This is a genomic window from Hymenobacter tibetensis (assembly GCF_022827545.1).
GTDB classification, from domain to species: Bacteria; Bacteroidota; Bacteroidia; order Cytophagales; family Hymenobacteraceae; genus Hymenobacter; species Hymenobacter tibetensis.
The window spans coordinates 2,036,443-2,094,113 of the sequence record NZ_CP094669.1; the positions used below are offsets into that span (position 1 = coordinate 2,036,443).

Here is a 57,671-nt window from a genome sequence, read left to right on the forward strand (position 1 = left end):
TACGCCAACGGCGCCGATCTGCTGCTCCGCGTAACCGGCGACCGGAGCAAGGCCGTTAAACTCGTCAACACCAACACCAAGGCGGCAAAAAAGGACGTGGAAATAGGCCAGAAAGTAGCCAAGAAAGCGGTGACGGTGTCGAGCAGGTAGGTGAGTGCACAGGAAGCGCAGCGGAGTCTGGCCACTTGCCCAGACACGGTTGCGCTTCACCCCAACCAGGGCATTGGACCCCGCTGTCGGTGTTGTTTAGTTGGGGGATCATGCGTACACTTACACCCACACAGCGCGTTTCATGCTGCTGTTGGCATGCCCGATCTGGCATCCGCTCCCCGGCGCGCCCAGCGTATTGAAGTTGGGCCACGGAGTAATTATACCGCACTAGCGAAATGCCTTGGCAGCTAGCGGCCACACCAAGAGGGCAGGTTGTGCAAACGACCCGCCCCCAGATACGCCAGCTTCTTCTCTGCTGGACAGCCAGCTTCCCGTTATAGTCTCAGCTTAACTTCGATTCATGTCCCTTCGTCGCTTCTTTTCCGCTGGCTTTTTGCTGGCCTCTCTGAGTACTACCGCACAAACAGCCGCCAAGCCCGCCACCGGCCCGGCTATGTCGCAGCGCATGGCCGACGCGTTCATCAGCTGGCACCCCGATTCCATTCTGATTGGCACGCGCAAAACCGCCCGTTGGGACTACGAACAGGGGCTGATGATGAAGGCCCTGGAGCGCGTGTGGGAGCGTACCGGCGACGCCCGCTACTTCAAGTACATTCAAAAAGACCTCGACCAATTTGTGCAGCAAGATGGCAGCATCCGCACGTACAAGGTGGAAGACTACAACCTGGATAACTTAACTACCGGCCACGCGCTGCTGTTGCTCAGTCAGTTGTCGTTGGGCAGCCAAGCCACGCAGCAGAAATACGTGAAAGCCGCGCAGCTACTGCGCAAGCAGCTTGACGGGCAGCCCCGTACCAAGGCCGGCGGCTTCTGGCACAAGAAAATATACCCCAACCAGATGTGGCTCGATGGCCTGTACATGGCTGAGCCATTCTATGCTGAATACAGCAAGCTATTCAATCAGCCCGCTGGTTTTGATGACGTAGCCAAGCAGTTTGCGCTCATCGAGAAGAACCTTGTCGACCCCAAAACCGGGCTGCTCTACCACGGCTACGACGAAAGCAAAGAGCAGAAATGGGCCAACAAAACCACCGGTCAGTCGCCCAACTTCTGGGACCGGGGCATGGGCTGGTACGCCATGGCGCTGGTAGACGTGCTCGACTATTTTCCCGCCAACCATCCACAACGCGCACAGCTCATCAAAGACGTGCAACGCTTGGCCCCCGTGCTTGCCAAATATCAGGACCCCAAAACGGGCACGTGGTCGTTGGTGGTGGACCAAGCTACTCGTAAGGGCAACTACGCCGAAGCATCGGGCAGTAGCATGTTTGTGTACGCGCTGGCTAAGGGCGTGCGCATGGGCTACCTGGACAACAAGTATGCGGCCGTTGCCAAGAAAGGCTATGATGGATTGTTGAAAACCTTCGTGGCGACGGAAGGCAATAACGCCCTGGCTTTCAATGGTACCGTAAGCGTAGGCGGCCTCGGCGGCAACCCCTACCGCGACGGTAGTTTCGAGTATTACTTGAGCGAGCCGTTGCGCAAAAACGACCTGAAAGGAGTTGGGCCGTTCATCTTGGCCAGCGTGGAAATGGAAATTGCCGCAGAAAACGCGGTAGGCAAAGGCAAAACCGTAGCCCTTGATAATTACTTCAACCACGAAGTCCGCAAAAACAACCTGAGCGGAGAACAGGAAGCCTGGCACTACACCTGGGAAGAGCGCACACATGGCGGCTTCTACCTCTGGGGCAATCAGTTTCGGGAATTGGGCGCCAAAATCGTGACGGTACCCACCGCACCCACCGCTGCCTCGTTGAAAGGGGCGAATGTATACATCATCGTGGATCCGGACAGCAAGAAGGAGTCGCCGCAGCCGAACTTTGTGAAGCCTGCCGATGTGCAGGCCGTAACGGACTGGGTGAAGGCTGGCGGTACCCTCGTGCTCATGGCCAATGATACGTCGAACTGCGAGATTCCGCGCTTCAACACGCTGGCCCAAGCCTTCGGTATCACGTTCACCAATACCAGCATGAACATGGTGAAAGGCGACCAGTTCGAGCAGGGGTTGGTAAAATTCCCGGCGGGCAACCAAGTGTTCAAAACGGCCAAAACTGCTTACGTGAAAGAGTTGTCGGTACTGGACTTGAAAGGTTCGGCAAAGCCGTTGGTGAGCACGGGTAGTAGCGTGATTATGGCCACTGCCAAGCTTGGCAAAGGAACGGTGTTTGCCATCGGCGACCCGTGGCTGTACAACGAATACACCGACGGCCGCAAAATCCCAGATACCTTCGACAACTTCGAAGCCGGTAAAGACCTGGCAACTTGGCTGCTGCAACAGTCAGGGCGCTAATTGGAGCGCACCCTGTTGGCAAGGCCTTGTGGTGAGGAGCCTGGCTTACAGGGTGCGCTTCTTTGTTTTCGGTTTGTAGCAAACTGCTTCTTGGGGTTTGCTGGAAGCGGCTGCTGCGCGCTACAGGTGTCTACAAGTACTGCGGGCAATTGCCTATCAAACACCAACGCCCTGAGCGGGGGCACACCAACAAATACCAGTTGGTGCGGCCCCGCTCAGGGCGTTGGTGCGTGCAGTGTGTTCTACGCTGAATGGTCTCTGGCCGGCTGGGTGCCCAGCAGAGACGTTATAGGGTTCGGGCTACGCCTACGTGCTCTGCGTGCTCCGTTAGGTTTGTGGAGTGCCGGACGATAAGCTCAGTGGGTATCTTAACGGTGTCAACTGGCTTGGCGCGTAGCTTGTTTTCAATTAAATCAATCAGTCTTTCGGCGGCCACCTGTCCTATTTCCTGGGCGGGCTGTACCACCGTACTTAAGGAAGGGGAAAGCAAATCGGCCACGTTCAGGTTGGTGAACCCGATGAGCGACACATCCTCGGGAATAGCCAGATGGCGCTGGTGCAGCGCTTTGAGGCAGCCCACGGCCAGCCGGTCGGAGGCGGTGAAGAAGGCATCTGGGGTAGGGTCGAGGGCCATTAGCTCGTCTACCATCGGGCCAACTTCATCGGGCCCGAAAGTGCCGTAGCGGATCAAATTCTCGTCGAACTCCAGCCCGTGCTTTTCCAAAGCGGCCCGGTAGCCAGCCAACCGCTCCTGCGTGATGCTCAGCCACGGCTGAATGGTGAGGTGCGCAATGCGCCGCCGCCCCGATTGAATTAGGTGCTCGGTGGCGGCAAAGGCCCCGCCGAAATTGTCGGCTACCACCTGCGTGACGTTCAGCTCCGCCGACACCCGGTCGAAGAGTACTACGGGTACGTTCTTGTCGATTACGTCGCGCAGATGAGCTACATCGGAAGTTTCGCTGGAAAGCGAAATCAGCAACCCATCCACCTTGCGCGACATGGCTTGGTTCACGTTGGCCATTTCCCGCTCGTAGGATTCCTGACTTTGGAAGATGATAACGTGGTAGCCGCGGTTATACGCAATAGCCTCTATGCCATTAATGGCCTGCGAAAAGAAATAGTTGGCAATTTGGGGCACAATCACTCCGATTGCGCGGCTGGAACTGCCTTTCAAGCTGAGCGCAATCGGGTTGGGGCGGTAGTTGAGCCGCTCCGCACATTCCATTACCAGCCGCTTGGTTTCCGGGTTGATTTCGTAGCTGCCCCGCAAAGCGCGGGACACGGTAGAAGTGGAAAGGTTTAACTCGCGAGCAATGTCCTTTATAGTGAATGTTTCCAACGTTCAGACTGATTTCAAAGGAGTAGGGTGGATAGTAGGCTTTCTAAAGTGCAATGCCTGCAAAAAGCAGTACGGAAGGGCTTGCGGGGCTGAAAGTATAAAGAGCTAGCCGAATTTATCGGAACTCATCTATTGCTACCCGTCAAATGGCACAATGGCAACGTTCCCGATAACGTTTGCGCGAATAAACATTGTGCTATTCTTCCTTTTGGGTCACACAACTTTTAATCTTAACAGAATAGATGTGCCGTACATCGTACGAAAAGTACATTAATTTCTCCCGAAAAGTTTACAAACTCCTATTCGTATGGCTCTTGCAGCTTCCTTCGATTTGACTGGCAAACGCGCATTGGTAACGGGCTGCACCCGCGGCATCGGCCAGGCCATGGCCATCGGATTAGCAGAGGCCGGGGCCGACATCATCGGCGTATCGGCTTCCTTGGCCCTGACCGGCAGCGAAACGGAACAAGCAGTGCGTGCCCTCGGTCGAGAGTTCAACGCGTACCAGTCCGATTTCGGTGACCGGGCCCAGGTAGATGCCTTTATCGCGCAAGTGCAGGCTGATTTTCCGCAAATCGACATCCTCATCAACAACGCTGGCACCATCAAGCGGGCCCCCGCTGCCGAGCATTCCGACGAATTGTGGGACGAAGTGCTGCGCATCAACCTCGATGCGCCTTTCCGCTTGGCGCGTGCTATTGGCGGGCAAATGCTGAAGCAGGGCTCCGGCAAAATCATCTTCACGGCCTCGTTGCTCACGTTTCAAGGGGGCATCAACGTGCCGGGCTATGCGGCCAGCAAAGGGGCCATTGGCAGCGTAGTGAAAGCCTTAGCCAATGAGTGGGCCGGCCGCGGCGTCAACGTGAATGCCATTGCCCCTGGGTATATTGCCACCGACAACACCGAGGCCCTCCGCAACGACCCCGACCGCAGCCAGAGCATTCTGAGCCGCATCCCGGCCAACCGCTGGGGCACCCCCGAAGATTTCAAAGGCCCGACAGTTTTCCTGGCTTCCTCGGCCGCCGACTACGTCCACGGCACCATCTTAACGGTAGATGGCGGCTGGATGGGCCGCTAAGCAACCTGCTTACAGTATCACTCTCCACCCACTTACGCAGTTTCTCTCCCTCTCATGACCCAACGATATGCCATCAGCCCGCGCGAGACAGCGGCTATGAACACCGCCGAACTCCGGGAAAATTTCTTGGTGGAAAATCTGTTTGTCGCAGACAACATCGAGTTGGTCTATACGCACTATGACCGCATGATTGTGGGCGGCGCCATGCCTACTACCGAGCCCCTGACGCTCCCAAATCCCGAGAACCTGAAGGCCGACTTCTTTTTGCAGCGCCGCGAACTAGGTATTCTCAACATCGGGGCTCCCGGCCACGTGACGGTCGATGGCACGGTATACGAACTCGGCAACCAGGATTGCCTCTATGTGGGCAAAGAGGCCCGCGAAGTGGTATTTGCTTCTTCTGATGCTAGCAAGCCCGCTCAGTACTATTTGCTGTCGGCGCCTGCGCACCACGCCTACCCAACACGGCGCATGACGCAAGCCGAAGCAACGCCCGTGCAGCTCGGAACGCCTGAAACAGCCAATGAGCGCACTATTTTCAAATACATCTACCTGGAAGGCATCCAAAGCTGCCAGCTGGTGATGGGCCTGACCCAGCTCAAGTCGGGTAGCGTGTGGAACACCATGCCCTCACACGTGCACGACCGGCGCATGGAGGTGTACGTTTACTTCGACCTGCCTGAAAACCAGCGCGTGCTGCACCTGATGGGCGAGCCCCAACAGACCCGCCCCCTATGGGTAAGCAACGGCCAGGCAGTGCTGTCGCCCCCGTGGTCGATTCACACCGGCTGCGGCACTAGCAACTACACCTTTATCTGGGGCATGGCCGGCGAGAACCTCGAGTACACCGACATGGACCCCGTTACCATCGACCAACTTCGCTAAGCCTTCATGTCAACCACTGAAACCAACTTCCGGCTAGACAACGACAGCCAACCGTGGACGCAGGTAGCCGAAGGTATGCGCCGGCAAGTGCTGGCCTACGACCCGCAGATGATGCTGGTCAGGGTAGCGTTTGAGAAAGGCGGCATCGGAGCTCTGCACCACCACGTGCACACCCAAATGACCTACGTGGAAAGCGGGGTCTTCAAATCGACAGTAGGGGAGGAGACGCGCGTGATGCGAGCGGGTGACGTGTTTTATGCGCCATCCAACGTGTGGCACAGCGTGGAGTGCCTGGAAGCCGGCATGCTGCTGGATACCTTCAGCCCGATGCGCGAAGACTTTATTTAGCCTGGTTCACCCTCCCTCATTTAATGCGAAACCAGCTTACCATAGTAAAAAAACTGCTGCTCCTGCTGTCGGGAATAGGGGGGATGGGGATCTTTTCAGCCCGTGCTCAGCAGGTGACAGTGGCGGCGGATGGTTCGGGAAATTTCCGGACCATCCAGGCCGCTATCAATAGTTTGCCCAACCAAGCTGCCAAGCCGCGGACGGTGTACATCAAAAATGGCACCTACCGCGAAAAGGTGCTTATCGATAACAAACAGCAACTTGTTCTGAAGGGACAAAGCGAGAAAGGCGTCGTGCTGACGTACGCCCAAGCCCGCGACGAGTGGCGCTGCGACCCAGTGGCCGGCGCCGACGACTGGGGCGTGGCTACGCTCAACATGCGCAACTCCCCCGACGTTACCTTCGAAAACCTGACGGTGCTCAACACCTATGGCTTCGACGCGAAGGGGGAGGTAACCATTGACTGCCCGACCGATCTGTCTAAAACGAAAACCATCAGCAAAACTGGCCACCAGATGGCGCTGCGCACCATGCCCGGCACCACCCGGCTGATAGTAAAGCAGTGCACCTTCCGTGCCCTAGGCGGCGACACCGTCAGCCCCTGGGATGTGGATGCGGGCCTGTATTATTTTCAGGATTGCACCATGGAAGGTGGGGTAGATTTCTACTGCCCGCGGGGCTGGGCCTACGCCGAAAACTGCCGCTTTATTTGCCACAATCCCAATGCCGCCATCTGGCACGATGGGTCCAGCAACAAAGACTCGAAAACGGTGCTGAAAAACTGCGTTTTCGAGGGCGACGACAACTTCAAGCTGGGCCGTTTCCACCGGGAAGCGCAGTTTTATCTGTTGGACTGCAAGTTTGCCAGCAACATGGCCGACGCCGACATTTACTGGGCTCAGTCAGGCCCAGGGGCCAAGCAGTGGGGGCGGCGCGTGTACTATGCCAACTGCCACCGCGAGGGCGGCGACTTCGCTTGGCACAAAAACAACCTGAGTACAGCGGAAGGCGCGCCCAAAGCGTCGAAAATCACGGCGGAGTGGACCTACGGCGGGCGCTGGTACCCGATATCGGGCAAGAAAGCCACGGTAGCGCTGGCACCGTCCAATTTCAGCAAGGCCAACTCGATGGTGCCCACCGCCGCCAACCTGCGCGCCGACCTAGCAGACAGCGTAGCGGAAAAGATGCTGGTGTATCAGCGCAGCGTGGGCGGGTGGCCCAAGGCCGTGAAGATTGCGGGAGTGGAAGAGAAAGTGGACTACACCAAACCACTGTCGGCCGCGAGGCGGGCCAGTACGTTGGCAGACGCTGGCCGCAACGACGCCACCATCGACAACAACGCTACCACTCGCGAAATCACCTATTTGCTGCAAGCATTCAAGCGCACCAACCTTGCTGCATACAAACAGGGCGCAGAGCGTGGCATCCAGTATCTGCTGAAGATGCAGTACCCCAACGGCGGTTTCCCGCAGTACTACCCCGATGCCAGCAGCTACCGCCACCTCATCACCTACAACGACAACGCCATGATTCGGGTGCTGGACTTGTTGCGAGCCGTAGCCAAACAGGAGCAAGAGTTTGCGCTGGTGAATCCGGAGCTGGTGGGCCAAGCGAAAGGTGCTGTAGACCGTGGCGTAGACTGCATTCTGAAAACCCAGTATGTGCAGAAAGGCAAGCGCACTGCGTGGTGCGCGCAGCACGACGAAAAAACTTTGCAGCCCGCTAAAGCACGGGCGTTCGAGTTGGCTTCCCTGAGCGGATTCGAGTCGGCCCGCATTGTGGAGTTCCTAATGGAAATCGATAATCCTTCGCCGGAAGTGAAGCAGGCCATTACCAGTGCAGTAGCGTGGTTCGAGCAAGTGAAGATGCCGAACCTGGCGCTGAAAGATATCCAAGACCCCAACCAGCCCACCGGCCGCGACCGGGTGATGGTGCAGGAGCCGGGTGCCATCCTGTGGGCTCGGTTCTATGAGCTAGAAACCAACCGTCCTATCTATGTGGGGCGCGACAGCAAGGTGCACTATGCCTTGGCTGAAATAGAAAACGAGCGGCGGGCCGGCTACGTCTACGCGGGCACTTGGCCCGCAAAGCTGCTCACCAAAACCTATCCTCAATGGCAGCAGAAATACGCCGCCACTACCACCCCGCAGGCCAGCAAATAACAACCCCCGCTATGTCCCACCTTTCGAAGTCCCTCGTTCTTTCGGCCCCTACCACAGCGGCTGCACTTCCTACCGCCGAGCATTTTGAACTGCCTGAAAAGGTGCTGCAATTTGGCACGGGCGTACTGCTGCGTGGCCTGCCCGACTACTTCATCGACAAAGCCAACCGCCAAGGCATCTTCAACGGCCGGGTGGTGGTAGTCAAGAGCACCGACGGCGGCGACATTACCGCGTTTGAGCGCCAAGATGGGCTCTACACGCTGGTGGTCCGCGGCGTAGAGGACGGCCAAACCATTGAGGAAAACGTGGTGAGTTCAGCTATTAGCCGGGTGCTGTCGGCCAAAAGCCAGTGGAGCGAAATTCTTGCTTGCGCCGCCAACCCGGAGCTAACGGTAATCATCTCCAACACCACGGAAGTAGGCATCCAACTGGTGGCCGACGACGTGACGCAGGCACCGCCCGTTTCGTTTCCCGGTAAGCTGCTGGCTTTCCTGTATGCCCGCTACCAAGCCTTCGACGGCGACAAAGCCAAGGGCCTCGTGATTGTGCCCACCGAGCTGATTGTGGACAATGGCACCAAGCTGGAGGCCATCCTGCTGGAGCAAGCGCACCGCAACAACTTGCCGGCTGAGTTCATCGACTGGCTGGAGACGGCCAACTCTATCTGCAATTCCCTGGTTGACCGGATTGTGCCGGGCCGGCCCGATGTATCGATGCAGGAAAGCCTGGCCGAACAGCTAGGCTACGACGACGAGCTGCTGACCATGTCGGAGGTGTATACGCTGTGGGCAATTGAGGGCGACGAGCACGTGAAAGAGGTGCTCTCGTTCCACCAGGCCGACAAAGGGGTAGTCATCAAGCCCGATATCAACCAGTTCCGGGAGTTAAAGCTGCGCCTACTCAACGGCACTCATACGCTGAGCTGCGGACTGGCGCTGCTGTCAGGTTTCACCACCGTGCGCGAGTCCATGGACGACAAGCTGTTCGCCAGCTTCGTGCACAACCTGATGCTAGCCGATTTGCTGCCGGGCATCCCATATGCCATCGACGAGAAAGTGGGGCAGCGCTTCGGGATGCAGGTGCTGGACCGTTTTCGCAACCCGTTTATCGAGCACCGGTGGTTGAGCATCAGCCTCAACTACACCGCCAAACAGCAGATGCGCAACGTGCCTACGCTGCTGCATTACTCGCGGCAACTGGGGGCGGTGCCGCACTACGTGGCGCTGGGGTTTGCGGCCTACCTGCTGTTTATGCGGGGTACGCGCCAAGATGCCAGCGGCTGGCATGGCGAAATCAACGGAACCGAGTACATCATTCAGGACGAGAAGGCCGGGTACTTTGCGGATGTTTGGAACCGCCTCGAACCAGCTGAACTAACCCGGACGGTGCTGCACAACACCACGCTGTGGGGCCACGACTTGTTGGCCGTACCTGGCTTTGCCGACGAAGTAAGCAACTACCTGGAACAGCTCCTCACGCATGGCGCCCACGCAACCCTGGCGAAGGTGTTGAACCAAACCGTAAGCCAGAAAGAAGTAGCGAAATGAAATTAAACTGATTGTTGTTTTACGGCTGCGTACGCTCTGGCGTCGCTCTGGAAATCAACAAAAAATCAGTAACCTCGGAGACACAAATCTGCCTTGTCTCATGCCGGCCCGGACGGCCGCAAATCAAGAACAGCAATGAAGCATCTAGTAGCGAAAATTCATCCTGATGATAACGTGTTGGTGGCACTCACCGACCTGCCCGTTGGTACGCCCGTCACCCACGATGGCGTTACCATCACAACCACCGAACGGATACCGGCCAAGCATAAGCTCGCCATGCAGTTTCTGGCCCCCGGCGACCCAGTGCACATGTACGGGGTGCTGGTCGGGAAAGCGGCGCAGGCTATTGGCGTGGGGGGCTTGCTCACTACGGCCAACATGCGGCACGCTACCGACAGCTACGACGAAAATCAGGAGCGCCGTGCCACCTGGACGGCCCCAGACGTATCGAAGTGGCAGGACCGCACCTTTATGGGCTTTCACCGCGCCGATGGCAGCGTAGGTACCGCCAACTACTGGCTGGTTGTGCCGCTGGTGTTCTGCGAAAACCGCAACATTCAGGTGCTGGAAGAGGCTTTGGTCAACGACCTGGGCTATGCCCGCCGCAAATCGTATCAGCCCCAAACCCAGGAGCTGATTTCGTTGATGCAAGCCGGCAAGTCTGTGGAAGAAATCCTGGCTACTGACTTGCACAGCGCCGAAGGCAAGCACCAGAAGCCCAAACTGTTTCCGAACGTGGATGGCATCCGGTTCCTAAGCCATGAAGGCGGCTGCGGCGGCATTCGGCAAGATGCGCAAAGCCTCTGCGGGTTGATTGCCGGTTATATCACGCATCCAAACGTGGCCGGAGCCACCGTGCTTAGCCTCGGCTGCCAGAACGCGCAGGTGAGCATGTTGCAAGACGAAATCAACAAGCGCAGCCCCAACTTCAACAAGCCGCTCTTCATTTTAGAGCAGCAGAAGCTTGGCACCGAGGAAACCCTGATCAGCACCGCCTTGCGCCAGACGTTTGCGGGCCTGATGGAAGCCAACCAAGTGCAGCGCCAGCCGGCACCGCTCAGCAAGCTGTGCATCGGCCTGGAGTGTGGCGGTTCGGATGGCTTCTCGGGTATTTCAGCCAACCCCGCTGTCGGGCACGTCTCTGACTTGATGGTCGGGCTGGGCGGTTCGGTTATTCTAGCTGAATTCCCGGAGCTGTGCGGGGTAGAGCAAGAACTCGTGGACCGCAGTGTAGACCACGCCACGGCCGAACGGTTTAGCCACCTCATGAAAGCCTACGGCGACAGTGCCATAGCCGTTGGTTCAGGCTTCGACATGAACCCCTCACCAGGCAACATTCGCGACGGGTTGATTACCGATGCTATGAAGTCGGCGGGCGCGGCGCGCAAAGGCGGCAGCTCGCCCGTGGTAGCTGTGCTCGACTACCCGGAATTGGTAACCAAACCAGGCCTCAACCTGCTCTGCACCCCCGGCAACGACGTGGAATCGACGACGGCTGAGGTAGGCTCGGGCGCCAATATCGTGCTGTTCACCACTGGGCTGGGCACACCCACCGGCAACCCCATTGCCCCGGTTATCAAGATTTCCAGCAACACGGCGCTGGCCAACCGCATGCCCGACATCATTGATGTAAACACAGGCACCGTCATCGACGGCGAAGAAACCATCGAGCAGGCCGGAGAGCGGATTCTGGACTATGTGATTCGGGTGGCAAGCGGCGAAGAAGTGGCGGCAGTTCGCCACGGGCAAACCGATTTCATTCCGTGGAAGCGCGGCGTCTCGTTGTAAATAATGCAGTTGTGGTGAGTTACTTGTAGCAGCATAGCTAGTTGCTAAACCCGCAGTAGTCTCCTAGTGCCAGCCTGAAAAACCTAGCAATACTAGGAGACTACAGGGAGGCAACCACCACCCGATACAGTACATTTCTAAAGTGGCGTACAGCAACTCCTTACGCTTCCAGTCCTCAAGCTCCATTTAGTATGAAAAAGCCCTTTCTGAACGAGGATTTCTTACTGCAAACTGAAACCGCGCAGCAGCTCTATCATGAGTATGCTAAGTCGATGCCCATCATCGACTATCACAACCACTTGCTGCCCGACCAGATTGCGCAGGACCGGCAGTTCGAGACCATCAGCCAGATCTGGCTTTACGGCGACCATTACAAGTGGCGCGGTATGCGCGCGAACGGGGTGCCGGAGCGCTACATCACTGGGGATGCCTCGGATTGGGAGAAGTTTGAGAAGTGGGCGGAGACCGTACCCCAAACGGTGCGTAATCCGCTCTACCACTGGACGCATCTGGAATTGCAGCGCTACTTTGGCGTTACCGAGCTGCTGAACAAGGAGAGTGCGCGCCGCATCTACGACGAGTGCAACGCCAAGCTACAGACCCCGGAATACTCGGTGCGCAACTTGCTGCGCAAAATGAACGTGGAAACCTTGTGCACCACCGACGACCCATCGGATTCGCTGGAGCATCACCGCGCCCTGGCCGCCAGCGACTTCGCAACGCGCGTGCTGCCCACGTTCCGCGCCGACAAAGCCATGACGCCCGAGGACGCCACCAGCTATAACCACTACCTCGACAAGCTCGGGGAGGCGGCCGCCGTTGACATCCGCACCTACTACGACCTGCAAACAGCGCTACGCCTACGCCACGACTACTTCGCGGCCCTCGGTTGCCGCTTGTCTGACCATGGGTTGGAGCAGATTTACGCTGCTGATTACACCGAGGCGGAAATCAACGACATCTTTGCCAAAGTACGAGGTGGTGAGGAGCTAACGGCCAGCGAAGTGCTGCAATTCAAATCGGCCATGCTGGTATTTCTGGCCGAAATGGATTGGGAAAAGGGCTGGACTCAGCAGTACCACTTAGGCGCTTTGCGCAACAACAACTCCCGCATGCTGCGCGAGCTAGGTCCCGATACCGGCTGGGATTCCATCGGCGACTTCCCACAAGGCCGTGCGCTGTCCCGCTTCCTCGACCGCCTCGACGGACAGGATAAGCTGGCGAAAACCATCATCTACAACCTCAACCCCGCCGACAACGAGCTGATTGCCACCATGATTGGCAACTTCAATGATGGCTCGGTGGCAGGTAAGGTGCAGTTTGGCTCCGGCTGGTGGTTCCTCGACCAGAAAGACGGCATGGAAAAGCAAATCAACGCGCTGTCGAATATGGGCCTGCTTAGCCGTTTTGTGGGCATGCTCACCGATTCGCGCAGTTTCCTTTCGTACCCACGCCACGAGTATTTCCGCCGCATCCTGTGCAACATCATCGGCAACGATGTAGAGAATGGCGAGTTGCCGGATGATATGGAATTATTGGGTACTATCGTGCAGAATATCTGCTACGGCAACGCCAAAGCCTATTTCGGGTTCGATACCGTTACCGAATCAGTGCCGCAGACTGAGGCAGTGCTTCGGTCGTAGGAGACGAGCCCCAGTACCCGTTCAACAAGGCACCCGGCCGCAGCTTGGTGCTCCATCTAACAGCAACACGTACGGAGCACTGCTCCGTGGTACATATCAACCAGCATGAAACAGGTTGTCACCTTCGGGGAGATTATGATGCGCCTCTCGACGCCCCTGAACTACCGGCTCACACAATCGGCTAGCTTGGAAGTGAACTACGGGGGCGGCGACGCCAACGTGGCGGCTGCCGTAGCCGGCTTAGGCGTACCGGCCGCGCACGTCACCTGCTTCCCTGCCAACGAACTAGGCCAAGCGGCCGTCCAAAGCTTCCAGCGCCTGGGCGTTGACATGCAGCACACCGTGTACAGCGGCAAACGCCTCGGGCTATACTTCCTGGAAGTGGGAGCTTCGCTGCGCCCCAGCAAAGTGGTGTACGACCGTGCCGACTCGTCGTTCGCCAACTTGGACCCGGCTGCCTTCAAGTGGGACACGATTCTGCAGAATGCGCAGTGGCTGCACTGGACCGGCATTACGCCCGCTATTTCAGCTGCCACCGCGCAAGCCACGGCTGATGCCATTGCCGCGGCCCGCCGCCTTGGTATCACGGTTTCGGCCGATGTCAACTACCGCCGCAACCTCTGGCAGTATGGCCAGACCGCGCAGCAAGTCATGACGGAGCTAGTAGCCGGCTGTGATGTGGTGGTGTGCTCGGAAAACGACGCCGAAGATTTGTTTGGCATTCAGCCCACGCCGGGCGCCGACAATAAGTTTGCTTCGATGGGGGAGCAGCTGATAGCGCGCTTTCCTCAAATCAAGCAAGTGATTTCCACCCGTCGCAAAACCCAGAGTGCTTCGCATGAGCGCATCAAGGGCATGCTGTTCGACGGGTCTTATACGGAAACCCCGTATCTTGACATCACGCCTGTTGTGGACCGTATTGGTGGCGGCGACGCCTTCATGGGCGGTTTCATTTATGGCTCTTTGAAGTACGCTGCTCCCGCCGAAGCCCTGAGCTTCGCGCTGGCGGCTTCTGCTCTCAAGCATACCATTCACGGCGACGTGAACTTGGTGACGGTAGCCGAAGTAGAGCACGTCATGCAAGGCAACACCACCGGCCGCTTAGTGCGATAAACGCGGTAGAACAGAAACTATGGAAACCAAAAACAAGTCCCGATTCTCGTCGGCCGAAGCATTTGAAACGGTACTGCGCTACCCCGTAGTCCCCGTGTTCTACCACGCGGATGTAGCGTATGCCAAGCGTATTGTACAGGCTTGCTACGACGGTGGTTTGCGCGTATTCGAGTTCACCAATCGGGGAGAGAAAGCCTTCGACGTGTTCAGCGAGTTGGTGACTTTTGTACACGACACCTGCCCAGACATGCTGCTCGGCATCGGCACGATTTACGTGGCCGAGGACGCCGAACGGTTTATTGCAGCCGGCGCCGACTTTGTGGTGCAGCCTTGCCTAACGGCTGAAGTGGCCGCTGTCTGCCGCGCCCACGATGTGCCGTGGCTGCCCGGTACCATGACCATTTCCGAGATATACCAAGCCACGCAGCTTGGGGCCGCCATCGTGAAGATATTCCCCGGTAACGTGGTAGGTCCTGGCTTTATTAAGAGCTTACGCGGGCCTATGCCTACCGTGCCCATTATGGTAACGGGAGGAGTGGAGCCCACTCAGGAAAGCTTGAAAGAGTGGTTTCAGGCCGGCGTGAATGCTGTGGGCATGGGCTCTCAGCTCTTCAAAAATGCCGACGATACGGCCGCGCTAAGCCAGCAGATTGCTGATTTGCTGGCGTATGTTGATACCTTGAAAAAATAGAGAAGTGCCAGGTGGCGCGTCACGTGCGCCGTCGGTTTCACTGGTGTAGTGAGTAGTACCTTACTCTAAATCCCGAACTTGATGATACCATCCCCGACCCAATCCCCACCCGCGCCCCCAGTTGATACTTCCACTATTGGCAAGTATCGGTGGACGATTTGTGCGTTGGTGTTTTTTGCCACCACGGTAAACTACCTCGACCGGGCAGTTATCTCGTTGCTGAAGCCAACACTCGAGAAGGTGTTCAACTGGAACTCCGGTGACTACGCCAACATTGAAATTGCGTTCAAGCTGGCGTATTCCATTGGCATGCTGGGAGTGGGCCAGATCATCGACAAGATGGGCACGAAGATGGGGTATGCCATGTCCACGTTCCTGTGGAGCTTGGCGGCTATCGGGCATGCGTTTGTTACCAGCACCATGGGCTTTAGCGTAGCCCGCGCATTTTTGGGCGTAACGGAGGCCGGCAACTTCCCGGCCGCCATCAAGACCACCGCCGAATGGTTTCCACAGAAGGAACGGGCTTTGGCTACCGGTATTTTCAACTCGGGCTCCAACGTAGGGGCCATCATTGCGCCACTCACAGTGCCGCTGATTGCCGCAACTATCGGCTGGCAGTGGGCCTTCATCATCACCGGCGCATTGGGTTTCGTGTGGTTGGTGTTGTGGTTTATCTATTACGAGGTGCCGGCCCGGCATGCCCGCCTTACCAAAGCTGAATTCGACTACATCCATAGCGACGTAGATGATATGGCGGCTGTAGCTGTCCAGACCCAACCCAAGATTTCATGGTTCAAGCTCTTAACCTTCCGCCAGACCTGGGCCTTCGTGTTGGGCAAGTTCCTCACCGACCCTATCTGGTGGTTCTACCTGTTCTGGTTGCCCGACTTCCTGAACAAGCAGTATGGGCTGGAAGGCACTGAAGTGGCTTTCCCAGTGGCGGCCGTGTACGTGCTGTCGAGCGTGGGGAGCATTGGCGGGGGCTGGATTCCGCTGAACTTCATGCGCAACGGCATGCCGGCCTTCAAGGCTCGCAAAATGGCTATGCTGCTTATTGCGCTCTGCGTTTTCCCCATTGTGTTTGCGCAGCGTTTAGGACAGATGAATATGTGGCTGGCTGTGTTGGTGATTGGTATAGCTGCCGCCGCGCACCAGGCGTGGAGTGCCAACATCTTCACCACGGTATCCGACATGTTCCCTAAGCGGGCCGTGGCCTCCGTAACGGGCATTGGCGGAATGGCTGGTGGCTTGGGTGGTATCCTGCTGTCGGCACTGGTGCAGAAGCGCATGTTTGTGTACTACGAGAGCATCAACCAGCTAGAAACAGCTTACTTCATCATGTTCCTGATTTGCGGCGGTTCGTACCTGGTAGCCTGGCTGCTGATGCAGTTACTGGTGCCCCGCATGAAGCTGATAAACCTGGATAATCCAACCCAGTAGAGTACAGGACGAAGCCAAGAAACTTCTGGCTTTTCTTCACACAGACGTTCACCTGAACCCGTCGATTTTCTCCCACCACGCCCGGCTTTTAGCTGGACGCCACCCCCTTACTGCCATGAAAAAACTGCCTTTTCTGCTGGCTCTGTTGCTGTTAGCTATACCGGCCCTCACTTTTGCTCAGAACGCTAAAGATGCTGCCGCTGCCAAGGAGGTGGAAGCATTGGAGCGACAACGCTTTGAGGCACAGGTGAAAAAGGACTACGCTATCCTGGAAAAGGTATTCGGCGCCGACCTAGTGTACACCCACTCCAACGGCAAGCAAAACAACAAGACCGAGTACATCCAGTCGATTCGGGACGGCAAGAGCGTGTACGATAAGATTGATGTGGAAGCTCTGAACGTGCGCGCTTACAACGATGGCAAAGCAGCCGTTGTGAACGGTACCATCACCATCTACCAGCCCAACAAGCCCGACGGTACGCCCAATGTTGCGCACCTCAAGTACGTGGTAGTGCAAATCAAGGACCCCAAAAAAGGCTGGCAAGTGGTGCTGTGGCAGTCCCAGAAACAGCCTGAAACCAAGAGCTAATAGTTTATTTCTACCCTTGCCCTCTCCCTGTTGGGGGAGGCTCTGACCACAGATCCGAACCCAGAGCTTCTCCTTCAGCGAGCAGAAATGTGAGGTAGATACCCTCCACCTGTCAACTGCTGACCCTATGAGCATCACCAAAGAAAACACTCTAGCGCAGCCGGTTGGCATTACGCTGGAGCGCTACATCATGCGCAAGCAGGCGGAATTTCCGTTTGCTACCGGCGAGTTGTCGCAGCTGCTGCGCGACCTAGCACTTGCCGGCAAAATTGTGCACCGCGACGTGAACCGGGCTGGTCTGGCCGACATCACGGGCGGAATGGGTACCCAAAATGTGCAAGGCGAGAACCAGAAAAAGCTGGACATGGAAGCCCATATCCGGTTTGTACGGGCCCTGAAAAATGGCCGCGAAACATGCGCTATTCTGTCGGAAGAAGAAGCGGAAATCATTCATACCGATAATGATTCCGGCAACTACGTGGTGGCCATGGACCCTCTAGATGGGTCGTCGAACATCGACGTGAACGTGAGCATTGGTACGCTGTTCAGCATCTACCGCCGCATCACGCCGCCGGGCTCCAAGGCCACGGCCGCCGATTTCCTGCAAGGCGGCCGCCGGCAGGTAGCCGCCGGCTACATCTTGTATGGCTCCAGCACCATGTTCGTGTACACCACCGGCCACGGCGTCATGGGCTTCACGTACGAGCAGTCATTGGGCGAGTTTTTCCTTTCGCACCCCGATATTCGGGTACCGCAGGACGGCACTATTTTCTCTTGCAACGAAGGCTATTGGTTTGACTATCCGGACTCTATTCGGACGTTCCTGATGGACTGCAAGCGCAAAGAGTATTCCGGCCGTTATATCGGTTCCTTGGTGGCCGACTATCACCGCAACTTGTTCAACGGGGGCATCTACCTCTATCCGCCCACCAGCAAAAACCCGCGCGGCAAGCTACGTCTGCTCTACGAGTGTTACCCGTTGGCCATGCTGATCGAGCAGGCAGGAGGGCAGGCTGTAATATCTGCCACCGAGGCCATCCTCGACATCGTGCCCACGGAACTGCACCAACGGACCCCACTCTTCATCGGGTCAACCAATATGGTGCGGGCCCTGGTGGGTGCCGGCGAAACCGTGCCAGCTTCCGGCCAGTTGGTGGCTTCTGCTGGCTAAGAAAAAGTTAACTAGTTCCGAGTGTCTACTTCCAATTCCCATCCCATGAACGCAAACCACTACGATTCTTCGCGGCGCGATTTTCTACAGAAATCTGCGCTGGCTACGGCGGGGCTGCTGACCCCGCTGCCACTTACTGTGCTTGGAGCGCCTGCGGCCAAGCGGCGGGTTGCAATGGTCGGGACGGGCCACCGCGGTACCAGCATGTGGGGCAAACTGCTACTGGAAGAGCACCGCGACGTAATTGAGTTTGTGGGCCTCTGCGACAGCAACAAAGGCCGGCTTGAAACCGCCAAGAAGCTACTGGGCGTTTCGTGCCCCACCTACACCGACTTCGAGACGATGATGCGGCAGGCCAAGCCGGAAACCCTTATCGTGACCACCGTGGATGCTACCCACGACCAGTTCATCATCAAGGGCATGGAAATGGGAGCCAACATTGTGTCGGAGAAGCCCATGACCACCGACGAAACCAAGTGCCAAGCTATTTTGGATGCCGAAAAGCGGACGGGCAAGAAAGTAACCGTTACGTTCAACTACCGCTATTCGCCCCACCGCCAGAAAATCTACGATTTGCTCCGCAAGGACACCATCGGCAAGATTACGTCGGTTGATTTTCACTGGTACCTCGACAACAGCCACGGCGCCGACTACTTCCGCCGCTGGCACCGCCTGACCGAGAAAAGTGGCTCGCTGTGGGTACACAAGGCCAGCCATCATTTCGACTTGCTGAACTGGTGGCTGGAGTCAGAACCTGAAACGGTGTACGCGAAAGGGGCTCTGGAAAACTACGGCAAGAACGGGCCATTCCGCTTCAGCAACTGCCGGCCCTGTCCGCACAAAGCCAAATGCCCCTACTACTGGGACATGACCAAGGATGCGCGCCTGATGGCCCTGTACGCTGCCAACGAGCAATACGACGGGTATCTGCGGGACGGCTGTGTGTACAAAGAAGACATTAACATCTACGACAAGATGGCGGCGACCATCGCCTATGCCAATGGTGTGCAAGTCAGCTATTCGCTCACTACCTACTCGCCCTACGAAGGGTACCGCATTGCTTTCAATGGTACTAAAGGTCGTATAGAGGCCTGGATCAAGGAAAGTGGCGCCATGAAAATGGAGCCGTACGACGAAATCATGGTGTCGCGCAATTTTGGCAAGGTCGAATACATCCAGGTACCGCAAGCCGAAGGCCACGGCGGCGGCGACAAACTGCTGCGCGCCCAGCTTTTCCGGCACCCCGAAGCAACCGACACGTTCCGCCAAGCGGCCGGCAGCCGCGACGGAGCCATGGCTATTCTGGTAGGAGTGGCCGCCCGCAAAAGCATAGCGAGTGGGCAAGCCGTCCGCATTGCCGACCTGACCGATCTTAAGCCCGTGGCTATCAAAGCCTAATGGGCAAGCTTTGTTGACTTGCGCTGATAGGTTGGCAGACGTCAGCCAGGTATCTCGCTTACACGAATTGCGGAAAGCGTCTCGTCTTCATTGAAATCATTCTTTTCTACTTTGCTTTGGGAACAGGGCTGACCTCAACTTTCCAACCTGTTCCTTCCTTCTCATGCCTAAACTTATTTCGCCTCAAGTGGAGTTCAGCGGGTTGCTGAGCCAGATGAAAGCCGCCACGCCAGAAGTTTTCTCGCCGGACGGCAAGGTGCTGAACCTGATGGAAGGCCGCTGGCAGGAAGCTGGCACGCCCCGCGAATTCGTTTCGCCCATTGATGGCAGCGAGCTGGGCGTGATGCCGATGCTGAACCGCGAAACGGCACTGCGGGCCGTGGAATTTGCCAAAGCCGAAGCCTCCACGTGGGCCGCCACCGACCTCGACGAGCGCAAACGCCGCGTACAGGACTGCCTCAACCAGTTGCGGGAGCAAGTCGAACTGACGGCCAAGCTCATCATGTGGGAAATCGGGAAAACCTACAAGTTGGGCTTCACCGACATTGACCGCGCCATTGAAGGCGTGCAATGGTACATCGACAACATTGAAGGTATGCTGGGCCAGCGCAAGCCGCTTGGGCTGGTGAGCAACATTGCCAGCTGGAACTACCCCATGTCGGTGCTGCTGCACGCAGTGCTGGTGCAGGTGCTGGCCGGCAACTCCGTTATTGCCAAAACTCCCACCGATGGAGGCTTTATTTCTTTGAGTCTGACGTTTGCTATTGCCCGCCGCTGCGGCTTGCCCGTGACGCTGGTTAGTGGCTCGGGCGGGGAGCTGAGCGACGTGCTGGTGAAGCATGATGCCATTGACTGCCTGAGCTTTGTGGGTGGCCGCTACAACGGCCGCAACATTGCCGACGCCCTGAGTTCGGTGCACAAGCGCTACATGTTGGAAATGGAAGGCGTAAATACCTATGGCATCTGGGACTACTCGGATTGGAACGGCTTGGCCGACCAACTCAAAAAGGGCTACGACTACGGCAAGCAGCGGTGCACGGCCTACGTGCGTTTTGTAGTGGAGCGTCGGTTGTTTCCGCAGTTCTTGGAAACCTACTGGGAGGCTATCCGCAATTTGAAGGTGGGCAATCCTACGCTCGTTGACGCACCCAACGACCCGCTGCCAGACTTGGCGTTCGGGCCCGTTATCAATGCTACGCAGGCCCAGGAGCTGGACCGCCTCTACGCCAACGCGCTGAAAACAGGTGCTACGCCTATCTACGAAGGCAAGCTCGATGAGTCGTTGTTCTTGCCCGGCCAGGACCGCTCCGCCTACCGTGCGCCGCGTGCCCTCGTGAACCTACCCCGCCAAAGCGAACTGTACTTCAAAGAGCCCTTCGGCCCGATTGACAGCATTGTGCTCGTAGACCGGGTGGAAGAGCTAGTAGGCGAGATGAACATCAGCAACGGCGCCCTAGTAGCGGCCGTAGCCAGCGACGACCAGAAGTGGGCTGCTCGCACCGCCAAGGAGGTACGCGCCTTTAAAGTGGGCATCAACAAACTCCGCTCCCGCGGCGACCGGGAAGAGGTGTTTGGGGGCCTCGGCGAATCTTGGAAAGGGGCCTTCGTGGGCGGGGCTCTCTTGGTGGAAGCCGTAACCGAAGGCGACAAACCTATACTCGGCAACTTCGCCGAAGCCCTGCTGCTACCAGAGAGAATCTAACGGCAGTAAAAGCCACTGTTTTTAGCAACCGAAAGGCTCTGCTGCTCGCCTCTTTACACGCCGTAATTACGAACCGTGTTAGGAAGGCGAGTAGCAGAGCCTTTTATGCGTTAGTTTCTGCTTCCCTTTTGAAATCAAACAGCTGCAACGACTGCCAGGGGCCGTTGCGGTAAGCCCACAGGTGCAAGCCCGTACCCGTTGTTTCGAAGGGCTGAAAATCAGCAGCCAACTGCTGGTGCAAGGTGCGGGCAACGGCCGGATCCACTTTGTTTTGTACGGTGACGTGCGGATTGAGCCTTTGCTGATCTTGGGGCGTGAGGTGGGCCTGCCACGTGGTTTGCATGGCACGGTGCAGGGCTTGTAGCGGCGCACATTCCAGCACGTAGGCCACACCCCGGCCCATGAACCGCAACCCCGTGACGGCCAGGGGCAGAGGTGCCTGTGCAGCAGCTATCTGTCCCAGGTACTCGGTAAGAGCAATGTATTCGGCGCCCGGCAGGTGGTGGAATAGCGTGAGGTGGGCCCCCAGGAAGTTGCGTTGCTTGGGAAAGTGCTGCTGCCGCAACTCGTCGAAGAAAAGCTGTGCTTCTGGCTCTAGGGCCAAAGTCAGGATGAGGGCAGTGTCGGCGGTAACCGAAGAAGAAGTAGGCATGTAGGTAGATACCGTACTTGGTGCCGCGGAGTTGTGGCCTTGTAGAGTAGAGGCTCAACTGCCGCCCATAAAACCGCACCAGAAGTGCCCGACAATATTTAGCTTCGTTGCCTTATCGGCCGTGTGGCCATTTACCTACCTGCTTTGCCATGAACTTGCCTATTTATCAGGTCGATGCCTTTTCCGACCGCCCTTTTGCTGGCAACCCGGCGGCCGTATGCCCGCTGGAAAGCTGGCTGCCTGCTGATGCAATGCAGGCCATAGCCGCCGAAAATAATTTGGCTGAAACGGCCTTTTTCATTCCGAAAACCGGTAACGAATACGAAATCCGCTGGTTTACCCCGGCCGTGGAAGTGGAGCTGTGCGGCCACGCTACCCTAGCTTCGGCGCATGTGCTGCACCAGCATCTGGGCTTCCAGGGCGAAGAAATAGTATTTCACTCCCAGAGCGGCCCACTGCGTGTGTCGCGCGAAACCAACGGCCGCCTTACCCTGGATTTCCCGAGCCGCCCGCCCCAGCCGCTAGCCACTCACCCCGATGGGTTGCTTGATGGCCTCGGCGCTACGCCCTTACAAGTGCTGGCCGGTCCTGACTTGGTGGCCCTGTTTGCCACGGAAGCCGAGGTGCTGGCCATCAAACCCAACCAACTGCAACTAGCTCGAGTGGAATACCGCGCTGTCATCGTTACGGCCCCGGCCGCCGATACCGAAACCGACTTTGTCTCCCGTTTCTTTGGTCCGCGGGTGGGCGTGCCCGAAGACCCGGTGACGGGCTCGGCGCATACTACGCTTATTCCGTACTGGGCCGAGAAGCTGGGCAAAACCACTCTTAAAGCCCGGCAGGTATCGGCCCGTGGTGGTGAGCTGTGGTGCGAGCTGCGCGGAGAACGAGTGCGCATCAGCGGCTATGCCGTTACGTATTTGCGGGGCGAAATCAACGTGTAGAAGCACAAACGTGTTGTTCTCGTTTTCCTACTCCGGCATCTGTCCTTTTCTATGCGTTCTATCTTTTTCGCGACGCTGCTAGCTGGCAGCTTGAGTACAGCTGGCGTGGCTTTGGCGCAGGCCACCAGCACGGCCGAAGCCCTTGTCCAGGAGGGTATTGCGCTCTACGACCAAGGCCAGTACCAGAAGGCCGTAGTCAGCTACAATCAGGCGTTGAAGCTAGAGCCCACCAACAGTACCGCGCTCTACGAATTGGCTCTGACATACAACGCCCTGGGGCGCAATGCCGAAGCAGTGGAACTCTGCAAACGCCTGCTCAAGCAAAACGCCGACCCTGGCCCGGCGGTGTACGGCACCTATGGTAATGCTTTGGATGGGTTGCACAAGCCGAAGGAGGCCGTCAAGATGTACGAGGAAGGCGTCAAGCGGTATCCAAACGAAGGGTCGCTCTACTTCAACTTGGGCATCACGCAGGCCAATAGCCTCAACCAGCTTGACGCCGCCATTGCGAGTATGCAGCAAGCGGTACGTTGCCGCCCCGAGCACGCTAACTCGCACGCGGCGCTGGCCGAACTGACGCTGGCCCAAGGCAACCGGATTCCGGCGCTGCTTGAAACCATGCGACTGCTGCAGCTAGAGCCGCAAAGCAAGCGTGCTGAAGCCTGTTTGGTGCGGCTGGACAAGATGATGGGGCAGGGAGTAAAGCAAACCGGCGAGAAAAGCGTCACTATCAGCTTGGCGCAGGCGCCTGTGGCTGATGCCAACCGCAAGAACAGCAAGCCCGATAATTTTGCTGGCATGGACCTGCTGCTAACCATGGCCACGGCCCTCGACCTCGACGAAAAAAACAAGAATAAACCGTCGAGCGAACGGCTGCTTGAAAAGCTAACCACGCTTTGCCGGGCTATGGGCGAAGCAGAGGCCACCCAACGAGTGGGGTTTGTGTGGCAGCATTATGCACCTTACTTCGTTGCGCTTGAAAAGCAAGGCCACTTGCCGGCACTGGTTTATAGCATACAGGCGGCCCGCGCCGAAGCGCTACCTGAAGTACAAGCCTGGCTAACTCAGCACCCGACCCAAGTGGAGGCGCTGCAAGAATGGTCGAGAACCTACGCCTGGCCCGAATAGTGGGTCGCGCTAGAACAAAAAGCCGGTCCTTGCTGACAGTGGATGCAACACCCTGTTAGCAAGGACCGGCTTTTTATAGCGCCACCTACTTCCGCAACGGCTTAGCGCAAGGCTACCCCAATCTTGAAGCCAGCAGGAAAGTAGAACCCTTCGTGGCCGTAGTTGGAAGGACCAGATTTGTATTGGCTGCTTACTTTTTCTGACCCAACGCGGCTGTGGCTGGTGCGCCACCCAGCACCCGCATACAAATCAACAAACACCCGGCCCGGAAGCAGCGGCGCCTGGTAGCCCACTTGCACAGTAGCCCCGTAGCGGTTGATTTTTTCGCGCCGCTCGTTGACGTACTGCTGCTGCGGCAGTCCGGTGGGACCAATAACTTCTTGCCAGCCCAGCTCGTCGGCTGATACCACAAAATGCTGAAAAGTGGGCCCGTAGCTTATGTAGGAGCCGGCGGGGTATCCTGCTTTGGTGGCCCCCAAGTAGCGGCGGTGCACTACCTGCAGCCCCACTCCGCGCACCTTTTCGGGGTGCTCGGTTAGGGAAGGGGCCTTGGGCGAGGACCGGTCAGGCTGACCGGTGAGCCCATAATATACCTGTGGGGTGAAGGCAAGGCTTTGGCCCGCCCGCTGGTACCAAGGCTGCTCTACCTCCAGCCAATAGCCACTCACCACCACATATTGCGGGGTGAACTTCACCAGCAAGGTCCGCTCAGGAGTTGCGCTCTGGGCCTGCACGCCCACCGACAAGCACAGCAGCGGCAGCCACCTACTTCGGCAAATCAAACGAGCCACTCCCATTACTGCAGCGGATTGATAGGGAGAAAGCTGAGCTGCCTGAGGGTAGCGCCGGTGTAGCTGTACTGATAGAGGCCAGCGGTTCCAATGGCCATCAGCGTGCCTGCGTCGGGAATCACATCCACCACCTGAATGGGGAACGATTGGGTTTGCTTGAGCACAGGAGCTTCACTGGTATCGAAAACTTTCATGCCGTCGCTGTCGCAAACGAACAGCTTGTTGCCATCAACCCCCAAGCCCTGCGGCCCCGACATGGGGTAGGTGCGGGCCAGGCGCGGCTGGCTGAGCGTAGTCAGGTCGATAACTTGGAGCTGGTTGTCGCCGCCGCCACAGTTGCGGCCGTTGCGCAGCGTCACGTAGGCGTACCGGTCATCCACTACCACTGGGTCGCAGCTCACAACGTGCTGATAATACGAAACCTGGCGGGGCGACCGAGGCGTAGCAACATCGAAAATGTACATGCCGCGCTGGGTGCCCAGGAACAGATAGTGGTCTTTCGGATAGATGGTCTCAACACCGAATTGGAGCTGTACTTTTTGCCCGGGGGCGGGCATAGCAGGGTTAGCGAGATCAAACAAACGCAGGCTCTGCTCATCTACCGTGTAGAGCGTTTGGTCCAGCACGGCGAAGCGAGCCAACGAACCACCTTTGCCGGCACCAGAAGGAGCCGAAGCAGTGCTGGTAACACTGAAGAAATTAGCTCTATCGTTGAACCACCCAATACCACGACGAGGCTGGGTATACTTGACCTTTACTTTCTGCCAGCCTATCACAACGGAGTTGGCTGGGCGTTTGTCGGCTTGGCAGTCCTCGGGCATTCCGGCTGGCGTAGGCATCGGCAACTCGCGGAAAGCATCCCGCACCCGGCTTTTCACCCGCACGGCTTCCGGGTTGGTTACGTCGATGGTGACGAGGTCGGGGCCATTGTCGGCATAGAGCAGGTTGCCTTTCAGGGCCATATCTATGTTGCCGGGAATGCGTAGGAAGCTCACGATGCGCGGATTCGAGGGGTCCTGGTTGTCTATGATATGAATGCCTTCGTAGCGCTCATTGATAAATAGATAGCGCCCTTGCAGATAGATTTTGCCGGTGTTGTGCATCGGGCGGGCCGGCAGCGCCTCCACTGACTCCTCCAGCACCGTCCGCGACATCATTTGCGGGCAATACCCATCGTAGTATTGAAAATCGGGTTCAGGATCCTTTTCAGCGCACGACAACAAGCCCAGCAGCACAAGCCAGCTGAATAGATAGGTAGATATTCTGGCCATAAAGCAACGAAGTAAAAGGTGGAGAGGATAAGGCGAGCAACCAAGGCCGCGCCCTGGTCTACTCCTTTAAGAGCCTACCACGTTCTAGGAGGTTGCAAGCCACTAAGGATATATAGTAAAATGTTAGTGGCAGTTGGCTGCACTGTAACATAAGCTCACTCGCAGTGAGCGGCTGGAATAGTATTCTATAGCTACTTACGTAGCTTCCACACGCTAAAATCACCTACTTGGCTTACCTGCTGTTGTAGATATAGCTGTACCTGTGGATCCTTCACAATAAGCGTATCTATTCGTATATAAATATTGTGCTCCTTGGGCTATACAGTTGGCCAGATACGAGCGACCTGTTGGGGTACTCTCCACTAGTTGGTACGACCAGCCAAAGCCAAAGCCTTTCTTGTGCAAAAAGTAAAAGTCCTTACAGCTAGACGGATCTGGTCCTACTACACAGAGGGCGCCAGGAGGGGTAGCCGCCTCGAGTGTAGCTCGGGTAGCGGGGGCCAACAATTCGGGTGCAACATCTAGGTCTTGCCGTTGCAAGCGGGTATAGTTGATGCGGGTATACGCCCATAGTGGTTGGATAAGAAGCAACACTAAAAGCAGGGGCGCCACCTTGGGAAGGCGTTGTAGCCACGCGCCCCCCCATACCGCTAACAGCAGCAGCATAGGTAATAGGGGAAGCATGTAATAGGTATGTCCTTGCATCTGAAACAATTCGGTCAGATAATACGCAAGCAAGCTGAGGCCCCATGCCAAGCCCGGACCAAACCACTTATGGCGTATGGGAGCGTGGCGGAGGAATCGCCAGAGGCCTAATGCGAGCAGCACCAGCGTACCATAGCCCAGTAAAAGCTCGGGCAAGTCTGAAAGCAGGTTCCTCCGAATGATCTTCAAGCCCGTTGCCATGTCTGCTGCAGGCCGCAGTTCAAGCCCGAAATTTGTCAGACCCGAACGTGCCATCAACGCCAAGGCATAGGCATACCAAGACAGCGATACGCCTACGGCTACCACAGCGTAAGCCAGCAATTGCAGAAGCTCTGGCCCCGAATAGCGCCGCTGCAGCAGGTCGCGGACGACGAAAACAGCAATTGGAAAGCCAACGACAAGATATTGTAGCTTGGTCAGCCCCCCTACCGTAACGGCTGCTAGACTCAGGATCAACCAGCCTGCTTGTCGGTTATCTCGCCACCGTACAAACCAAAGCAAGCCAGCAATTGAAGAGGTCAATGCCAAAATATCAGGCAAGGCGTTAGCTCCGTGATAGTAAAACTCGGGACTCCAAGCAAGGCACCAGGCGCCAACAGCGCCAAGCCACGCTTGCCCACTAATCTCGCGTACCAAGTGGTAAAAGGCTACCACTCCCGCCATGTAAATCAGCCAGTTAATCAACCGAGGTAGCACTTCGTGAAAACCAAATAGATGGTAGCTACCTGCTACCAGCCATTCGTAAGAGGGAAACTGCATCCCGGTGATGCCATTGGTGGTGTTGCGACTATCCACCCGCGGCTCGAGAATGTTCATTCCTTCTTCATAGAAGTTGCGAGCAACAGCCATAGTGTCACATTGCCGCCACACATGAACACTAACAGGGGGTAGTCGAAAAAAAGCTATATGGAATATAAAATTTAGTCCTATTAATACTGTCCAAAACCATCGAGTAGGGGCTTTTACGATAAAGCTGTTAATGAAATTCATAGGCGCAAGGTAGTGGATCTAGTTGCGGTTGCGGCTAAGGTATTCAGGCCAAACGTGCGGCACATAGTAAGTCGTTGGTGTAGCAATACAATGCTACACCAACGACTTACGGTAAGGAGCGAACATCAGAATATAGTAACCATACGCTGTCATAAACCGAACGAAGGTTTCATTCCCATACCGCTAATCAGTGCACAAGGCTATATAATGCACTGCTAGTGGGAGTTGGTTGCACTGCAATACGCCCTTCTCTCTAGGCCGGCTACCCTAACGCAGTTGCTCTCGCTCATAGCCGCCGCGCTCCACTACCTGCATCACAAACATTGCCTTGCCGGAAACGGCAAGCAGCGCTTGATACACAGTTTCCGGCACGCCCGTGTAGCGGACGAGGCTCCCGCTGCGGTGTTCAATTTCCAGCGTCAGGGTGTCGGCATCGTAGCCAACGGCCTTCAGAGAGGTGGAGCGGATGGGGCGGCGTTGCATACCAAAAGCAGGTATAGTTGAAGAATAATATAAAGAAGGGGAGTCAGGCTAAAATGTAGCTTATAGCATTCGGATGCTTGAACTAAAGCTACTTCGCTACCGGCTTTTTCTTGCCTGCTACGGGCGCTGCCACCTTACTGGGGTTATCGGCCAGAAACTTGCCCCAGCTTTTGCCGCCTGCTTTCATGTTGTTGCCTTTTTGATAATGGTGGCAGAGTGCCACTGCCAACGCATCGGTGGCATCCAGAAACTTCGAGGCTTCAGCCACGGGAGGCAGCGTGAGCGTTTGGCGCAGCATGTGCGCCACTTGCTCCTTGGTGGCGTTGCCCGTACCCGTCACCGACTGTTTTACTTTGGTAGGAGCGTATTCCACGTACGGAATCTGGCGCGAGAGGCAGGCCGCAATGGCCACACCCTGGGCGCGGCCCAGCTTGAGCATGCTTTGCACGTTTACGCCATAGAAAGGCGCTTCGATGGCTAATTCGTCGGGCAGAAACTCGTCGATTAGCTCCAGCATTCGCTCGAAGATGCGCTTTAGTTTCAGGGCGTGGTTGGTGCCCAGCTTCTGCATATCAATCACGTCGTAGCGTAGCACGCGTACCCGCTGGCCCTGCACCTCAATCAGGGCATAGCCCATAATGTTGGTGCCAGGGTCAACACCCATAATGACTTTGGGCAGTAAATCGGTGGGAGCGAGGGGCAGAATCATAGCGGTATCGAGTAATAAGTAGCAAGCAATAAGACTGCTGTTGCGGTTAGTGTCGGTAAATTGCCGACTTCAACCGCCCTCCTCGTCGCCTTCTTGACTACCGGTAATCTACAAAACTACGCCCAAAACCCGGAACGCCCCACGCGGCGGGGCTGGTTGGTGGTAGCCGGTAAGCTGCTCGTGACCCTGCTCACGCTCGGATTGCTGTGGCACTCGGTGTTTGGCGATGTAGCCACGGCCGCCGCTTGGCGCGGGCTTCTAACCTCAACCCTCACGGGGGAGGGGCGCACGCCGGTGCTGTTGGCGTTGGCGTTGGTGCCCGTCAATTGGGGGGTGGAAGCCTGGAAATGGTGGCGGCTGGCCCGGCACTTGGAGCCCGTTTCCTTTCGCCGCAGCTTCCGGGCAGTGTTGGTGGGGCTGACCTTGGGCTTTGTGACGCCCAACCGAGTGGGCGACTACGCCGGCCGAATTATCGAACTGAAAAGCCGCCGTCTTGATGCCCTGGGGGCCGTGTTCCTGGGGCGTTATGGGCAACTAGTGGTGACGGTGCTGGCGGGTACGGCAGGGCTGGCGTACTTTCTGCTGGCTTTCTACCTGCGAGGCTACCCTGCTACCAGATTGGGTATGGTAGTGGCAGCTATACTCGTGAATGCGGGCGTACTGCTGCCCCTGTACCGTTCCCGTCTGCTATTGGCGGTGCTACTGGCCGTGCCGCCCCTACGGCGGTTTCGGCGGTACCTGGCCGTAATGCCTACCTACTCAACGCAGGCCATCCATTGGGTGCTGGCTTTGTCGGGTTTGCGTTACGGGGTGTTTTGTGTGCAGTTTGGCTTGTTGCTGAAAGCGTACGGGGCGCATGCCCCCTTGGGGCCAGGCGCCGCGGCTATTGCGGGTACTTTCTTGATGAAGTCGTTGGTGCCTTCCTTGAACGCGCTGGCGGACGTAGGGGTGCGCGAGCTGTCGGCAACGCATCTGTTTGGGTTGCTGGGAGAGCCGGTACTACCAGTGCTTAGTGCCAGCCTGAGCTTGTGGGTGCTCAACATTGCGTTGCCCAGCGCGGCCGGTTTAGGGTTTGTGCTGCGCCTGAAACTGTTTCGCAAACACAAGGACCGGCAACCTAAGCGCGCTGCTTCACCTGAAACGGCCGCCACGCTATGAGTAAGGCACTGGGCCTTTTGCTACTGGCCGCTCCGGTGGTCTATGCCGTACAGATGCTGCGGTTTCGGCAGGCTTGGAATGCTGCCACTCCCCACCCCGCCACGCCGGATACCAGCAGGCCCGAGCAACCAGCCCCCCCGCCACCAGCGGAGCGCCGCCACCAGGCGCCCTACCTCTCCGTGCTGATAGCGGCCCGCAACGAAGCCGCCAACCTGCCGTTGCTGCTCACTGATTTGCAGCGACAGCGCCTGCCGGCCTCTGTGTTCGAGGTGCTTGTTGTGGATGACCACTCCACGGATGCAACGGCTGAGGTAGTAGCCAATGCCGCCCGCACCAGTTCCTTTTCCTTGCGCTTGCTCCAGCTCGCAACCCTGCCTGGTCCGGTGCGCACCGGTAAAAAAGCCGCTCTAGAAGCTGCCATAGCCCAAGCCAACGGCGCGTGGGTGGTCTGCACCGACGCCGACTGCCGGGTGCTGCCGAACTGGCTGCTGGCGCACCACCAAATGCAGGATGCCACTGCCCACTTCGTGAGTGGCCCCGTGCTGCTCACGGGCCAGGGGGTACTGGCTGCGTTGCAGGGCTTGGAACTAGCCGGGCTGGTGGCTAGCGGGGCCGCCGGTATTCTATTGCACAACCCCACCATGTGCAACGGCGCCAACCTAAGCTACCGGCGTGCCAGTTTCGCTGCAGTACGGGGGTTCAGCGGCAACGCGCACGTAGCCAGCGGCGACGACGAATTCTTGCTGCATAAGCTTCACGCAGCCTACCCAGCTGGTATTCGCTTTCTAAAAGACCGACAGGCCATTGTACGCACTGCCGCGCAGCCAACGCTACGGCAGTTGCTGCGGCAGCGGGTGCGTTGGGCCAGCAAGTGGCAGCATTACCGTACCACTGCGCCGCGGCGGTTGGCGGTGGTGGTGCTGGCCGCTAATGTGGCCTTGGCGGCAGGCGCCTTGGCGCTGCCCTGGCAACCCGCACTGGGGCCGTGGGTGCTAGGTAGCTGGGTTCTAAAACTAGGGGCCGATGTGCTGTTTTTGCTGCCAGTACTTCACTTTTTCGAGCGGCGGCGCTGGCTGGCTTGGGTGCCGGTGTTGCAAGTGGCTTATGCACCGTATGCGTTGCTGGTGGGGCTGGCGGGCTACCGGGGCGGCTACGAGTGGAAAGGCCGGCAAGTGAAAAAACAATAGAAACCCCTCTTCAGCACCAACGGCCCACGACCGTGCCCGAGAACAGCAGTTCGCCTCGGGTACGATCATGGGCCGCTTAAAACAGCACGTATTGGTTGGCTTTATTCTCCGTCAAGAGCCACTACTTCTTGGTCGGTTTCTATGCTGTCGATGCCCGGTTGGTTTTCCAAGGCTAGTAGCTGCTGCCCGGTAAAGGTGCCTTTGTAAATGCCATCTAGCCCCGGAATGGGCGCTATTTTACCGGCAGGCTCAACAGCTTGCAACTGAGTGGTTGTCTTGGAGGAGGTGAGCACCACGTGCACCAGCGCCTCGGGTTGGGCCGCAATTTGCTCTTTCAATTTCTGATTCAGGAGTGCCATGACAAGGAAAGGAGGAGAAAGTTGGAAAAGCGGAATATGCCCCCATCCGCGAGTAAGAACTCCACGAACAGGGGCATGTTGCCGACGCTGTAGCTGGTTGGGGAGTTGATGCCGATGGGACAAACTATATTCCCCGAACCCCCACCCACCTAACATGCTACATAGTCGCTGCGTCGCAGTCCAGCAGGCCGACGCCGTACACGATGTCGTTGCCGGGAACACCGAGGTCAGCGGCCGTGCTTTTCAGCCGGTTCATAATAGCAGTTGGGGTCCAGGCCGGGTAACGGGCCTTGAGAAGTGCCGCGCCACCTGCTACGTGCGGGCACGCCATACTAGTGCCCGACATGGGCTTGAAGCCGTTATTCAGGTAGGTGGAATTCACGGACACCCCAGGTGCTGATATTGTAACCTGGTTGCCGTTGCCCCCGCGCGACGAGAAGGGCGCAACCACCTTATTCTGGTCGACGGCGGCCACCGCAATAACGCCGGGGCTGTTGGCCGGAGCTCCCACCGGCCCACCGGTGTTGCCCGCCGCTGCCACTACCACGCAGCCCGCTGCCAGCAGTTGCTGCACCGCCACTGTATAGGCCGCCACAGGGCCGCTGTTCGACCCCAAGCTCATGGATACCACTTGCATGCCGTTGGTTCTGGCCCAGGCCATGCCCGCCAAAATCCAGCTTAGTTGTCCGCTGCCAGCGTCGTTGAGCACTTTCACGGCGTAAATCTTGCACAGCGGCGCCACTCCTACTACGCCCAACGCGTTGTTGCGGGCTCCAATCACGCCGGCGCAGTGGGTGCCGTGGCCGTGGCCATCGTTGTAGCTGGTCACGCCTGGCACAAACGAAGCACCACCAGAAATGGTAAGGTCGGAGTGGTTGGCAATACCGGTATCGAGCACAGCCACCCGCACGTCGGCCCCCTTGGTACGAGGCCACGCTTGCGGAGCTTTCACCATCTTGATATTCCACGGAATAGGCTGCTGAATAAGCGGCGGCCACACAATAGGGGGCAGCACCGGCTTCACGGGTGTCAGAGGCAGCCGCGGTGGAGTCAGCACAGGGCTGCCCGAGTTGGTTGCTGCGCTCTGGAACATGCTATTCATTTGCTCCAACATCCGGGCGTGCAGATCAGTAATAGCCTGCTGATAGCCAGCCTGAAAACCCGGCCCTTGGGTGAAAAGAGACTGTTGTGGCTGATCGAAAAGAGACTCCTCGGTGTCATACAGATCCGGGCTGCCGTTGCCGTTGAGTGCGTGGCCGTTCATGGCGGCGGCGTCGCCACCTAGTATGTGCACTTCCAGATCGGGCTCTACGGCTACCACTCGCTGGTCGTGCTTTAGGTTCTCTACTTCAGCGGTCGTAAGCACCAAGGAACTAGAGCCTAGCCCGTCGAAGTGCAGTACTTCACTGGCCGTTAGGGGTTGATCTGATTCCAAGAGTGATACACCATCCTGCACTCTGTCTGCGGTGATGTTTAGTACCTCAGCCGCACTGCCAGAACTGATATTCTGGTCGGCATAGGTAACGATGTAGCGTTGGGAGGATGATTGGGGTGCTGGCATGGGGTTGGAAAGTGTTGGTGGAAACAAAAGTGCCCCCGCGGAATGTGCCGGAGGCTTGCACAGGAAGTAGGGAAGGGGCCGCAGGTGGCAGAGCAGGCTGGCAGCCCGTGTCGCCAAAGTCCGGACCTTTGGAAGCACACTGTTCCAGCCAGCGGCACTGTAGGTGCTGCTACCGTAATTCAATAAATAGAAGGATGTTCCGCTGCTTGCCCCGCCGCCTCTAAGAATATAGTAATCTATATGTTCAAAGGTAATTCATTTGCTAGTAGATAGATATAGCATATACATGTGATAGTGCACCCCCACAAGTCGCGCTGGCAGGCACTGAGGCCAGCCACCAAAACAGCAAGCAACTTGTGACTCTCGCTCGTCATTATAACGAGAGGCGTTGCCAGTGGAAAAGCAGGAAATAAAAGCCGGGAAATACTAGCGTTGCCGCCGTTTGAGACCTACTTTTTCAGGGAAGTCAAATGGTCTCATTCAACCCCTGCATTATGTCTCATTTCAGCTTGAAAGTGATGTTTCCGCTGTTGGTTGTGCTGTTGGTGTTTGTAGTAGGCGGCGTGTTTTTTGCCGCAACGGGCCTGGTTACGCCCTTTGCTGATGCTACTGCCCCGCAAGCCGTAGCCGATACCCTGGCCGCCGCTCCAACCGATACTAGCGGCGTTGCGCAGCAACAACCCCTTACCCCCGAACAAGCACAGGCAGTAGCGGCCGGCGAAACCTTATTCAAAGGCAACTGTGCGCAGTGCCATGCATTGAATGAAGTAGTAGTAGGTCCGGCGCTGAATGGCTTACACAAACGCCGTCCGGTAGCCTGGCTAATTCCCTGGATCAAGAACTCCAGCAAAGTAGTAGCCAGCGGCGACGAATATGCCGTGAAGATTTTCAACCAGTACCAGAAGCAACAGATGCCCAGCTTTGCCCTGTCGGAGCAGGAAATCACTTCCATTCTCACCTATCTGAAAGCAGAAAGTGGCTTTGCCGTCGTCCACGCTCCATCCATAGCACTTCAGTGAATTGGGCCTGAAGTGGATATTATATGTTAATATCAAGCTCAAGTGCGCAGGCTTAGCTTGGCTCAGTTAGCTAATCAGGTTAGTTGGTTGGCACTGAATCCGACCTAGTCGCACTACCTTTGCTACTATTCCTTATTCTCGCTGCCTGTGACTGACCCCGAATTCAACATTCTTGACGAGCTATATTTCGTTGCTTCCTTCCGCGACCTGCTGCAGAAAACCGGGCTAGCAGCCCCCGTTCTGAAAGAGGGCCTGCGCAGCCTGTTGGAGCAAGGCCTTGTCCGTAGCTTCTGGCCCGACCCAGATACCGAGCTAGCCTATGAGGAAAGCTCGTTCGGCGCCATCAGCCAGGATTGTTACTATCTGGCTTCCAAGGAAGGCCTACTTCAGCACAACACCCGCTGATAGTGGCCGGAGCCGTAATATCGGGGCAGCCAACTGCGGCGGCGGTGGCCCGGCCGCCCGGCTACTATGTGCGCCAACGCTTGCTCCAAAACCGGCCGGCCATGGCTGGGCTGGGCTTTATTGTGTTGTGCACGCTGGTAGCCCTGTTGGGTTATTGGGTGCTGCCCGACAAGTCATCCAACGCCAACAACAGCTTAGTGCAGCTGCAAAAAGAGCCGCCTGGCTTCCAAGCAACCATTCTGCGTTTGCCGCTGGCCGAGGCCGCTCAGTCAGCGTCAGCCGACAACCTATTTGGTACTTGGTTGAATGGCCGAGCAGCCCGCTACCAGGAAATTCCAATCAACAGCTACCGGTTTGAAGGGGATTCGGTGTTCACGCAGCCTTACCGCAACCATTCAGCATTGGCCGAGCAGCCGCAGCGCTACGCACTAACCCAACTAGCAGGGCGCACAGGCACGCGTGCCGAGCTGCGCCAACTAGTGGAAGAAGAGCGAATTATCCACCGCGCCTATTGGCTTGGCACCGATAAAGCCGGCCGCGACGAGCTAAGCCGTTTGTTGCTAGGAACGCGCATTTCGCTGGGCATTGGGCTAGTAGCCGTCCTGATTTCGTTGGTGCTGGGTATGGCAGTGGGGGCCGTGGCGGGCTACGTAGGCGGCTGGCTGGATAGCCTGCTATTGGGGGTAATGACGGTGGTGTGGAGCATACCGGGCATCATGCTCGTTATTGCTATTTCTCTGGCCCTCGACTCAAAAGGCGTTTGGACCTCCTTTGTGGCCGTGGGCCTGACAATGTGGGTGGACGTGGCCCGCGTGGTGCGAGGCCAAATGCTGAGCTTGCGCGAGAAGACCTTTGTAGAAGTTGGCCGCGTGCTAGGGCTGCCCCAAAGCCGCCTGATTGCGCGTCATCTGCTGCCTAACATGACTGGGCCGCTTATTGTCATTGCAACTAGTAATTTTGCAGCCGCTATTCTGCTCGAAGCAGGACTGAGCTTTCTGGGGCTGGGAGTGCAGCCACCAGCGCCGTCGTGGGGACTCATGGTGAATGAAGGATTTCAACTGCTAGGTACCGAAGCCGGCTTGTGGCTTACAGTATTACCAGGCTTAGCTATCAGCCTGCTGGTGCTTAGCTTCAACTTGCTCGGCAATGGCCTACGCGACGCCTACGACCCCAAAACGCCATTAGGCTGATAGGTAAGTGTTGGTGGTTCCTTGTTGACTGGTCGCCAACGCCTTCGCCTCCTGTAAACTGTCTGACAATCAAGTAACGACAACTATCGACTGTCAGCAATCAACCATCCACAACTAGTAACCGAATGTCTAATGCCTTCCCTATAACTGCTGAAAAACGGCTCTTCCTAAAGGACCGGGAATTGGGGGCGCTGCTGGAAATCACGCAGGCCATCAACCAGGACCTTGGAGAAGGAGCGCTCTACAAGATATTTCAGTTTACGCTACTTGGCCAGCTCAATATCCGGCGGCTGGTACTGTATGTGAAAGAAGAAGGGCAATGGCAGTGTGTGGTATCGTTTGGCGCTCAACTACCCGACTACCGGCGCATTGCGCTACCCGCCATCATCACCGAGAACTGCACGAGTGTACCCGCACCGGTTGCCTCTTTGCCGCTGAACGAGAGCTGGCAACTGCTGGAAACCATCATTCCGGTGGTGCGCAACGACGAAGTGGTAGCGTACGTGTTCATCGGGAACATGCACGAAGATTACGCCAGCGGCGAAGCCACCAAGTTTCTTGAAACCCTCAGTAATATTCTGCTCGGGGCCATTGAGAACCGCCGCTTAGGGCGGCAGCGGATAGCCGCGGCGGCTATGCGTAAGGAAATCGAAATTGCGCAGGAAGTACAGACCATGCTGTTCCCACGCACGTTGCCCAACGACGCGCACGTGGCCGTGGCTGCTTCCTACGTGCCCCATACTGCTGTCGGCGGCGACTACTACGACGTGGTTCCGTTAGATGAGAATCGGTTTCTCTTTTGCATTGCCGACGTGTCGGGCAAGGGCGTGGCGGCTTCCTTGCTGATGTCGAACTTTCAGGCGGGGTTGCGGACGCTGTTGCGCCAACAAGCAGACTTGGCCACGGTAGCCAACGAACTCAACAACCTGATTTTCCGCAACGCCGGGGGCGACAAGTTCATCACTGTCTTTTTCGGCCTCTACGACCGGACCACGCGCCGCCTGCAATACGTGAATGCCGGCCACAACGACCCGTTGCTGGTATCCGACCAAGATTCGGTGATCTTGCTGAAAGAAGGCACCATCATGCTGGGTGTAATGGATGAGCTGCCCATGCTGAACGTAGGGGAAGTGGAAGTGCCCCCGCGGACGCTGCTGCTCACCTACACCGACGGCCTAACGGAAGTGTTCGACGCCAACAGCACCGAGTTTGGGGAGGAGGGCGTGTTGCGCGTGCTTCGGCAAAACCGGTACTTGCCCCTACCACACTTGCACAACGAATTGCTCCGGCAAATAGAGGAGTACAATGTAACAGGTAGTCATTTCGCCGACGACATCACCATTCTGAGCTGCCGCTTCAAGTAGCAGCTGCTAGTGTATATAAGCCAAGAAGCGGAGCAGCTGTGTCTTTCAACACCGGCTGGCTCCGCTTCTTGGCTTTGCGCGCAACTCAAGCGCATGGCGCTGCTGCACGACTTGTTTTCATTTAGGCCACTTTGCCAGTAGGAGTCTTGCCTACCACGAAGTTGAGGCCGAAAAACAGATTTTCTTTCAACAATGAGTTGTTGCGCCACAGCTTGCCTTCGCGGGCCATCAGCTCCTGGGAATTGCCATTCTTGAACATGAAGGGCGGGAACAGACGGATATACTGCACATCGTTGGGGTAGATATACAGGTTTTGCTTGGCTAGTTCGCTCCGCCAAGTTGCCAGGTTACGGATGTTCTCATTACCCAGCAGAATGTTCTTTTGAAGCTGTTCATCATAGATTTCGATGATGCGCTTGTTGCCTCGCCGCAGGTACAGCTTCAAGTTTTGCACCACGTTGCCCCCGTTTTCCTCTACAATAATGAGGTTGCCGGCCGGGCGCAATGCCTGATGAAAGATGCGAAGCGCGTCTTGTAGCGGCTCCAGGTGATGCAGGGTGTCCTGAATGATAATGTGGTCGTAGGAGGCGGGAGCGGGCGGCGAATCGAACAGGTTTTCGTAGCTGTAGGTGAAACCTGAAACGTCGCCAAACTGCGACCAGTAGCGCAGGCGCTCCGGAATATGCGTGAAGTAAAATTCCAGCGTAGTGCCGTGCACTTTGTAGCCGTTCAGCGCCAGAAAAATAGCGGTGGTACCATAGCCACAGCCGCAGTCCAGAATTGCGGCATTCTTGTCGGGCAAATGATCCAGAATGTAGTGAAGGCGCTGGGTAACGTAGGATTTGCGAAACTCGAAACTCGCGGGATTCTCTAGAAACTTATAGTAGCTGGTTAATTGCTGGTTGCTTCGTAACTCAGCCAGCAAAAGATCAAAAAATTCATTAACCGTCATATCAGGCGCAAAAGTGAAGTGATGTTAAGGGTACTAAATCCTGCGTTCGGCGAAGGTACATTCTAAACGCAACTTGAATAAGCTATTGGGCCCTAGATAGAAAGGCTGCGTCTATCCAGAACCTGCGCCCAAGCTACGCTGCTTCCTTGGCAGCAGGAAGCTGGCTTTCCTCTTCGTCCTGCCAAGCCTGTACACGCATCAGCACGGCCAACGAAAAGTAGTAGAAAGAACCAATCTTATCTACCTCAATCAACTCGTTGAGCAACAAGTGAAAAACGATTACTACAAACGCCAGGCCAGCGGCCATCACTAGGTTGCGGTGCTCTTCAGAACGGGAACGGTGATAGAGGCGCTCAATTAGTAGAAGCGTAGTGAAAACCAGCGTTATAAACAAAAGGAAGCCTGGTATACCCTGCTCGGCTAGCTGCAACAAAAAGTAGTTGTGCGTGGTAGACTTCTCGGGGTTACCACTGACGTAGGTGCGAAAACTAGTGACGGTATAGCGCTTGTACTCGGGATAAAAAGTGGAAGGGCCACTCCCAAGGATGGGCTTCTCCACAATCATGTGGGCGGCGGCTACCCACCGGTACACCCGCTCCATGCCCGACAAATCTTCCAGGTTGTAGGTAGCCTCCAGGTGCTTCTGGAAATTGTCGCCGTAGAAGATGGTTTTCTCGAAGTCGGGCGCGTAGAGCATGTACGTGTTGCCCGTTACGAAATAATTGGCTCCCAGTAGGGTAGCAATGGTGCTGCCGATCAGAGCAAGGCGGGTAAGGCGCCAGCGAATCACCCAGAAGTACGGCACGGCTACTACCAGCGCCAGCACGGAGGCCCGGGTATACGAAACAGACACGCCTGCTACCGCCAAGAAAAACGCCACGTGCCATAGCCGACGGCTGCGCTGGCTGGTGGCACTGCGAGCGGCAAAAAGAGCATAAGGAGCCAGCAAGGCCGCCGTGGCCGCGTACAGTACGTGGTTGTGGTAGAAGGGCTTGATGGCCGTGTTGATGGTATCGAAGGTGAAACCGAGGGGGGCGTGCCGTATCATGGTGTACACCACAGTGACACTCACGCCTGCCGCATAAAAGGCCACCATACGCCAGATAGTCCGTGGGCTACGCGCCAAATCGAGCGTGACAAACACAAACGGCACGATGTACCAGGTTTTGGCCAACAAGTACTTAATAGACTTAAGCGTATTCACAGACGCTCCCGTGGACACCATAGACCATAGCAACGACAGCCCCATCAGCACCACAATAGGGTGGCGCCAGAGTTGGCGAGGTACATTGCTCCGGCCTAGCAGCACATTCACCACAAAGCACAGCAGCATGAGTAGCATCAAGGGCTCAGACGGTACATCCATGCTTAAGCCGCCGGGCAACTGCACTTCGTACGAGAAAGCCAGCGTGCCCAGTAGCATGTAAAACACCCAGCGCCAGTCAATGAGGAGCACGGCTATGCCTAGGATAGCGGCCGGCAACGCCAGCCAACTCAGCGAATCCGAGGCAGCAACGCCCACCCCGGCCACAAGCACCACAGCCACAAACGCCATAAACAAGCGCTGGTCGGTGTTTTGCGGACGTAACTGGGCGAAAAAATTCATAGCATTGAAAAACAGTGGAGAAGGGAAGCGTAGGTTTTACTTACCTCTTCCCATGCTCAGGTTGCCGCGGTAGAGTTCCAACAGGGTAATGAAGACAACCGAAAGCGCAAATGTGGTCAGCACTGCCGACACTACCACGAGCCAGCGTACCGGCTTGGATTTCTTGGTGGCCGGATAGGCTTCCTGTACCACGTAGATGCTGGAAATCTTGCCGCTGATACCAAGTCGGGCCGTTTCGTAGGTGCTCCGAGCAGTAATCAGGCGAGTCTGCAAATCGACGAAGCGTGCATAAAGCGTGGTCATCTTGTCGAAGCCGGCCGTGTAGCTTTCTAGGTTGAATGCATTGCCACCATCGGTTTTGGTAAGGCCGCGTAAGGCGCGGCGTAAGCCGGCCGCCTTGCTGCTGCCTTCGCCTTCGGCGGTGCGTAGCTCCTGCTCGGTTTCAATGATTTCCTTGGCCAAATAGCGCGACTCCATGGTGAGGCCATAGATGCCATAACGGCGCCGGCCGGCCACCAAGCTGTCGTAGGTGGCCTGGTATTCGCGCTCCAGGAAGCGCCGCCGCTGTGCATACAGTTCCAGTATGTTGCGCCGGTTGATCAGGGTCAGCTGCTGGTTCACTGAGTCGATGCTCTGTACCAAGGCGTTGGCAATACGGGCAGCTAGTACCTTGTCTGTGTCTTCAAACGCCAGCTCAATAGCATCCCGGTCGTTGTGGACAATGCGCAGGTTGCTGGCAAATTCATCGAGGGCGGCCTGATCTGCTCTGTCGTCGCCGACGGGTCCCGTATTATAATGCTCGTGCAGCTTGAAACGCTGTATAATGCGTTCGGCTACCGGCTGTGATTCGCCAATGGTAATTACCCGGTCCAAGTCTTCTCTACGGCCTCCCAGCTCCAGTTTGCCTCCTTCCGTTACAATGCGGTCAGGGTCAGTGGTCTGGGGGTTGGTAGGATAGAAGACAGCGGTTGACTTGTAGATGTTGGGCAGTAGCAAGGCCACTACGGTACTGACCACCAAGGCCAACACTACGGCCCCCAATACCAAAGATTTCCAACGATTAATAACCGGCCAAAGGCCTAGAAGAGAATAAGAGGTGGATGACATAGAAGCGAAAAAAGACAATCAAAAGCAGCACCAACACAACTAAGTACTACCACAACGCGGCAAATCTACTCGGAAAATGTCTTAAATGAACAGCCGCAGAAGCGGATTAGATGAGGCAGAGTGGCTAACTCAACGTTGGCGAGCTGTGGTCTGGTATTAATTCCCGGCTCCTTTCGCCCCCAATCCTCGGCAACCCCTACTTTTGCACTCCCTTTCTCTCACGTCTGCGCCTATCAAACGCTTTTTCGGAAATATTAGCTTAGTCGTACTGCTTAACCTGCTGGTGAAACCCGGTTGGGTGCTGGTCGAGAACCTGGTGCAGGATCGGCTGGGGCACCACGTATTCGGTACGTTTGCCAGCATGCTTACCCTGGCTAGTGTGATGGCAGCCATATCGGACTTGGGCACTACGCAGTTCACCACCAAGCGCGTAGCAGCGGCGCCCGATTTCTTAAACGAGCACTTTCCAACCCTGGTCCCACTGAAGGGCATGTTGTCGGTGCTGTTCTTGGGAATAGTGGTTGGCATCGGATGGGTGATAGGCTACCGTGGGCACTCGCTCACAATACTGGCACTCACCGTGGTAGGGATGCTGTTGGCGCAATACACGTTGTTTCTGCGGGGGGTTCTGCAAGCAAATCAGCGCTTTAACACGGATGCGCTGCTATCTGTGCTGGAGAAATTTCTGCTGCTCGGGCTAGTGCTTGGCCTTATTCCAATTGGCATTACGCTCGACAACTACGTGGCAGCCCGCTCTATTGCCATTGGATTCACGTTTGTGGTGTTGTACGCGCTGATAATCAGGCTGTATGGCCGGGTGAAGGTGCAGTTGCGGTGGGAGCAGGCCCGAACTTTACTGAAAGCCAGTTTACCGCTGGCGCTTATCACCCTGGTGTATGGCCTCAACGAGCGGATTGATATCTTGATGTTGGAGCGGTTGGTGTCGAGTGAAGAAGCCAGCTATTATAATGCGGCCTATCGTTTGGGCGACATCGTTATGATGTATCTCTGGACAGTCTTGCCGCTGTTTTTTGCCAAGTTCGCCTACGCTACCACTCGCCCTGAGGAGCAACGTGACTTGCTCTGGTTTGGGCAGCGCATCGTGACGGTGCCCATGCTGCTGGTGTGCGCGTTTGTTTTGTTTCGAGGTGAAGTGCTGTTCTGGCAATTCACCCACAGCACGCCGGAGGAAATCAGCCGGATGGTATTGTGCGTGAAGATCCTGTTTGGTAGCGTGCTGGTTCATGCGTTTTTCGCCATCTATAGCACCTTACTCACCAGCACCAACCACGAGAAAGCAGTGAGCTGGTTGGTCGTGGCCAGCACCGCGCTAAACGTGGCACTCAACCTGCTGCTGCTGCCACGGCTAGGGGCCGTGGCGGGCGCTATCAATACGCTGGTGTGTGCAGTGTTTGTGTCAATAGGCTATTTGTGGCTGGTGCACCGGCGCACGGGCGTGCCAGTGCCTTGGGGCTGGATCAGTCGGTTGGCTGTGGCGTTTGGCTTGCTTTGCGCGGTGTGGTATGGGCTACAAACCGGCTTGGCGTTGCACTGGCTGCCAGAGTCGGTACTAGCGAGCGTGGCCTTTGTTGGTATATTGTTCCTAAGCGGAGTAGTGCGCATTGCCGAGCTTCGCAAGCTGCTAAAGGTGAGGCAGTGAAGTGGTGAGTTTGACGTTGTACATGCGCTAGTTGCGCAGCCAGCCCAGTTTGCATGTCAAACTCACCAGTACACCACTCATTATGTCACACCTCACCACTCACCACCTCACCACTCACTATTTCACCATCTCACCACTTGGACATAGCCGTTAACACTCGCTTTCTGCTCCCTGGCGGCCAACTGGAAGGAATTGGGCGCTTTACGTTTGAAACGGTGAAGCGAATTGTGACGGCGCATCCCGAGCATACGTTTCATTTCCTGTTCGACAGGGCTTTTGACGCGCGCTACTTGTTTGCGCCGAACGTGGTGCCCCACGTGTTGTTTCCGCCCGCCCGGCATCCCTTTTTGTGGGTGGCCTGGTTTGAAGGAGCCGTGGCGTGGTGGTTGCAGCGTCATCGGCCCGCCGTATTCTTAAGCACCGATGGTTACTCCACGCTATTTACAAGCGTGCCACGCGTAACAGTGATGCACGATCTGGCCTTCGAACATTATCCCGAGCACATGAGTGTGCTCGAGCACACCTACTACCAGTTTTTCGCCCCACGCTTTGCGCGGGCTTCCGAGCAGTTGCTGGCCGTTTCGGAGGCTACCAAGCAAGACATTGTGCAGACCTACGGCGTGCCTGCTTCGGCCATTGGCATCGTGCACAATGCGGCCAACAATCTTTTTCGGCCTTTGCCGCCGGCCGAGCAAGTAGCCACCCGGGAGCGGTTTGCGGCGGGCAAGCCGTATTTCCTTTTCGTGGGGGCCTTGCATCCGCGCAAGAACCTGTCGAACCTGCTGCGGGCATTCGACGAGTTCAAGCAGCACACCAATTCGCCGGCCAAGCTGCTGGTCGTCGGGCGTACGGCCTGGAAAGCGGGGCCCATGTTCGATGTGTACCAGCAGATGCAGCACCGGCGCGACGTACACCTCACGGGTCGCGTTTCAGAGGAGGAACTGGTGCAGCTATATGCCGCCGCTTTTGCCACCGTCTACGTGCCGTACTTCGAAGGTTTCGGGATTCCCATTATCGAGGCGCAAGCGTGTGCTTCACCCGTTATTACTTCCAACTTAAGCTCTATGCCCGAGGTGGCTGGCGATGCCGCGCTGCTAGTAGATCCGCTGAACCCGGTGGCTATTGCGGCGGGGCTGTTGCGCCTGTGGCAAGAGCCATTGCTGCGAGAACAACTCATAGAAAAAGGGCTGCTGAACACGCAGCGGTTTTCGTGGGACAAAAGCGCGGCCGCCTTGTGGCAGGCAATTGCTTCCGTAGCTGGAAGATGAACGGCGGCGAAACCTTCTGCAGCTATTCCTAGCTGGTGTATTTCTAACACTCAACAACCTCCATGCGTCTGCACCGGCTGCCAAAATTTCTGCAACGCCTGCTGCCTCATACCGAGTGGCGCGGCCCCGTGCCAGCGGGCAGCAAGCCGCTGTACCTCACGTTCGATGATGGCCCAATTCCGGTGCAAACGCCCTTCGTGCTGGAAGAGCTGGCGCGCTATCAGGCACGAGCTACTTTTTTTTGCGTGGGCGAAAACCTGGAGCGTCACGCCGAGGTAGCCCAACAAACTCTGGCGGCTGGGCACCGCCTTGGCAACCATACCTACCACCACGTCAGCGGCTGGAGCCTGCCGCCGGCCGGGTATGTGGCGGAAGTGCAGCAGTGCCAGCAGGCCCTGGAAGCCCTCAGTGGCACTTCAGACAGCCGCCCGCTGCTGCGCCCGCCCTACGGACGCATCACCCGGGCACAAGCGGCAACGCTGCACGCCAACTATCGGCTGATTATGTGGGACGTGCTGACGTACGATTATGATGCTGCCTATCCGGCCTCTACGTGTTTGCGCGCCGCGCTGGCCCATACCCGGCCCGGTTCTATTGTTGTTTTTCATGACAGCCACAAGGCACAGCGCAACTTGCGGGCGGTGCTGCCGCAGTACCTAGCAACCTGCGCAGCTCAGGGCTATTCATTTGAAGTGCTGTAACACCAGCCGCAACTAGGTGTTACTGTCTGGCGTAGCTTTGCTGCAATCCACGTGCTACTTCTTTCGAGTGCCATTGCTTGTTCTTCTGCTCTTACTAGCTGGCTGGTTTCTGATTCTGGCAGCTTCCACGCTGCTGTTTGCAACCCGCTCCGGTAGCCAGCCCCATCCGCTGCCGACGCCGCTGCCCCGCGTCAGTGTGCTGATTGCGGCCCGCAACGAGGAAGCCACCATTGTCCGGTGCCTGACCGCCATCCGTCAGCTCGACTACCCGGCCCAGTTGCTGGAAGTGCTGCTCGGCGATGATGCTTCTACTGATGCCACCAGCGCCGTGGCAATTCGCGTCATGCAGGGGTTTGCGGGCAGCTTTCGTGTGCTGCCTATTCAGGAAACCTTGGGGCAGGCCCGCGGCAAAGCCAACGTACTGGCGCACCTCACTAAGGCCGCTACCACCGACTTCTTCTTTATCACCGACGCCGATATTGCCGTGCCCCGCACCTGGATCCAGGGCCTGCTCGCGCATACCGCACCCCAGGTGGGCACCATCACCGGCCTGACCCTGGTAGAAGGGCCGCGTATCTTCCACCAGCTCCAGGGCCTCGATTGGTTGATGTCGTTGGGGCTGGTGCAGGCGGTATCTGATCTGGGGCAGCCGGTAACGGCCATGGGCAATAACATGCTGATTACGCGCACCGCCTATGAGGCCACCGGTGGCTACGAACAATTGCCGTTTTCAGTCACCGAAGACTACGAGCTGTTTCGGGCGACCATCCGTCTGGGTTTCGATTACCGCATTATTTTCCGGCCCGAGGTGCTGGCCATTTCCTTGCCCATGCGTACCCTCGGTAACCTGCTGCATCAGCGTCGCCGCTGGACCCGGGGCATGGAGAGTCTGCCGTGGTGGCTGCGCGTGGGGTTGCTGTATTATGCCGGATTCTACCCCATGCTAGTGGTGCTGGCTTGGTTGGCGGGTCCCGCCGTGGCCGGGCTGGTGCTGGCAATCAAAATAGTGCTGCAAGGCGCACTGGCTTCTGTGAGCTTCCGCCGGGCGGGCCGCCGCCCCCCACTGTGGCTGATGCCGCTCTTCGAACTGTATTCCTTTGTTTTAACGTTTACGCTGACCACGTTCCGGCTGCTGCCGCTGTCTTTCGAATGGAAAGGCCGGCGCTACAAGTAAAGCAGCGCCAAACTGCTGCCGCACGTAGCCATAAGCCCCAATCCGTACCCAATCCGTTCTGATGATACTAGCTGATTCACACGCCCACGTCTACTCCGAGCAGTTCAAGCCCGACCGCGACGACATGCTGAACCGCGCCTACGAGGCCGGGGTGGAAACCATTTTCATGCCCAACATCGACCATACCAGCATTGACGTGATGCTGGAAACGGAGGCCCACTTTCCGCAGCAGTGCTACGCCATGATGGGCCTGCATCCCTGCTCGGTGGGCAAGCATTTCGAAAAGCAACTCTACGAAGTGGAAGAGTGGCTCGGCAAGCGGCCCTTTGCGGCCGTGGGGGAGTGCGGCATTGATTTATATTGGGACAAAACCCACCTTGCCGAGCAGCAAGAGGCGTTGCGCATCCAAATCAACCTGGCTAAGCAGCACAACCTGCCCCTCGTGCTCCACACCCGTGACGCCTTCCGCGAAACGGCCGACCTTATTGAAGCCGCGCAGGATGGCACTCTTCGCGGCGTGTTCCACTGCTTTTCCGGCTCCAAGGAAGAAGCCGAAGAAGTAATTCGCTTGGGCTTCAAGATGGGCATTGGCGGCGTAGCTACGTTCAAAAACGGTGGCCTCGACAAAACCTTGCCCGGTACTGCCCTCGAACACTTGCTCCTCGAAACCGACTGCCCCTACCTGGCCCCCATGCCGCACCGTGGCAAGCGCAACGAGCCCGCCTACCTGCCCCTCATAGCCCAGCGCCTGGCTGATATCCTGAACAAAGACCTAGAAGAAGTGGTGGAAGCCACCACCCGCAACACCAAGGAGCTATTTGGGATGTAGCGCGGAACAAACTTCCTGTGGCTCCGCGCTACAGCTTGCCTTTCGCCATTTGCTTCACCTTCTTATCGGGCAGCACGCCGCTGTCCTTTATTTCTAGATCCGACACCGCTTGTAGGGTGAAGGCGGGTACGGAGGGCAGGTGCTGCGCGTTGATGTTGCGGAGGTTGATATCCTTCACATCAAGTAGCACGAAGGGTGGCCGTTGGTCGTCCTGCATGTAGCGAATGTCGATGTTGCGCATTTCGAGGCCCTTGACGTGCCGGATGAAAAAGCCGTAGGAAGGCATGTCGCCCATGTGGCCGGGGTCGGGATAGTCCTTTTCGCCCTCAGCGGGTACAATAGCCGCCTGGGCTTTGGTGCCGCCGCCCTGAAATTCGATGCGGATGTTGTCGAAGGTTACGTCCTCGATGTCGTGGCCGGGGATGCCGCTGATGATGGAACCGTACTTCACGTCGGCGTTGTACACCACTACGTTGCTGATCTTCACCCGGCGCAACACGCCCACGGGGGTACCCTCCGGGCCTCGCATCCGGGCGCCGAGGCGTAGGAAAAACGGCGAGTTCACAATGTCGCGCATGGTGATGTTGGTGATGGTCACGTCTTCCAGGATGCCGCCGTCCACGGTTTCCAGCGCCAGCCCGCGGCAGTACTCGAACACGCAGTTCGAGATGGTGATGTTCTTGAAGCCCCCGTTCGATTCCGTCCCGAACTTGATGCGGCCCGTCACGTCCATCTTATCGGGCACCAAGGCGGCCTCTTTGCGCTGATACGTGCCATCGAAGGCGGTGCCCCGGTCGTAGCCGGTTACTTCACAGTTGGTGATGGTCACGTTTTCAGTGGCGCGGGCAAACCCGAGGGCGTAGGAGCTTTTCAAGCAAATAGCATCGTCGAAGGGCGAGTTGATGGTGCAGTTGGAAATGCGCACGTGCCGGCAGCAGTCCACATCGATACCGTCGCGGTTGGTGTCCATCTTCACGTTATCGACGGTGAAATTGTCGATGCCTGTAGCCAAAATACCGAAGTGCCCGCCGTAGAGCACCGTAATGTCGCGGATCAGCACGTTGCGGCACAGCTTCAGGGCAATAGCTTTGTTGGCGACACCAGGGGTTCGTGTTCCTTCCCGGATTAGCCCCTTTTTGCCGTCAATAATGCCCGTGCCGAGAATGGATACGTTCACCAGGTTCTCGCCCCAGATTAGGCTGTTGTGCCAGTGGCTGTGGCCAAAATCCTGGAACTTGGTTGACTCATTCGGTTCCGCTACGTCGTAGCCGCCCTTGCCATCGGCCGGCGACTCGGCCGCCAGCAACGTAGCGCCCTGGTCGATGAACAAGGCAATGTTGCTTTTCAGATGCACGGAATAACTGGCATAGGTGCCCGCCGGAAAATACACAGTGCCGCCCCCCGCCGCGGCTGCGGCATCAATAGCTTTATTGATGGCGGGTGTATCCAGCGTTTTGCCATTGCCAGTGGCACCGTAGGCGCGCACATTGAAAAAGCCCGGCTGCGGCTGAGCCAGCAACGAGAAACTAACAAGTAGCTGCGTGACAACGAGCAGAAAATACAGCATAGGGGAGGGGTAGGGGAGAAGGACTAAGAGATTCAATCGAGTTTGTCATTCCGACGAAGGAGAAATCTGGGCAAAACCGGTAAAGCACATGCGGCAGATTCCTCCTTCGTCGGAATGACAGCACCTTAGTTGGAGTGCACTATAGAAAATACTTTGGCTCCGCTTGTAAGATGGGCGGCTTGAAAATCACTGCGCCGCGCGGCGCACAATGGCTTCGCCTTCGGCCACGGTTAATTTGAGGCCGCCTGTGTCGAGGCCGCGCACGTTTTCCACTACCAAGCCTTTTTGGGCGGTTAGCACGCAGCCAGTGAAGCTGACATTCTCAATGGGGCTGTTTTCAAGACCGTGGATGCGGCCGGCAGAGTTAACTGTGCCGGTGATGTTGATCAGCTTCACGTTGCGCACTACCGGCAACACGCTGGCCGGCGGTGCAATAGGCGGTACCATGCGCCATTCCATGTTGAACTCGAACGCCTGCCGGGTATTGCGCAGCTGCATGTTGCGGTAGGTGATATCTTCTACCACCCCTCCGCGGCTAGGCTGCGACTTAAATCGAATTGGTGCCCAGTTGTCGGCTTCTGCTACGCAGTTGCGGACCTCTACCCGGCGGATGCCACCGGAAGTTTCGCTGCCCATGGCCACGCCACCGTGCCCGTACCCGAAGCGGGTTTTCTCGATGAGAATATCCTCACTGGGCCGGTTCACGCGCAAGCCGTCGGCGTCTTTGCCCGATTTGATGGAGATGCAGTCGTCGTTCACATCGATGTCGCAGCCGCTGATGCGGATGTCGCGGCTAGAGTCTACATCGATGCCGTCGGAGCTGGGAATATTGTGTGCGGCCCGAATGGTTAGGTTTTCAGCCACGGCTTGTTCGCAGTACAGAAAGTGCAGGCACCAAACGGCTTGGTTACGAAGCTGAAGGTTGGCAATGCGGGCCTTGCGGCAGCTTTGAAAGCAGATGAGACGCGGGCGACCTACGCGTGGGCCGGTAGGGGCGGCGCTGCCTTCTTGCAGCCGGGCCTGGCGGGCCAGTTCCACCCATTCTTCCCCAGAGCCATCAATGGTGCCTTCACCCTCCACGGTGACGTTTGTTAGGTTGGTAGCGTTGACCAAAGCCGCCGTAAACGGCTGCTCGGTGCCTTCCCACCGAGTGGCTACCTGCGGATAGTCTTCTGGCCGCGTCGAGCCTTTCAACACGCCCTCTTTCTCGATCAGCAAGTTCACACCCGGCTTCAGGAAGATGGCGCCCGTTCGGAAGATGCCTTTCGGTACCACCACCGTGCCGCCCCCTGCCGCCGAACATCGGTCGATGGTGGCTTGGATAGCGCGCGTGTTCAGCGTTTGCCCATCCCCGATGGCCCCGTTGGTGCTGATGTCGTAGCGCTTGGGGGATTGCCAGGCTTTAAAGGAAACCAGCAACCCAATCAGCAAGCAATGCGCCACTAGCCGTACCCATTTTTGTTGCAGCATCGGTGTTGGGAGTTAGATATTCGTTGGAAGGTGGGTATTCTATTTCACGCAGCCGTTCTGCACTTTCCTGCTGAGGCCACAAAATCAGTGGCCTCAGGCCGCGTTTGGGTTCCCAGACGTCGTTAACTTGGTGGCTCCATCCCAATTATTTCGCCTTGCACTCTCCCGATAACCGCCCCGAAACATCCGTCCTCGTTATTTACACCGGCGGCACTGCTGGTATGGCCTACAACAGCCAGGGCGAGCTGGTCCCCATGGATTTCGAGCAGTTTCGCAAGAAGATGCCGGAATTGCGCCAGCTCAACATGCAGGTCGAGGTCATCAGCCTGGGGGAGCCCATTGATTCCAGCAACGTCACGGTGGCCGACTGGTATAAGATGGTCTTGCTGATTCAGGAAAACTACGCCCGCTACGACGGCTTCGTGGTGCTGCACGGCACCGACACCATGGCTTATTCGGCGGCGGCCCTTAGCTTTTTGCTCGAGGATTTGGGCAAGACGGTGGTGTTCACGGGGGCACAGGTGCCCGTGGGCCGCATCCGCACCGATGCCCGCCGCAACCTGCTTACGGCTCTGGAAATAGCGGCGGCCCGGCACCCTGTAGCAGGTACCGTACGGGTGCCCGAAGTGTGCATTTTCTTCAACGACTTGCTAATTCGGGGCAACCGCGCCAAAAAAGTGGAGAGCCAGCAGTACAATGCCTTCCGTAGCGAGAACTATCCGCCCCTGGCCCGCGCCGGTATCGAACTGGAGTTCAACGACAAGCAAATCCGGCTGCTACCCGCCGCCCGTCTGCAGATCCATACCTTCCTCGACGACCGGGTAACGCTGCTGCCGCTGTTCCCCGGCCTCACCGAGCGTATGATGCGAGCCCAGTTGGAGGTAGAAGACTTGCGTGGCTGTGTACTCGAAACCTACGGGTCTGGCAATGCCCCCACGGCCTCCTGGTTTTTGAACTGCCTGCGCGAAGCACACGAGCGAGGCATCCATTTGCTCAATGTTAGCCAATGTGAGGAGGGGCGCGTCATCCAGGGCCGTTACGAAACCAGTGCCCACCTCACCGAAATCGGGGTCATCGGCGGCGACGACATCACCCGGGAGGCGGCCATCACCAAGCTGATGTTTGTGTTAGGCTTGAAGCGCCCCGCCGTTGAAACCAGCCACCTGCTTACCTATGATTTGCGGGGTGAAATCACGCCGGGCTGAAAGGTTGTTGGGGCAGCAGCTTGCGTATCCGGAAAATCGGGTGCTATTTTGTGCCCGCAACCCGCATCTAGAGAGGTGTCCGAGTGGTTGAAGGAGCACGCCTGGAAAGTGTGTATGGGTCTAAAGCTCATCGTGGGTTCGAATCCCATCCTCTCTACAAAAGTCCGCTTGCAAGCTGCAAGCGGACTTTTTTTGTTTGCTAGTGTAGGAACCGGGGTATCTAACTCATTTGCTTTATCTGAACGTTGTTTCAAGCGCGGCATGACGTTCTGAATGGTTGATGAGCCCTGAGCAGCAAACAACTAACCAGCCTGTTGCGGCGCTGTAGGGCCGCCGAAAACGGCAGTGGTGGGCCATGAGGGCGGAATTTCCGTTGAAGGCTGTTATGAAAAGACCTCACGTAATCTGCCATATGATGTCCTCGGTGGATGGGAAGATTCTCGCTGCCAACTGGAAGGACAAAAACCTGACCGACACCTACTCTGGCTACTTCGAGAAGTACCACACCACTTTCACCAGTGAAGCCTGGATGTGTGGGCGCGTGACCATGGAACGCGACTTCTCAGAAGGTGTGCAGCCCGACCTGCAACCAGCCCCGCACCCCATTGCCCGGGAGCCGTTTATTGGGGATGCGCAAGCTACGTCCTTCGCGGTGGCGGTGGATGCGCACGGTAAGCTAGGCTGGAGCAGCAACTCCACCGGCGGCGACCATATTGTGGAGGTGCTCACCGAGCAAGTGAGCGACGAATACCTCTACTATTTGCAGCGCCAGCGCATTTCTTACCTGTTTGCCGGCGAGAAAGAACTGGATTTCGCCTCGGCGCTACAACAGCTAGCGGCGCTGTTCCCTATCGAAACGTTGATGCTAGAAGGCGGCGGCCACCTGAACGGCTCCCTGCTCAACGCCGGTTTAATCGACGAATTCAGCTTGCTGCTGCTGCCCATTGCCGATGGGACGCTACAGTCGCCGACGACATTTGAAGTGAGCGACTACCTGCCTAAAGGCCCCGCCACGCGGCTGCACCTAGCCCACGTGCAGCAGCTCGACAACGACGTGGTGTGGCTTAAATACCGCTTCAAGTCAGCATAAAGTTGTTACAGGGCAGCGCCCCGCTGAAGCTACCAGTCAGTACCCTACCTCAGCTGAAGAGGGGAGAGGTGCATCTGAAAAGTTGGAGGTGTCTTGCCGGAACAAGCGGTGGGTGCCCCGCTTTGTGTGCCTAGATAGAAGCAAGTGAGCTGTTGATCCAAGTCATATTACGGGGAACCTATCGAGACATAGAATCGGGCTATGAAAATGAGTAACTCGGTGTCTGTTTAAGGGTAATCAACAACGGTACAATAGACCATGCAACGCCTCGCTTCCGTTGCGCCTACAGCGCCTCGGTGCTACTGCTGTTTCTGCCTGTTTTGGATGGGTTACGGACCAGGTTTCACGTGAGGGGCAAGCTGAACAGTAAGGCAAATTTCAGCCCCTTGGCGAAAATATTTGCCTAAAAATTGCCCCCACTTGGAAGAACAGGTAATATGCGTGATAAAGTGTTATATATAAGATGGTTATGTCGAAAAATTGAAAGGTAAATAGCGTATATTTAATACCCATTCAAGAAAAAATGTGTGTTTTTTTCAGATGTTTTATATCAATTTGACAAGAACCAGCGTACAAGGGCTTCAGAATTACCTGGTGCCTGGTCACCGTTCACCTCCACACCATCACAATCAGACCCCTATGAAACAGACGAAAAATTCAGCCTGGACCATCCGTGTAGTTGCTCTTCTTTTCAGTGCCGGCGTTGCGCTTTCTTCTTGCACCAGCACGAGCACCGACACCCCTGCCAGCTCCACTTCGGGTACTGAGACGGGAACTACCACCACAGGTACCAGCACCACTGACGGCACTAGCACCAGCGGTACTACCACCACCGGCACGACTACGTCGGGCACTACGGACGGTACTACCACTTCGGGTACTACTGGCACTACCACCACGGGTACTACTTCGGGCGCTACGACCGGTACTACTTCGGGAACCACTACCACGGGTACTACAACTTCAGGTACTACCGCCGGTACTACTACCCGCTAATCACGACTACGCCGTGCCGCAAGGCATAGCTGATACAATGAAAACCACCCGTTCGTCTTGAATGGGTGGTTTTGTTGTGTTTGGACGGTGTGTTGCTTTACCCAAACGGAAGGGCTTACAGATTCCTATGTAGCGTTGCTCTACGGGAGCCCGACTCCAGCATTTCTGTTGGCTGCGAGCCTAAGCGTTGCTGCTATCAGCGAATGGAATCTGTGACTACAGCAAGCACGGTCACTGGCTGTGAGCAAGGGGTAGTAAGCAACATGATAGGATAAGCTGCGTAGCTGCAAGTATCCGGCTGCCCTGAAGATGATGCGGCAGCCTTCTTCGTCCTTCGCCTGCTATTCTATGAAAACCACGTTGTTTGTTGCTGCGCTTCTTGCTTTTCTACTAGGCAACCTGCCGCAGGCACTAGCCCAAGCTTCACCTGCCCAAGCAACTCCGCCGCAAGACACCGCCAAGGCGCGCGAGAGAATGAAAAAAGATCAAAAGAAATCAGCGGATGGCAAATACATGCTGAATCCCAAGAAGGCGAAAGGCAAAACAAAGTCTGTCAAGACGGTGAACGGCCAGTAAGCCGTAGCCTACACCCTGCCTGCAGAACACAAGCCCGCTGCCCAACTAGGGAGCGGGCTTGTGTTGTAAGTGGGTATGAGTGCTTGGAGTGGGAGCTGAAGTATAGCAGTTGAGCCAGGCGCTGCCAATCAGAATATAGCGCTTCACGTAGGCCATTTTCAGTTACCGCATCGTAGCTATAAACTCGACTGGACAGTATGCCGTATCGAAGCTAAACTGTTGTGGTGGTCTGGTGTGACGGGGTTGAAGAAAGGAAACCTTGCTCTTTCACTGAACTAGTACCAGCTATTCAGGTTGTTTCAGTGTTCACCTACGAGGTTGCCCATGTGGCAGCCAGGCTTCCGAGCTGTTGGGCGCACTTGCTCTCGATTCCAACTCTTCACCCTTCACTACATGTCAACTATTCCTGCTCCCGACGAGTCGGCTGGTACGCCCCCCGATACGCGGCCCGAAGATGGCTCGCGCCGCTCCTTTATGAAGCAGGCCGGCGGCTTCCTTGGGTTGGCGCTTACGCCGCCGCTGGTTAGCCAAGCCGAACGCCTGACGGCTTACTCGAAAACCATGGAAGGGGTGTCGGAGATGACGCTGCGCGTGAACGGCACTGCCCGCACTCTACGTGCCGAGCCCCGCGTAACCCTGCTCGACGCCCTGCGCGAAAACCTGAACCTGACGGGCAGCAAAAAGGGCTGCGACCATGGCCAATGCGGCGCCTGCACGGTGCTGGTAGATGGCCGCCGCATCAACAGCTGCCTCACGCTTGCCGTGATGAACCAAGGCAAGGAAATCACCACTATTGAAGGCTTGGCGAAAGGAGAGGAACTGCACCCAATGCAAGCAGCCTTCGTGAAGCACGACGGCTTTCAGTGCGGCTATTGCACGCCCGGCCAAATTATGTCGGGCGTGGCGTGCGTGAAAGAAGGACATGCCACCACCGATGCCCAGACCCGGGAGTGGATGAGCGGCAACCTCTGCCGTTGCGGGGCTTATCCCAACATCACTGCTGCCGTGCGCGAAGTAGCGAGCAAGGCATAGAGCGTAGGTAGTAGCCCTTAGAACCGAGACAAAAACCTCGTTGCTAAGCTACTATCGGTTCCAAGCTCTTCCCTCTCAGTTCCAAGACCTAACTCATGAATAACTTCAGCTACACCACGGCCAACACGGCCAAAGAAGCTACCGGTGCCCGCAAAGACAGCGCCCAGTCTGCGTTCATTGCGGGCGGCACCACCCTGCTCGATTTGATGAAGCTCAACGTGGAGCAGCATCCGCAGCTGGTTGATATCAACATGGTGCCCTTCAAAGGCATCAGCGAAACCGCCGACGGTCTGCGCATCGGGGCGCTGGAGCGGATGAGCGACGTGGGCGAAAACCCGCTGGTTGTGCAGCAGTATCCGGCTATTTCCGAGGCCCTGCTGCTGAGTGCCTCGCCGCAGCTGCGCAATATGGCCAGCATTGGGGGCAACCTGATGCAACGCACGCGCTGCACCTACTTCCGCGACACGGCCTTTCCCTGCAACAAGCGCAACCCCGGTTCCGGCTGCCCCGCCCAAACCGGCGATAATCGTGGCCTCGCCATCTTGGGCGGCAGCACGGCCTGCATTGCCACCAACCCCGGCGACATGGCCGTGGCCCTGGTAGCGCTGGATGCTGTGGTGACCCTGGAAAACAGCAAGGGCAAGCAGCGGCGCGTATCTCTCCTGGATTTTCACTTGCTGCCGGGCACCACTCCTCAGCGCGAAACCATCCTGGAAGCCGACGAGCTGATTGTGGCCGTAACCGTGCCCGCGGCCGCGCACGCCCGCAAATCGCACTACGTGAAGGTGCGCGACCGGGCTTCCTACGCGTTTGCGCTGGTATCAGCGGCCGTGGGGCTTGACGTGCAGGGCGGACAGATTCGGTCGGCGCGCATTGCCATGGGCAGCGTGGGTACCAAGCCGTGGCGCGCGCTGGAAGCTGAAAAGCTGCTGGTGGGCAAGCCGGCTACGGAAGCCAGCTTCCAGGCTGCTGCCGCCGCGGCAGTACGTGGAGCCGCGCCGCGTGAGCACAACCGCTTCAAGGTGGAGATGGTCCAGAAAGCTATTGTCCGGGCCTTCCAGGAAATAACGGCGTAACCACGCTTCGGGCGGGTGTCTAGTTGCTGACGGTGGGCGGGATGTACTCCGCACTTCGTTGAACGACTAAGCCAGCACCCTCAACACGACATCGTTCAACGATTCACCAAGCGCTGGCTTGGCCTTACTTGCTACCATCCTCATGGATACTGAACCACGATTTTTTGAAACCAATGCCCCCGGTACCGGGGGCGTGGTAGGGCAGCCGCTTAGCCGTGTAGATGGCTACGATAAAGTAACCGGCAAAGCCAAATACTCGGCCGAGTTCCCGCTGACGGACTTGGTGTATGGGGTGCTGAAAGGCAGTGAAATTGCCAAAGGCAAAATCCAAAGCATTGATACCACGGCTGCCATGAAGGAGCCTGGCGTGCTGGCCGTACTCACCCACCAAAACCTGCCTAAGCTCGCCAAAACGCCCAACGACCAGGAAGGCAAGAAAGCCATTGGTGCCCCCATGGGCTTCCTGCCGCTTACCTCCGACATGGTGCACTACGCTGGGCAGCCGGTAGCGCTGGTGGTAGCCGATACCTTCGAGCGGGCCACCCATGCCGCCTCGTTGGTGCGGGTGCAGTACGCCGCGGAAAAGCCATTAGCCTCGTACCTAGACCCCAAAGCGGAAATCTTCAACCCCGAGAAGGTGCAGGACGACAAAACCAAGGGCTTCACCCGCCGGGGCGATGCGCGGGCGGCACTGGCTGCGGCACCCATAAAGCACTCAGCCACCTACACCCACGCCATCAACCACCACAATCCCATGGAGCCCGGCTCGACTACCGCCATCTGGGAAGCGGCCGACCGGCTGACGGTATACGAGTCTACGCAGGGCATTACGCGCACCCAAAAGTCGTTGGCCACAATGCTGGGACTGCCGCAAGAGCAGGTGCGCGTCGTGACCAAGTACCTGGGCGGCGGCTTCGGCTGCAAAGGCTCCAGTTGGCCCCACACGGTGCTGACGGTGCAGGCTGCCAAAGCCGTGAACCGGCCAGTGAAGCTGGTGCTCACCCGCCAACAGATGTTTACGGGCATGGGCCACCGCGAAGACCAAACCCAAACCCTGCAAGTAGGCGCTACCAAGGAAGGCAAGCTCTTGGCACTGGTGCACGAGAAAACCTCCACCACTTCGCCCTGGGACAACTACGCGGAGCCCAACAGCCGCATCATCAACTTGCTCTACGACTGCCCGACCTTCGAGTCGAGTTACCAGCTGGCGCGTGCCAACGTCATGACCTCCACGTTCACGCGGGCCCCCGGCGAAGCGCCTGGCTCGTTTGCCATCGAGTGTTCCCTGGATGACATAGCCAACCAACTTGGTATTGACCCGCTGGAAATCCGCTTGCGGAACTACGCCGAGAAAGACCCTACCAACGGCAAACCCTGGAGCAGCAAAAGCTTGAAGCAGTGCTATGCCCGTGGAGCCGAGTTGTTTGGCTGGAGCAAGCGCAACCCTCAAAACGGCGCTACCCGCGACGGCAAATACCTCATCGGCTACGGCATGGCCACCGCCTCGTACCCGGTGCACAACTCACAAGGCACGGCTCGCGTGCGCCTGTATGCTGACGGCCACGCCGTAGTGCAAAGCGGTGCCACTGACCTGGGCACGGGCACTTATACCGTTATGACGCAGGTAGCTGCCGACGCTCTAGGCCTCACGCCCGACAAGATACGGTTCGAGCTAGGTGATTCGCGCTTGCCTACGGCTCCCAACTCGGGTGGCTCGGTGGCGGCCGGTACGGTTTCGTCGTCGGTGTACGTGGCGGCGCAGGAGGTGTGGCAGAAACTCAAGAAGCTAGCCATAGCCGATAAAAAGTCGCCGCTGTTCCGCGCTAAGATGGAGGACGTGGTAGTGGAGAAAAACCGGCTGGTGCTGAAAGCCAACAAGCAGAAAGGCGAAGATTTTGCGGCGCTGATGAAGCGCAACGAAATGAGTGATATTGAAGGCACCGGCAACGGCAAATACGGCGCTGGCTATGAAACCGGCATGGCTCCCGGTCCCGCCGATTCCGGCCACGAAAAGGATGCCGGTGGGCACTCCATGCACTCGTTCGGAGCGCACTTTTGCGAGGTACGGGTAGATGCGGAACTGGGCACGGT

50 protein-coding genes and 1 tRNA gene (2 of these 51 only partly in view) are annotated in these 57,671 nt (G+C 57.2%); 37 read left to right on the top strand and 14 right to left on the bottom strand.

The window, feature by feature from the left end; all coding sequences use genetic code 11:
* Together MTX78_RS08055 and MTX78_RS08060 are read left to right on the top strand one after the other, a co-directional pair.
* On the top strand, positions 1-150 hold the 3' portion of the coding sequence (locus tag MTX78_RS08055) for a glycosyl hydrolase family 28 protein (RefSeq protein ID WP_243801537.1). Its footprint begins 2,190 nt before the window's first position; only the last 150 of its 2,340 coding nucleotides appear in the window; its start codon lies beyond the left edge, outside the window; its stop codon occupies positions 148-150.
* A 361-nt stretch (positions 151-511) separates the two neighbouring features.
* On the top strand, positions 512-2,461 hold the full coding sequence (locus tag MTX78_RS08060) for a glycoside hydrolase family 88 protein (protein WP_394805609.1): 1,950 nt from the start codon (positions 512-514) through the stop codon (positions 2,459-2,461).
* A 286-nt stretch (positions 2,462-2,747) separates the two neighbouring features.
* On the opposite strand, the gene MTX78_RS08065 is transcribed toward MTX78_RS08060, so the two are convergent.
* Positions 2,748-3,800: a LacI family DNA-binding transcriptional regulator gene (locus tag MTX78_RS08065; RefSeq protein ID WP_243801539.1), complete on the bottom strand. Its 1,053-nt coding sequence runs from the start codon at positions 3,798-3,800 to the stop codon at positions 2,748-2,750.
* Between the two features lie 307 nt (positions 3,801-4,107).
* On the opposite strand from MTX78_RS08065, the gene MTX78_RS08070 reads away from it, so the two are divergent.
* The 14 genes from MTX78_RS08070 to MTX78_RS08135 all read left to right on the top strand — a co-directional run bounded on the left by MTX78_RS08070 (position 4,108) and on the right by MTX78_RS08135 (position 21,355).
* Positions 4,108-4,878: an SDR family oxidoreductase gene (locus MTX78_RS08070; RefSeq protein WP_243801541.1), complete on the top strand. Its 771-nt coding sequence runs from the start codon at positions 4,108-4,110 to the stop codon at positions 4,876-4,878.
* Positions 4,879-4,932: 54 nt separating this feature from the next.
* A complete protein-coding gene (kduI, locus tag MTX78_RS08075; protein WP_243801543.1) occupies positions 4,933-5,763 on the top strand; it encodes a 5-dehydro-4-deoxy-D-glucuronate isomerase in 831 nt (276 codons plus the stop codon).
* Positions 5,764-5,769: 6 nt separating this feature from the next.
* Complete coding sequence (locus MTX78_RS08080) at positions 5,770-6,111, top strand: cupin domain-containing protein (RefSeq protein WP_243801545.1); 342 nt, start codon at positions 5,770-5,772, stop codon at positions 6,109-6,111.
* Positions 6,112-6,194: 83 nt separating this feature from the next.
* Entirely contained in the window at positions 6,195-8,273 is a 2,079-nt protein-coding gene (gene pelA, locus MTX78_RS08085) for a pectate lyase (protein WP_243801547.1), read from the top strand.
* 11 nt (positions 8,274-8,284) lie between these two features.
* Complete coding sequence (locus MTX78_RS08090; protein WP_243801549.1) at positions 8,285-9,820, top strand: tagaturonate reductase; 1,536 nt, start codon at positions 8,285-8,287, stop codon at positions 9,818-9,820.
* Positions 9,821-9,955: 135 nt separating this feature from the next.
* A complete protein-coding gene (locus MTX78_RS08095) occupies positions 9,956-11,608 on the top strand; it encodes a UxaA family hydrolase (protein WP_243801550.1) in 1,653 nt (550 codons plus the stop codon).
* 191 nt (positions 11,609-11,799) lie between these two features.
* Entirely contained in the window at positions 11,800-13,251 is a 1,452-nt protein-coding gene (gene uxaC / locus MTX78_RS08100; RefSeq protein ID WP_243801552.1) for a glucuronate isomerase, read from the top strand.
* 105 nt (positions 13,252-13,356) lie between these two features.
* A complete protein-coding gene (locus MTX78_RS08105; RefSeq protein ID WP_243801554.1) occupies positions 13,357-14,364 on the top strand; it encodes a sugar kinase in 1,008 nt (335 codons plus the stop codon).
* Positions 14,365-14,383: 19 nt separating this feature from the next.
* A complete protein-coding gene (locus tag MTX78_RS08110) occupies positions 14,384-15,055 on the top strand; it encodes a beta/alpha barrel domain-containing protein (protein WP_243801556.1) in 672 nt (223 codons plus the stop codon).
* A gap of 81 nt (positions 15,056-15,136) precedes the next feature.
* Entirely contained in the window at positions 15,137-16,495 is a 1,359-nt protein-coding gene (locus MTX78_RS08115) for an MFS transporter (RefSeq protein ID WP_243801558.1), read from the top strand.
* 115 nt (positions 16,496-16,610) lie between these two features.
* The gene (locus tag MTX78_RS08120; protein ID WP_243801560.1) at positions 16,611-17,084 is read left to right on the top strand and encodes a nuclear transport factor 2 family protein; all 474 of its coding nucleotides are present in this window, start codon (positions 16,611-16,613) and stop codon (positions 17,082-17,084) included.
* 127 nt (positions 17,085-17,211) lie between these two features.
* Complete coding sequence (fbp, locus tag MTX78_RS08125) at positions 17,212-18,255, top strand: class 1 fructose-bisphosphatase (protein WP_243801562.1); 1,044 nt, start codon at positions 17,212-17,214, stop codon at positions 18,253-18,255.
* Between the two features lie 45 nt (positions 18,256-18,300).
* Positions 18,301-19,653: a Gfo/Idh/MocA family oxidoreductase gene (locus MTX78_RS08130; RefSeq protein WP_243801564.1), complete on the top strand. Its 1,353-nt coding sequence runs from the start codon at positions 18,301-18,303 to the stop codon at positions 19,651-19,653.
* Positions 19,654-19,816: 163 nt separating this feature from the next.
* Complete coding sequence (locus MTX78_RS08135; protein ID WP_243801565.1) at positions 19,817-21,355, top strand: aldehyde dehydrogenase family protein; 1,539 nt, start codon at positions 19,817-19,819, stop codon at positions 21,353-21,355.
* A gap of 103 nt (positions 21,356-21,458) precedes the next feature.
* On the opposite strand, the gene MTX78_RS08140 is transcribed toward MTX78_RS08135, so the two are convergent.
* Entirely contained in the window at positions 21,459-22,007 is a 549-nt protein-coding gene (locus tag MTX78_RS08140; protein WP_243801567.1) for a 2'-5' RNA ligase family protein, read from the bottom strand.
* A gap of 149 nt (positions 22,008-22,156) precedes the next feature.
* On the opposite strand from MTX78_RS08140, the gene MTX78_RS08145 reads away from it, so the two are divergent.
* The gene (locus MTX78_RS08145; protein ID WP_243801569.1) at positions 22,157-22,951 is read left to right on the top strand and encodes a PhzF family phenazine biosynthesis protein; all 795 of its coding nucleotides are present in this window, start codon (positions 22,157-22,159) and stop codon (positions 22,949-22,951) included.
* Between the two features lie 51 nt (positions 22,952-23,002).
* Positions 23,003-24,079, top strand: coding sequence for a tetratricopeptide repeat protein (locus tag MTX78_RS08150; protein WP_243801570.1), 1,077 nt, complete (start codon positions 23,003-23,005; stop codon positions 24,077-24,079).
* 101 nt (positions 24,080-24,180) lie between these two features.
* Here MTX78_RS08150 and MTX78_RS08155 read toward each other — a convergent pair whose 3' ends face one another.
* The 5 genes from MTX78_RS08155 to ruvC form a co-directional block, all read right to left on the bottom strand.
* Entirely contained in the window at positions 24,181-24,870 is a 690-nt protein-coding gene (locus MTX78_RS08155) for a hypothetical protein (protein ID WP_243801572.1), read from the bottom strand.
* Between the two features lie 5 nt (positions 24,871-24,875).
* Positions 24,876-26,141: an LVIVD repeat-containing protein gene (locus MTX78_RS08160; RefSeq protein ID WP_243801574.1), complete on the bottom strand. Its 1,266-nt coding sequence runs from the start codon at positions 26,139-26,141 to the stop codon at positions 24,876-24,878.
* A 219-nt stretch (positions 26,142-26,360) separates the two neighbouring features.
* Entirely contained in the window at positions 26,361-27,836 is a 1,476-nt protein-coding gene (locus tag MTX78_RS08165; protein ID WP_243801576.1) for an ArnT family glycosyltransferase, read from the bottom strand.
* A gap of 267 nt (positions 27,837-28,103) precedes the next feature.
* The gene (locus tag MTX78_RS08170; RefSeq protein WP_243801578.1) at positions 28,104-28,319 is read right to left on the bottom strand and encodes a KTSC domain-containing protein; all 216 of its coding nucleotides are present in this window, start codon (positions 28,317-28,319) and stop codon (positions 28,104-28,106) included.
* 88 nt (positions 28,320-28,407) lie between these two features.
* The gene (gene ruvC / locus MTX78_RS08175) at positions 28,408-29,028 is read right to left on the bottom strand and encodes a crossover junction endodeoxyribonuclease RuvC (RefSeq protein ID WP_243801580.1); all 621 of its coding nucleotides are present in this window, start codon (positions 29,026-29,028) and stop codon (positions 28,408-28,410) included.
* Positions 29,029-29,088: 60 nt separating this feature from the next.
* Here ruvC and MTX78_RS08180 point away from each other — a divergent pair, with 60 nt between their 5' ends.
* Positions 29,089-30,186 carry a lysylphosphatidylglycerol synthase transmembrane domain-containing protein gene (locus tag MTX78_RS08180; RefSeq protein WP_243801582.1) on the top strand — a complete coding sequence of 366 codons (1,098 nt, stop codon included), beginning with the start codon at positions 29,089-29,091 and terminating at the stop codon, positions 30,184-30,186.
* A complete protein-coding gene (locus tag MTX78_RS08185; RefSeq protein ID WP_243801583.1) occupies positions 30,183-31,373 on the top strand; it encodes a glycosyltransferase in 1,191 nt (396 codons plus the stop codon). Before MTX78_RS08180 ends, MTX78_RS08185 begins: the two co-directional genes overlap by 4 nt.
* 101 nt (positions 31,374-31,474) lie before the next feature.
* Here the strand turns inward: MTX78_RS08185 and MTX78_RS08190 are convergent, their stop codons facing one another.
* The gene (locus MTX78_RS08190) at positions 31,475-31,732 is read right to left on the bottom strand and encodes a hypothetical protein (protein WP_243801585.1); all 258 of its coding nucleotides are present in this window, start codon (positions 31,730-31,732) and stop codon (positions 31,475-31,477) included.
* 157 nt (positions 31,733-31,889) lie between these two features.
* On the bottom strand, positions 31,890-33,293 hold the full coding sequence (locus tag MTX78_RS08195; protein ID WP_243801587.1) for a S8 family peptidase: 1,404 nt from the start codon (positions 33,291-33,293) through the stop codon (positions 31,890-31,892).
* A 494-nt stretch (positions 33,294-33,787) separates the two neighbouring features.
* Here MTX78_RS08195 and MTX78_RS08200 point away from each other — a divergent pair, with 494 nt between their 5' ends.
* The 4 genes from MTX78_RS08200 (at position 33,788) to MTX78_RS08215 (ending at position 37,271) form a co-directional block, all read left to right on the top strand.
* Positions 33,788-34,312 carry a c-type cytochrome gene (locus MTX78_RS08200; RefSeq protein WP_243801589.1) on the top strand — a complete coding sequence of 175 codons (525 nt, stop codon included), beginning with the start codon at positions 33,788-33,790 and terminating at the stop codon, positions 34,310-34,312.
* Between the two features lie 147 nt (positions 34,313-34,459).
* The gene (locus MTX78_RS08205; RefSeq protein ID WP_243801591.1) at positions 34,460-34,717 is read left to right on the top strand and encodes a hypothetical protein; all 258 of its coding nucleotides are present in this window, start codon (positions 34,460-34,462) and stop codon (positions 34,715-34,717) included.
* Between the two features lie 2 nt (positions 34,718-34,719).
* Positions 34,720-35,907, top strand: a complete 1,188-nt coding sequence (locus MTX78_RS08210) for an ABC transporter permease (protein WP_243801592.1) — start codon at positions 34,720-34,722, stop codon at positions 35,905-35,907.
* A 125-nt stretch (positions 35,908-36,032) separates the two neighbouring features.
* Positions 36,033-37,271: a PP2C family protein-serine/threonine phosphatase gene (locus tag MTX78_RS08215; protein ID WP_243801594.1), complete on the top strand. Its 1,239-nt coding sequence runs from the start codon at positions 36,033-36,035 to the stop codon at positions 37,269-37,271.
* Positions 37,272-37,392: 121 nt separating this feature from the next.
* Here the strand turns inward: MTX78_RS08215 and MTX78_RS08220 are convergent, their stop codons facing one another.
* The 3 genes from MTX78_RS08220 to MTX78_RS08230 form a co-directional block, all read right to left on the bottom strand.
* Complete coding sequence (locus MTX78_RS08220; protein ID WP_243801596.1) at positions 37,393-38,223, bottom strand: class I SAM-dependent methyltransferase; 831 nt, start codon at positions 38,221-38,223, stop codon at positions 37,393-37,395.
* Between the two features lie 133 nt (positions 38,224-38,356).
* Entirely contained in the window at positions 38,357-39,829 is a 1,473-nt protein-coding gene (locus MTX78_RS08225; RefSeq protein WP_243801598.1) for an O-antigen ligase family protein, read from the bottom strand.
* Positions 39,830-39,865: 36 nt separating this feature from the next.
* Entirely contained in the window at positions 39,866-40,936 is a 1,071-nt protein-coding gene (locus MTX78_RS08230; protein ID WP_243801600.1) for a GumC domain-containing protein, read from the bottom strand.
* Positions 40,937-41,138: 202 nt separating this feature from the next.
* Here MTX78_RS08230 and MTX78_RS08235 point away from each other — a divergent pair, with 202 nt between their 5' ends.
* From MTX78_RS08235 to MTX78_RS08255, 5 genes are all read left to right on the top strand, one after another.
* The gene (locus MTX78_RS08235) at positions 41,139-42,596 is read left to right on the top strand and encodes an oligosaccharide flippase family protein (protein ID WP_243801602.1); all 1,458 of its coding nucleotides are present in this window, start codon (positions 41,139-41,141) and stop codon (positions 42,594-42,596) included.
* Between the two features lie 137 nt (positions 42,597-42,733).
* Positions 42,734-43,864, top strand: coding sequence for a glycosyltransferase family 4 protein (locus tag MTX78_RS08240; RefSeq protein ID WP_243801604.1), 1,131 nt, complete (start codon positions 42,734-42,736; stop codon positions 43,862-43,864).
* A gap of 62 nt (positions 43,865-43,926) precedes the next feature.
* Positions 43,927-44,565, top strand: coding sequence for a polysaccharide deacetylase family protein (locus MTX78_RS08245; RefSeq protein ID WP_243801606.1), 639 nt, complete (start codon positions 43,927-43,929; stop codon positions 44,563-44,565).
* A gap of 73 nt (positions 44,566-44,638) precedes the next feature.
* Complete coding sequence (locus MTX78_RS08250) at positions 44,639-45,739, top strand: glycosyltransferase (RefSeq protein ID WP_243801607.1); 1,101 nt, start codon at positions 44,639-44,641, stop codon at positions 45,737-45,739.
* A gap of 61 nt (positions 45,740-45,800) precedes the next feature.
* Entirely contained in the window at positions 45,801-46,568 is a 768-nt protein-coding gene (locus tag MTX78_RS08255; RefSeq protein WP_243801609.1) for a TatD family hydrolase, read from the top strand.
* Between the two features lie 28 nt (positions 46,569-46,596).
* Here the strand turns inward: MTX78_RS08255 and MTX78_RS08260 are convergent, their stop codons facing one another.
* Positions 46,597-48,135: a rhamnogalacturonidase gene (locus MTX78_RS08260; RefSeq protein WP_243801611.1), complete on the bottom strand. Its 1,539-nt coding sequence runs from the start codon at positions 48,133-48,135 to the stop codon at positions 46,597-46,599.
* A 186-nt stretch (positions 48,136-48,321) separates the two neighbouring features.
* Positions 48,322-49,605: a glycoside hydrolase family 28 protein gene (locus MTX78_RS08265; protein WP_243801613.1), complete on the bottom strand. Its 1,284-nt coding sequence runs from the start codon at positions 49,603-49,605 to the stop codon at positions 48,322-48,324.
* 155 nt (positions 49,606-49,760) lie between these two features.
* On the opposite strand from MTX78_RS08265, the gene MTX78_RS08270 reads away from it, so the two are divergent.
* The 8 genes from MTX78_RS08270 to MTX78_RS08305 form a co-directional block, all read left to right on the top strand.
* On the top strand, positions 49,761-50,810 hold the full coding sequence (locus tag MTX78_RS08270) for an asparaginase (protein ID WP_243801615.1): 1,050 nt from the start codon (positions 49,761-49,763) through the stop codon (positions 50,808-50,810).
* A 69-nt stretch (positions 50,811-50,879) separates the two neighbouring features.
* Positions 50,880-50,967, top strand: a tRNA-Ser gene (locus MTX78_RS08275).
* A gap of 228 nt (positions 50,968-51,195) precedes the next feature.
* Complete coding sequence (locus MTX78_RS08280) at positions 51,196-51,900, top strand: RibD family protein (RefSeq protein ID WP_243801616.1); 705 nt, start codon at positions 51,196-51,198, stop codon at positions 51,898-51,900.
* 639 nt (positions 51,901-52,539) lie between these two features.
* Positions 52,540-52,896: a hypothetical protein gene (locus MTX78_RS08285; RefSeq protein ID WP_243801618.1), complete on the top strand. Its 357-nt coding sequence runs from the start codon at positions 52,540-52,542 to the stop codon at positions 52,894-52,896.
* A 348-nt stretch (positions 52,897-53,244) separates the two neighbouring features.
* Positions 53,245-53,472, top strand: a complete 228-nt coding sequence (locus MTX78_RS08290; protein ID WP_243801620.1) for a hypothetical protein — start codon at positions 53,245-53,247, stop codon at positions 53,470-53,472.
* A 393-nt stretch (positions 53,473-53,865) separates the two neighbouring features.
* On the top strand, positions 53,866-54,504 hold the full coding sequence (locus MTX78_RS08295; protein ID WP_243801621.1) for a (2Fe-2S)-binding protein: 639 nt from the start codon (positions 53,866-53,868) through the stop codon (positions 54,502-54,504).
* A 95-nt stretch (positions 54,505-54,599) separates the two neighbouring features.
* Positions 54,600-55,580 (top strand): FAD binding domain-containing protein, encoded by a 981-nt coding sequence (locus MTX78_RS08300; RefSeq protein WP_243801622.1) that lies wholly within the window; start codon positions 54,600-54,602, stop codon positions 55,578-55,580.
* 142 nt (positions 55,581-55,722) lie between these two features.
* Positions 55,723-57,671, top strand: the 5' portion of a protein-coding gene (locus MTX78_RS08305; RefSeq protein WP_243801624.1) for a xanthine dehydrogenase family protein molybdopterin-binding subunit. The gene runs 388 nt beyond the window's last position; only the first 1,949 of its 2,337 coding nucleotides appear in the window; the start codon lies at positions 55,723-55,725; the stop codon falls past the right edge of the window.

Bases quoted from the DNA above. Each gene is read 5' to 3' on its own strand.
- fbp (WP_243801562.1), top strand. From the start codon at position 17,212: ATGAGCATCACCAAAGAAAACACTCTAGCGCAGCCGGTTGGCATTACG.
- MTX78_RS08145 (WP_243801569.1), top strand. From the start codon at position 22,157: ATGAACTTGCCTATTTATCAGGTCGATGCCTTTTCCGACCGCCCTTTT.
- MTX78_RS08190 (WP_243801585.1), bottom strand. From the start codon at position 31,732: ATGGCACTCCTGAATCAGAAATTGAAAGAGCAAATTGCGGCCCAACCC.
- MTX78_RS08150 (WP_243801570.1), top strand. From the start codon at position 23,003: ATGCGTTCTATCTTTTTCGCGACGCTGCTAGCTGGCAGCTTGAGTACA.
- MTX78_RS08300 (WP_243801622.1), top strand. From the start codon at position 54,600: ATGAATAACTTCAGCTACACCACGGCCAACACGGCCAAAGAAGCTACC.
- pelA (WP_243801547.1), top strand. From the start codon at position 6,195: ATGGGGATCTTTTCAGCCCGTGCTCAGCAGGTGACAGTGGCGGCGGAT.
- MTX78_RS08165 (WP_243801576.1), bottom strand. From the start codon at position 27,836: ATGAATTTCATTAACAGCTTTATCGTAAAAGCCCCTACTCGATGGTTT.
- MTX78_RS08105 (WP_243801554.1), top strand. From the start codon at position 13,357: ATGAAACAGGTTGTCACCTTCGGGGAGATTATGATGCGCCTCTCGACG.
- MTX78_RS08260 (WP_243801611.1), bottom strand. From the start codon at position 48,135: ATGCTGTATTTTCTGCTCGTTGTCACGCAGCTACTTGTTAGTTTCTCG.
- MTX78_RS08215 (WP_243801594.1), top strand. From the start codon at position 36,033: ATGTCTAATGCCTTCCCTATAACTGCTGAAAAACGGCTCTTCCTAAAG.
- MTX78_RS08120 (WP_243801560.1), top strand. From the start codon at position 16,611: ATGAAAAAACTGCCTTTTCTGCTGGCTCTGTTGCTGTTAGCTATACCG.
- MTX78_RS08225 (WP_243801598.1), bottom strand. From the start codon at position 39,829: ATGAATTTTTTCGCCCAGTTACGTCCGCAAAACACCGACCAGCGCTTG.
- MTX78_RS08160 (WP_243801574.1), bottom strand. From the start codon at position 26,141: ATGGCCAGAATATCTACCTATCTATTCAGCTGGCTTGTGCTGCTGGGC.
- MTX78_RS08060 (WP_394805609.1), top strand. From the start codon at position 512: ATGTCCCTTCGTCGCTTCTTTTCCGCTGGCTTTTTGCTGGCCTCTCTG.
- MTX78_RS08265 (WP_243801613.1), bottom strand. From the start codon at position 49,605: ATGCTGCAACAAAAATGGGTACGGCTAGTGGCGCATTGCTTGCTGATT.
- MTX78_RS08090 (WP_243801549.1), top strand. From the start codon at position 8,285: ATGTCCCACCTTTCGAAGTCCCTCGTTCTTTCGGCCCCTACCACAGCG.
- MTX78_RS08080 (WP_243801545.1), top strand. From the start codon at position 5,770: ATGTCAACCACTGAAACCAACTTCCGGCTAGACAACGACAGCCAACCG.
- MTX78_RS08280 (WP_243801616.1), top strand. From the start codon at position 51,196: ATGAAAAGACCTCACGTAATCTGCCATATGATGTCCTCGGTGGATGGG.
- MTX78_RS08070 (WP_243801541.1), top strand. From the start codon at position 4,108: ATGGCTCTTGCAGCTTCCTTCGATTTGACTGGCAAACGCGCATTGGTA.
- MTX78_RS08255 (WP_243801609.1), top strand. From the start codon at position 45,801: ATGATACTAGCTGATTCACACGCCCACGTCTACTCCGAGCAGTTCAAG.
- MTX78_RS08230 (WP_243801600.1), bottom strand. From the start codon at position 40,936: ATGTCATCCACCTCTTATTCTCTTCTAGGCCTTTGGCCGGTTATTAAT.
- MTX78_RS08290 (WP_243801620.1), top strand. From the start codon at position 53,245: ATGAAAACCACGTTGTTTGTTGCTGCGCTTCTTGCTTTTCTACTAGGC.
- MTX78_RS08200 (WP_243801589.1), top strand. From the start codon at position 33,788: ATGTCTCATTTCAGCTTGAAAGTGATGTTTCCGCTGTTGGTTGTGCTG.
- MTX78_RS08285 (WP_243801618.1), top strand. From the start codon at position 52,540: ATGAAACAGACGAAAAATTCAGCCTGGACCATCCGTGTAGTTGCTCTT.
- ruvC (WP_243801580.1), bottom strand. From the start codon at position 29,028: ATGATTCTGCCCCTCGCTCCCACCGATTTACTGCCCAAAGTCATTATG.
- MTX78_RS08115 (WP_243801558.1), top strand. From the start codon at position 15,137: ATGATACCATCCCCGACCCAATCCCCACCCGCGCCCCCAGTTGATACT.
- MTX78_RS08170 (WP_243801578.1), bottom strand. From the start codon at position 28,319: ATGCAACGCCGCCCCATCCGCTCCACCTCTCTGAAGGCCGTTGGCTAC.
- MTX78_RS08245 (WP_243801606.1), top strand. From the start codon at position 43,927: ATGCGTCTGCACCGGCTGCCAAAATTTCTGCAACGCCTGCTGCCTCAT.
- MTX78_RS08130 (WP_243801564.1), top strand. From the start codon at position 18,301: ATGAACGCAAACCACTACGATTCTTCGCGGCGCGATTTTCTACAGAAA.
- MTX78_RS08220 (WP_243801596.1), bottom strand. From the start codon at position 38,223: ATGACGGTTAATGAATTTTTTGATCTTTTGCTGGCTGAGTTACGAAGC.
- MTX78_RS08110 (WP_243801556.1), top strand. From the start codon at position 14,384: ATGGAAACCAAAAACAAGTCCCGATTCTCGTCGGCCGAAGCATTTGAA.
- MTX78_RS08140 (WP_243801567.1), bottom strand. From the start codon at position 22,007: ATGCCTACTTCTTCTTCGGTTACCGCCGACACTGCCCTCATCCTGACT.
- MTX78_RS08135 (WP_243801565.1), top strand. From the start codon at position 19,817: ATGCCTAAACTTATTTCGCCTCAAGTGGAGTTCAGCGGGTTGCTGAGC.
- MTX78_RS08295 (WP_243801621.1), top strand. From the start codon at position 53,866: ATGTCAACTATTCCTGCTCCCGACGAGTCGGCTGGTACGCCCCCCGAT.
- MTX78_RS08185 (WP_243801583.1), top strand. From the start codon at position 30,183: ATGAGTAAGGCACTGGGCCTTTTGCTACTGGCCGCTCCGGTGGTCTAT.
- uxaC (WP_243801552.1), top strand. From the start codon at position 11,800: ATGAAAAAGCCCTTTCTGAACGAGGATTTCTTACTGCAAACTGAAACC.
- MTX78_RS08195 (WP_243801587.1), bottom strand. From the start codon at position 33,293: ATGCCAGCACCCCAATCATCCTCCCAACGCTACATCGTTACCTATGCC.
- kduI (WP_243801543.1), top strand. From the start codon at position 4,933: ATGACCCAACGATATGCCATCAGCCCGCGCGAGACAGCGGCTATGAAC.
- MTX78_RS08095 (WP_243801550.1), top strand. From the start codon at position 9,956: ATGAAGCATCTAGTAGCGAAAATTCATCCTGATGATAACGTGTTGGTG.